Annotated in this window: 58 protein-coding genes (2 of these 58 running past the window's edge); 53 read left to right on the top strand and 5 right to left on the bottom strand. The window is 36.5% G+C overall.

All coding sequences use genetic code 11. The features are described from left to right. The 3 genes from AAOP42_RS18920 to AAOP42_RS18930 form a co-directional block, all read right to left on the bottom strand. A protein-coding gene (locus AAOP42_RS18920; protein WP_349530141.1) for an Rne/Rng family ribonuclease crosses the window boundary here: on the bottom strand, positions 1 to 589 show its beginning. Its footprint begins 962 nt before the window's first position; the window shows 589 of its 1,551 coding nt (coding positions 1-589); it begins with the start codon at positions 587 to 589; its stop codon lies beyond the left edge, outside the window. A 157-nt stretch (positions 590 to 746) separates the two neighbouring features. Next, the gene (locus AAOP42_RS18925; protein ID WP_349530142.1) at positions 747 to 1,559 is read right to left on the bottom strand and encodes a tetratricopeptide repeat protein; all 813 of its coding nucleotides are present in this window, start codon (positions 1,557 to 1,559) and stop codon (positions 747 to 749) included. 14 nt (positions 1,560 to 1,573) lie between these two features. Beyond that, positions 1,574 to 1,864 carry an HU family DNA-binding protein gene (locus AAOP42_RS18930; protein ID WP_349530143.1) on the bottom strand — a complete coding sequence of 97 codons (291 nt, stop codon included), beginning with the start codon at positions 1,862 to 1,864 and terminating at the stop codon, positions 1,574 to 1,576. 128 nt (positions 1,865 to 1,992) lie between these two features. Between AAOP42_RS18930 and mutY the strand changes: the two genes are divergently transcribed. The 5 genes from mutY (at position 1,993) to recG (ending at position 7,699) form a co-directional block, all read left to right on the top strand. After that, the gene (gene mutY / locus AAOP42_RS18935; RefSeq protein WP_349530144.1) at positions 1,993 to 3,087 is read left to right on the top strand and encodes an A/G-specific adenine glycosylase; all 1,095 of its coding nucleotides are present in this window, start codon (positions 1,993 to 1,995) and stop codon (positions 3,085 to 3,087) included. A gap of 41 nt (positions 3,088 to 3,128) precedes the next feature. After that, positions 3,129 to 3,563: a single-stranded DNA-binding protein gene (locus tag AAOP42_RS18940; protein ID WP_349530145.1), complete on the top strand. Its 435-nt coding sequence runs from the start codon at positions 3,129 to 3,131 to the stop codon at positions 3,561 to 3,563. 23 nt (positions 3,564 to 3,586) lie between these two features. Then, the gene (gldE, locus tag AAOP42_RS18945) at positions 3,587 to 4,912 is read left to right on the top strand and encodes a gliding motility-associated protein GldE (protein ID WP_349530146.1); all 1,326 of its coding nucleotides are present in this window, start codon (positions 3,587 to 3,589) and stop codon (positions 4,910 to 4,912) included. Between the two features lie 61 nt (positions 4,913 to 4,973). Continuing rightward, the gene (gene gldD, locus AAOP42_RS18950) at positions 4,974 to 5,573 is read left to right on the top strand and encodes a gliding motility lipoprotein GldD (protein ID WP_502947677.1); all 600 of its coding nucleotides are present in this window, start codon (positions 4,974 to 4,976) and stop codon (positions 5,571 to 5,573) included. A gap of 29 nt (positions 5,574 to 5,602) precedes the next feature. Continuing rightward, positions 5,603 to 7,699: an ATP-dependent DNA helicase RecG gene (gene recG / locus AAOP42_RS18955; protein WP_349530148.1), complete on the top strand. Its 2,097-nt coding sequence runs from the start codon at positions 5,603 to 5,605 to the stop codon at positions 7,697 to 7,699. Positions 7,700 to 7,958: 259 nt separating this feature from the next. Here recG and AAOP42_RS18960 read toward each other — a convergent pair whose 3' ends face one another. After that, positions 7,959 to 9,209, bottom strand: coding sequence for an aspartyl protease family protein (locus tag AAOP42_RS18960; protein WP_349530149.1), 1,251 nt, complete (start codon positions 9,207 to 9,209; stop codon positions 7,959 to 7,961). A 268-nt stretch (positions 9,210 to 9,477) separates the two neighbouring features. Here AAOP42_RS18960 and ccoN point away from each other — a divergent pair, with 268 nt between their 5' ends. From ccoN to AAOP42_RS19195, 47 genes are all read left to right on the top strand, one after another. Continuing rightward, positions 9,478 to 11,595 (top strand): cytochrome-c oxidase, cbb3-type subunit I, encoded by a 2,118-nt coding sequence (gene ccoN, locus AAOP42_RS18965; protein ID WP_349530150.1) that lies wholly within the window; start codon positions 9,478 to 9,480, stop codon positions 11,593 to 11,595. A 12-nt stretch (positions 11,596 to 11,607) separates the two neighbouring features. Continuing rightward, complete coding sequence (locus AAOP42_RS18970) at positions 11,608 to 11,787, top strand: cytochrome C oxidase Cbb3 (RefSeq protein WP_349530151.1); 180 nt, start codon at positions 11,608 to 11,610, stop codon at positions 11,785 to 11,787. 2 nt (positions 11,788 to 11,789) lie between these two features. Continuing rightward, complete coding sequence (locus tag AAOP42_RS18975) at positions 11,790 to 12,686, top strand: cbb3-type cytochrome c oxidase N-terminal domain-containing protein (RefSeq protein ID WP_349530152.1); 897 nt, start codon at positions 11,790 to 11,792, stop codon at positions 12,684 to 12,686. Between the two features lie 9 nt (positions 12,687 to 12,695). Beyond that, positions 12,696 to 14,111 carry a cytochrome c oxidase accessory protein CcoG gene (ccoG, locus tag AAOP42_RS18980; protein WP_349530153.1) on the top strand — a complete coding sequence of 472 codons (1,416 nt, stop codon included), beginning with the start codon at positions 12,696 to 12,698 and terminating at the stop codon, positions 14,109 to 14,111. Then, positions 14,111 to 14,527, top strand: coding sequence for a FixH family protein (locus tag AAOP42_RS18985; RefSeq protein WP_349530154.1), 417 nt, complete (start codon positions 14,111 to 14,113; stop codon positions 14,525 to 14,527). The genes ccoG and AAOP42_RS18985 overlap by 1 nt, the downstream gene beginning before the upstream one ends. 29 nt (positions 14,528 to 14,556) lie before the next feature. Further along, positions 14,557 to 15,243, top strand: coding sequence for a sulfite exporter TauE/SafE family protein (locus tag AAOP42_RS18990; protein WP_349530155.1), 687 nt, complete (start codon positions 14,557 to 14,559; stop codon positions 15,241 to 15,243). A gap of 110 nt (positions 15,244 to 15,353) precedes the next feature. Next, the gene (locus tag AAOP42_RS18995; protein ID WP_349530156.1) at positions 15,354 to 16,235 is read left to right on the top strand and encodes a hypothetical protein; all 882 of its coding nucleotides are present in this window, start codon (positions 15,354 to 15,356) and stop codon (positions 16,233 to 16,235) included. 20 nt (positions 16,236 to 16,255) lie between these two features. Continuing rightward, positions 16,256 to 16,606, top strand: coding sequence for an STAS-like domain-containing protein (locus tag AAOP42_RS19000; RefSeq protein ID WP_349530157.1), 351 nt, complete (start codon positions 16,256 to 16,258; stop codon positions 16,604 to 16,606). Then, positions 16,599 to 17,141 (top strand): PIN domain-containing protein, encoded by a 543-nt coding sequence (locus tag AAOP42_RS19005; protein WP_349530158.1) that lies wholly within the window; start codon positions 16,599 to 16,601, stop codon positions 17,139 to 17,141. The genes AAOP42_RS19000 and AAOP42_RS19005 overlap by 8 nt, the downstream gene beginning before the upstream one ends. Before the next feature lie 95 nt (positions 17,142 to 17,236). Continuing rightward, positions 17,237 to 17,887 carry a TVP38/TMEM64 family protein gene (locus AAOP42_RS19010; protein ID WP_349530159.1) on the top strand — a complete coding sequence of 217 codons (651 nt, stop codon included), beginning with the start codon at positions 17,237 to 17,239 and terminating at the stop codon, positions 17,885 to 17,887. 99 nt (positions 17,888 to 17,986) lie between these two features. Beyond that, positions 17,987 to 18,391: a hypothetical protein gene (locus AAOP42_RS19015; protein WP_349530160.1), complete on the top strand. Its 405-nt coding sequence runs from the start codon at positions 17,987 to 17,989 to the stop codon at positions 18,389 to 18,391. A 380-nt stretch (positions 18,392 to 18,771) separates the two neighbouring features. After that, entirely contained in the window at positions 18,772 to 19,209 is a 438-nt protein-coding gene (locus tag AAOP42_RS19020) for a DUF2061 domain-containing protein (RefSeq protein WP_349530161.1), read from the top strand. Beyond that, the gene (gene cysC, locus AAOP42_RS19025; protein WP_349530162.1) at positions 19,206 to 19,805 is read left to right on the top strand and encodes an adenylyl-sulfate kinase; all 600 of its coding nucleotides are present in this window, start codon (positions 19,206 to 19,208) and stop codon (positions 19,803 to 19,805) included. Before AAOP42_RS19020 ends, cysC begins: the two co-directional genes overlap by 4 nt. Next, positions 19,798 to 20,703 carry a sulfate adenylyltransferase subunit CysD gene (cysD, locus tag AAOP42_RS19030; protein ID WP_349530163.1) on the top strand — a complete coding sequence of 302 codons (906 nt, stop codon included), beginning with the start codon at positions 19,798 to 19,800 and terminating at the stop codon, positions 20,701 to 20,703. Before cysC ends, cysD begins: the two co-directional genes overlap by 8 nt. 36 nt (positions 20,704 to 20,739) lie before the next feature. Next, positions 20,740 to 21,093, top strand: a complete 354-nt coding sequence (locus AAOP42_RS19035) for a four helix bundle protein (protein ID WP_349530164.1) — start codon at positions 20,740 to 20,742, stop codon at positions 21,091 to 21,093. A gap of 44 nt (positions 21,094 to 21,137) precedes the next feature. Next, a complete protein-coding gene (locus AAOP42_RS19040; RefSeq protein ID WP_349530165.1) occupies positions 21,138 to 22,412 on the top strand; it encodes a sulfate adenylyltransferase subunit 1 in 1,275 nt (424 codons plus the stop codon). 328 nt (positions 22,413 to 22,740) lie between these two features. After that, positions 22,741 to 24,066 (top strand): 3'(2'),5'-bisphosphate nucleotidase CysQ, encoded by a 1,326-nt coding sequence (gene cysQ / locus AAOP42_RS19045; RefSeq protein WP_349530166.1) that lies wholly within the window; start codon positions 22,741 to 22,743, stop codon positions 24,064 to 24,066. Positions 24,067 to 24,142: 76 nt separating this feature from the next. Beyond that, positions 24,143 to 26,644 (top strand): SLBB domain-containing protein, encoded by a 2,502-nt coding sequence (locus tag AAOP42_RS19050; RefSeq protein ID WP_349530167.1) that lies wholly within the window; start codon positions 24,143 to 24,145, stop codon positions 26,642 to 26,644. 87 nt (positions 26,645 to 26,731) lie between these two features. Then, a complete protein-coding gene (locus AAOP42_RS19055) occupies positions 26,732 to 26,980 on the top strand; it encodes a type II toxin-antitoxin system HicA family toxin (RefSeq protein WP_349530168.1) in 249 nt (82 codons plus the stop codon). A gap of 4 nt (positions 26,981 to 26,984) precedes the next feature. Then, entirely contained in the window at positions 26,985 to 27,197 is a 213-nt protein-coding gene (locus AAOP42_RS19060; RefSeq protein WP_349530169.1) for a type II toxin-antitoxin system HicB family antitoxin, read from the top strand. Positions 27,198 to 27,568: 371 nt separating this feature from the next. Then, the gene (locus AAOP42_RS19065) at positions 27,569 to 27,781 is read left to right on the top strand and encodes a DUF433 domain-containing protein (protein WP_349530170.1); all 213 of its coding nucleotides are present in this window, start codon (positions 27,569 to 27,571) and stop codon (positions 27,779 to 27,781) included. 5 nt (positions 27,782 to 27,786) lie between these two features. Further along, complete coding sequence (locus AAOP42_RS19070; RefSeq protein WP_349530171.1) at positions 27,787 to 28,377, top strand: Uma2 family endonuclease; 591 nt, start codon at positions 27,787 to 27,789, stop codon at positions 28,375 to 28,377. 410 nt (positions 28,378 to 28,787) lie between these two features. Then, a complete protein-coding gene (locus AAOP42_RS19075; protein ID WP_349530172.1) occupies positions 28,788 to 29,771 on the top strand; it encodes an RNA/DNA-binding domain-containing protein in 984 nt (327 codons plus the stop codon). A gap of 47 nt (positions 29,772 to 29,818) precedes the next feature. Further along, on the top strand, positions 29,819 to 30,055 hold the full coding sequence (locus tag AAOP42_RS19080; protein WP_349530173.1) for a helix-turn-helix domain-containing protein: 237 nt from the start codon (positions 29,819 to 29,821) through the stop codon (positions 30,053 to 30,055). Between the two features lie 92 nt (positions 30,056 to 30,147). After that, positions 30,148 to 30,420, top strand: coding sequence for a hypothetical protein (locus tag AAOP42_RS19085; protein ID WP_349530174.1), 273 nt, complete (start codon positions 30,148 to 30,150; stop codon positions 30,418 to 30,420). A gap of 87 nt (positions 30,421 to 30,507) precedes the next feature. Then, positions 30,508 to 30,780 carry a hypothetical protein gene (locus AAOP42_RS19090; RefSeq protein ID WP_349530175.1) on the top strand — a complete coding sequence of 91 codons (273 nt, stop codon included), beginning with the start codon at positions 30,508 to 30,510 and terminating at the stop codon, positions 30,778 to 30,780. Continuing rightward, entirely contained in the window at positions 30,770 to 31,354 is a 585-nt protein-coding gene (locus AAOP42_RS19095) for a nucleotidyl transferase AbiEii/AbiGii toxin family protein (protein WP_349530176.1), read from the top strand. Before AAOP42_RS19090 ends, AAOP42_RS19095 begins: the two co-directional genes overlap by 11 nt. A gap of 568 nt (positions 31,355 to 31,922) precedes the next feature. Next, entirely contained in the window at positions 31,923 to 33,089 is a 1,167-nt protein-coding gene (locus AAOP42_RS19100; RefSeq protein WP_349530177.1) for a Wzz/FepE/Etk N-terminal domain-containing protein, read from the top strand. 1 nt (position 33,090) lies between these two features. After that, positions 33,091 to 34,101 (top strand): UDP-N-acetylglucosamine 4,6-dehydratase (inverting), encoded by a 1,011-nt coding sequence (gene pseB / locus AAOP42_RS19105; protein ID WP_349530178.1) that lies wholly within the window; start codon positions 33,091 to 33,093, stop codon positions 34,099 to 34,101. After that, entirely contained in the window at positions 34,098 to 35,294 is a 1,197-nt protein-coding gene (gene pseC, locus AAOP42_RS19110; protein ID WP_349530179.1) for a UDP-4-amino-4,6-dideoxy-N-acetyl-beta-L-altrosamine transaminase, read from the top strand. The genes pseB and pseC overlap by 4 nt, the downstream gene beginning before the upstream one ends. After that, positions 35,287 to 35,973, top strand: coding sequence for a pseudaminic acid cytidylyltransferase (gene pseF, locus AAOP42_RS19115; RefSeq protein ID WP_349530180.1), 687 nt, complete (start codon positions 35,287 to 35,289; stop codon positions 35,971 to 35,973). Before pseC ends, pseF begins: the two co-directional genes overlap by 8 nt. 55 nt (positions 35,974 to 36,028) lie before the next feature. Continuing rightward, positions 36,029 to 36,589: a GNAT family N-acetyltransferase gene (locus tag AAOP42_RS19120; RefSeq protein WP_349530181.1), complete on the top strand. Its 561-nt coding sequence runs from the start codon at positions 36,029 to 36,031 to the stop codon at positions 36,587 to 36,589. Continuing rightward, positions 36,586 to 37,452, top strand: a complete 867-nt coding sequence (locus tag AAOP42_RS19125; RefSeq protein WP_349530182.1) for a methionyl-tRNA formyltransferase — start codon at positions 36,586 to 36,588, stop codon at positions 37,450 to 37,452. Before AAOP42_RS19120 ends, AAOP42_RS19125 begins: the two co-directional genes overlap by 4 nt. A 2-nt stretch (positions 37,453 to 37,454) precedes the next feature. Next, complete coding sequence (gene pseI / locus AAOP42_RS19130) at positions 37,455 to 38,492, top strand: pseudaminic acid synthase (protein WP_349530183.1); 1,038 nt, start codon at positions 37,455 to 37,457, stop codon at positions 38,490 to 38,492. A gap of 97 nt (positions 38,493 to 38,589) precedes the next feature. After that, positions 38,590 to 39,738: a CDP-glycerol glycerophosphotransferase family protein gene (locus AAOP42_RS19135; protein ID WP_349530184.1), complete on the top strand. Its 1,149-nt coding sequence runs from the start codon at positions 38,590 to 38,592 to the stop codon at positions 39,736 to 39,738. Position 39,739: 1 nt separating this feature from the next. Then, positions 39,740 to 41,245 (top strand): oligosaccharide flippase family protein, encoded by a 1,506-nt coding sequence (locus AAOP42_RS19140; RefSeq protein WP_349530185.1) that lies wholly within the window; start codon positions 39,740 to 39,742, stop codon positions 41,243 to 41,245. A gap of 73 nt (positions 41,246 to 41,318) precedes the next feature. Further along, positions 41,319 to 42,578 (top strand): DUF6418 domain-containing protein, encoded by a 1,260-nt coding sequence (locus AAOP42_RS19145; RefSeq protein ID WP_349530186.1) that lies wholly within the window; start codon positions 41,319 to 41,321, stop codon positions 42,576 to 42,578. Next, positions 42,578 to 43,972 (top strand): glycosyltransferase family protein, encoded by a 1,395-nt coding sequence (locus AAOP42_RS19150; protein ID WP_349530187.1) that lies wholly within the window; start codon positions 42,578 to 42,580, stop codon positions 43,970 to 43,972. Before AAOP42_RS19145 ends, AAOP42_RS19150 begins: the two co-directional genes overlap by 1 nt. Further along, positions 43,966 to 44,472, top strand: coding sequence for a serine acetyltransferase (locus tag AAOP42_RS19155; protein WP_349530188.1), 507 nt, complete (start codon positions 43,966 to 43,968; stop codon positions 44,470 to 44,472). Before AAOP42_RS19150 ends, AAOP42_RS19155 begins: the two co-directional genes overlap by 7 nt. 12 nt (positions 44,473 to 44,484) lie before the next feature. Next, positions 44,485 to 45,699, top strand: a complete 1,215-nt coding sequence (locus AAOP42_RS19160; RefSeq protein WP_349530189.1) for a glycosyltransferase family 4 protein — start codon at positions 44,485 to 44,487, stop codon at positions 45,697 to 45,699. Next, positions 45,699 to 46,640 (top strand): glycosyltransferase family 2 protein, encoded by a 942-nt coding sequence (locus AAOP42_RS19165; protein WP_349530190.1) that lies wholly within the window; start codon positions 45,699 to 45,701, stop codon positions 46,638 to 46,640. The genes AAOP42_RS19160 and AAOP42_RS19165 overlap by 1 nt, the downstream gene beginning before the upstream one ends. Then, complete coding sequence (locus AAOP42_RS19170; protein ID WP_349530191.1) at positions 46,637 to 47,611, top strand: NAD-dependent epimerase/dehydratase family protein; 975 nt, start codon at positions 46,637 to 46,639, stop codon at positions 47,609 to 47,611. The genes AAOP42_RS19165 and AAOP42_RS19170 overlap by 4 nt, the downstream gene beginning before the upstream one ends. A 63-nt stretch (positions 47,612 to 47,674) precedes the next feature. Beyond that, complete coding sequence (locus tag AAOP42_RS19175; protein ID WP_349530192.1) at positions 47,675 to 49,048, top strand: undecaprenyl-phosphate glucose phosphotransferase; 1,374 nt, start codon at positions 47,675 to 47,677, stop codon at positions 49,046 to 49,048. Between the two features lie 220 nt (positions 49,049 to 49,268). Continuing rightward, complete coding sequence (locus AAOP42_RS19180; RefSeq protein ID WP_349530193.1) at positions 49,269 to 50,834, top strand: capsule assembly Wzi family protein; 1,566 nt, start codon at positions 49,269 to 49,271, stop codon at positions 50,832 to 50,834. 14 nt (positions 50,835 to 50,848) lie between these two features. Further along, the gene (locus tag AAOP42_RS19185) at positions 50,849 to 51,949 is read left to right on the top strand and encodes a polysaccharide biosynthesis protein (RefSeq protein WP_349530194.1); all 1,101 of its coding nucleotides are present in this window, start codon (positions 50,849 to 50,851) and stop codon (positions 51,947 to 51,949) included. Positions 51,950 to 52,776: 827 nt separating this feature from the next. Then, positions 52,777 to 53,925 carry an aminotransferase class V-fold PLP-dependent enzyme gene (locus tag AAOP42_RS19190; RefSeq protein WP_349530195.1) on the top strand — a complete coding sequence of 383 codons (1,149 nt, stop codon included), beginning with the start codon at positions 52,777 to 52,779 and terminating at the stop codon, positions 53,923 to 53,925. After that, complete coding sequence (locus AAOP42_RS19195) at positions 53,926 to 56,778, top strand: TolB family protein (RefSeq protein WP_349530196.1); 2,853 nt, start codon at positions 53,926 to 53,928, stop codon at positions 56,776 to 56,778. Between the two features lie 2 nt (positions 56,779 to 56,780). Here AAOP42_RS19195 and AAOP42_RS19200 read toward each other — a convergent pair whose 3' ends face one another. Continuing rightward, a complete protein-coding gene (locus tag AAOP42_RS19200) occupies positions 56,781 to 57,062 on the bottom strand; it encodes a DUF427 domain-containing protein (RefSeq protein ID WP_349530197.1) in 282 nt (93 codons plus the stop codon). Positions 57,063 to 57,338: 276 nt separating this feature from the next. On the opposite strand from AAOP42_RS19200, the gene AAOP42_RS19205 reads away from it, so the two are divergent. Then, positions 57,339 to 57,671, top strand: the 5' portion of a protein-coding gene (locus tag AAOP42_RS19205; RefSeq protein ID WP_349530198.1) for an RNA polymerase sigma factor. The gene runs 267 nt beyond the window's last position; 333 of the gene's 600 nt are visible here — the first part of the coding sequence; the start codon lies at positions 57,339 to 57,341; its stop codon lies off the right edge, out of view.

The raw sequence follows: 57,671 nt of genomic DNA on the forward strand, positions 1-57,671 counted from the left end.
CTTTGCCTTCCGCCACAGTACGTATGATTACACCGAAATTTTCGGGCTTAATCGAACTGATAAGCCTAAGTAGCCTTTTGCGTTCGTCGCTACTGGTTATTTTTTTTGATACTGATACTGAATCCGAAAACGGCACCAATACTATGTATCTGCCCGCTATGGACAACTCACAGGATAATCTAGGCCCTTTTGTTGAGATGGGTTCTTTTACTACCTGAACCAAAATTTTCTGGTTCTTAGTAAGCACCTGGCTCATTTTTCCAAACTTATCAATGTCACCTTCCCGTTTGAAACCATTCATTTTGCCCCCGGTAATTTTACCGGTTACAACCTGCTTGGAAAACTTAATAAGTGATCTAAGTTGGGGTCCGAGATCCAGATAATGAAGAAATGCATCTTTTTCGTATCCAATGTCAATAAAGGCAGCATTCAATCCCGGTACAACTTTCTTTACTGTACCAAAATAAACATCACCTACATTAAACTGGTTACCGTTTTCATCTGTATGAAACTCAGCTAATTTTTTGTCCTTTAAAAGGGCTATTCGACATCCATTTTGAGTTGAACTTATTACTAATTCGTTACTCAAATTGATATGGTTTTATTGTTGAATATAGAAAAAACTATTGGAAGTTATTACTTCTTCTTATGTCTGTTTTTTCTTAACCTTTTCTTTCTTTTGTGAGTAGAAATCTTATGTCTTTTCCTTTTTTTACCACAAGGCATAATTAAAAATATTTAATGTTTTATAATTCGTTTATTTCCTTTAGATAACCATCTGCTGCTTGATTAATGGCAGCATCATTATCCATTTGTTTTACTTTTTCAAACAATTCGGCTGCTATATCTTTTTGATCTAATTCAAAATAACTGACAGCTAAATAGAAAAATGCCTGAACATTTTCGGCATTTATTTCTGTTAATTTCTTAAATCTATCAACGGCTTTGTCATACTGACCAGACTGCATCGATAAAACACCTAAATTGTAAAGTGCTGTTTCGTTTTCCGGATATTCTTCCAGAACCTCTCTCAACATGCTGATACCCTGCATCGGATTTGCCGAACTCACCATTGTCATAGCTAGTTTTGCTTTCACATCCGGATTTTTTGAGTCCGTTTCCAACACCTTATTAAAGCAATCAGCAGCTAACCCACTGAACTTAGTTACTTCACTCTGGACCTTTGAAAAACCGAAAGCTTTAAAAAAAATATTTCCAGCCAGCAGGTAATTTTCCGTTTGATCTCCCTGGTTTAAAATAAATCTTGCAAATTTCTCCGCACTGTCCAATTTATTGTAAGCCAAATACAGATTTGCCAAAGAGTCCGCAAAGATAATACTTTTTTTATTATTTCCGGCAGAAGAAATTTTATTATAAAATCCTGCCATTTTAACACTATCGCTTGTACTGATTTTGAAATCGTGGCTTGTCATGGACTCATTCTTACCAGTTATGCCCGTTTCTGTAGAATCATTATCAATAACAACCTTTGGAAGACTGTACAAAACTATAATCAGTACTACGGCAATAACACTTACTGCTATTCTATGAAGCGACATATAGGGAAGGTCGTTTAACCAATTTTTTTGCTGGTTTTTATTTTCTCAATAAATACCTTTGAGGGTTTAAAGCTTGGAATGTAGTGTTCGTCTATCACCATTGCTGTATTTTGGGAAATGTTTCTGGCTATTTTCTTTGCCCTCTTTTTGTTAATGAAACTCCCAAAGCCACGAACGTAGATGTTTTCTCCATCTGCCATCGAATTTTTTACCACACTAAAAAAAGCTTCCACCGATGCTTGCACATCAAGTCTATCAATTCCAGTTTTGTCTGCTATCTCATTTATTACATCTGCTTTCGTCACGGCGATAAATTTTAATCATTTCTAATATAAAACCCTTAATACCAACTATTTTCGTTTTTCGAAATATTTGATCTTTGGAACGGCAAATAAAAGCAAAAAATCAGGAATTCAGAAATATTAAAACTTTAATGAACACAGAATTTCAAATCAATTTATCCAAAACTTTCTCTACTAGTCTGATAAACTGGTATGAAATCAACAAAAGAGATTTGCCATGGAGAGATACCAACAACCCGTATGTGATCTGGCTTTCTGAGATTATCCTTCAGCAAACACGGGTGCAACAGGGTTTGCCTTATTTCAATAAATTTCTAAAAACTTTTCCAGACATTGAAGCATTTGCTAATGCCAGCGAACAAGATATCTTGAAATTATGGCAGGGATTGGGCTATTATTCAAGAGCCCGAAACATGCTGGTTTGTGCCAAAGAGGTTGTAAACGAACATAATGGCCAGTTTCCCCCGGATTTTAACCAATTATTAAAACTTAAAGGAATAGGGAAATATACTGCGGCGGCAATTGCATCATTTTCATTTAAACAAACTGTACCTGTTTTGGATGGAAATGTATTTAGAGTATTGTCAAGAATTTATGGAATAGAAAATGACATTTCCGAAACGTCAAGCCACAAAGTATTTTGGAATAAAGCAGAATCCTTAATTCCACATCAAACACCTGATAAATTTAATCAGGCCATTATGGAATTTGGTGCTCTTCAGTGTGTTCCCAAATCTCCAAATTGTAATGGGTGTGCATTTAAAACTCATTGTTTTGCATACAAACACGGTTTACAGGATGTGTTACCTGTGAAGAAAAAAAAAGTAAAAAAGAAAATCAGACATTTCAATTATTTTGTCATCGTTCATGACGACAAAGTGTTGGTCAAAGAAAGAAAAACAAAAGATATTTGGAAAGGCATGTACGATTTTTTGTTGTTAGAAACACCTGACGAACAAGGATTTGACCAGCTTATGGTTAATCAGGCAAAATTTCTATCCGATCTGGGAAATATAGTAACTAGTTCGAGTAACTTTAAGCATATTTTGACACATCAGACTATTTTCGCAAAGTTCTTCGTTTTTTCTATTGATAGTAGAAAAGATTTTGGTGTGATTAAAAGAAAATTCGATCTTGAGGAAGTAGAGACAATAGCATTAGATACTTTACCCATATCAAGATTAATGGATAAATATTTGAAAAAGGAGACAAATTATTTAACTTAACTTGTTGTTATTTTATTTGACTCTGTTAAAAAATTGAAATTATGGCTGGTGTAAACAAAGTAATTCTGGTAGGTAATCTGGGTAAAGATCCGGAAGTGAGACATTTGGAAAATGGAAGAGCTGTGGCAAACTTTTCGTTGGCTACAAGTGAGACTTATAAAAACCGGGAAGGCGAACGGGTTACCCAGACCGAATGGCACAATGTGGTATTGTGGACACCTCTTGCTGAAATAGCAGAAAAATACCTTGCCAAAGGTGGGCAGGTATATATCGAAGGGAAATTGACTTCAAGGTCTTATGACGATAAAGATGGCATCACCAGATACAGGACAGAAGTGGTAGGAAGAGAGATGACACTACTAGGCAGCCGCCCTTCTTCTGAAGAAGGAACACAAAATGAAACCAGTAACACTGGTACTACTACTTCGTCAGAACCTGCAACAAGCGAAAACGAAATTGACGATCTGCCGTTTTAGGTTTAAAATAATATTCATTTCTTATGGACGATCCTTTTCCGGGGTTATTTGAATTATCCGCAATCTTATCAACATTAGATTTTTACTTCGTTGCTTTTATTACTTTATTGGTAATCTTCCTTTTTGGACTTTCTGCTTTGGTTTCAGGATCTGAAGTGGCTTATTTTTCACTCTCACAAGATCAAATCAAAGAAAGTAAAGACTCTGATTCCACTCAAGTCCACAGAATATATCAGTTGCTTTCAAACCCAAAACGCTTGTTGGCAACCATACTTATACTCAACAATTTTGTGAACATAGCCATTGTCATGATCTGTACTTATTTTACGTGGCAGATCACTGGCAACAAAAATACCGAAGGAGCTATATTAATAACCTTAACCACTTTGGTCACTGTTGCCATAGTGTTTGTTGGAGAAATTGTCCCAAAAATTTACGCCAATCAAAATAACTTCATTTTTGCAAAACACACATCCGGACTGTTATTCATTTCTTATAACTTCTTCAAACCCTTGTCTTGGTTATTGATGTCTATTAGTAATCTGATCGAAAAAAGAATAGAAAAAAAGGGCTATAATGTTTCTGTCACCGAATTGCATCATGCACTCGAACTCACTACTGACGGAGAGGCAACCGAGGAAGAAAAGGGCATTTTAAAAGGAATTGTGAATTTTGGTACACTATCCGTAAAGCAAATCATGAAATCAAGACTCGATATTACCTCGGTTGAGATCAATACAAATTTTCATGAATTGATTTCTCTGGTTAAAAAAACCGGATATTCAAGGCTGCCGGTGTATAACGACACTATGGACAAGATAGAGGGTATTTTATATATAAAAGACTTATTACCATACTTAAATGAAGATGAGAAATTTGAGTGGCAGGTTTTATTAAGGCCTGGTTTTTTTGTACCGGAAACAAAAAAAATAGATACTCTTTTCAATGACTTTCAGGAAAAAAGAGTTCACATCGCCATAGTAGTAGATGAATACGGAGGTACTTCGGGGTTAATTACCCTTGAAGATGTCATCGAAGAGATAGTAGGAGAAATAAATGATGAATTTGATGAAGCATCTGATATTCCATACAATAAACTGGACAACAACACCTTTATCTTTGAAGGAAAAACATCTCTTATGGATTTTTGCAGGGTCACCGGTATAGATCATGCTATTATAGATGATGCCAAAGGTGAAAGCGAATCTGTTGGAGGCCTTCTTTTGGAAATTAACTCGAAGCTCCCAAAATCAGGAGAAAAGATTCACTTTCAAAATTTGGTATTTACCATTGTTGCAGTAAGCGACAAAAGGATCAAAAGAGTGAGGGTTTTCATCAATGAAAAATAATCCGTCAAAGTACCGGAAATATCAAAACACCATTTCTTGTCATTTCAAATAACAAATCGTGATTGAATCAAAAATATACTTAAAACATGCTCTAAGCCTGATCTTTGTTTTCATCGTATGCACTCTGGTTTCATGTGAAAGCGAGTTTTCTCCTAAGCCCAAAGGGTATAACAGAATAGAATTGCCCCAAGCTGTTTACATTCAGTTGCCTGATAGTTTTCCCTATAATTTTTCCTATTCTGCTTTTGCAAAAATTACGAGAGACAGTTCTTGGATTTCGGAGCGCTATTGGATCGATCTAACGTATCCGGAACTAGGTGCTACCATTCAAGTAACCTACAAACCCGTAGAAAAAAACAAACAAAATTTGAAAGAATACTTGAATGATTCGTACAACCTTACCTCCAAGCACAATGTAAAAGCCTATGCTATAGATGAAGCAGTGATTAATTTGTCGAATGGAGGTAAAGCAACTGTGATGTCGCTTTCAGGCGAGGTTCCAAGTCCTTTCCAGTTCCATGTAACTGACTCCATAAATCATTTTATCCGGGGAGCTCTCTATTTCAAAACGTCAACAAAAAACGATTCTCTGGCTCCTGTAATAAACTATGTTAAAAAAGACATCATTCACATGCTCAATTCACTTGAATGGAATGATTGAATTACAGTAACATTTTATAACTTTTCGAAATGAACGGTTTTTTTGAAACCAAAATAGAATTTCTAAAAGGAGTTGGTTCAAAACGAGCCAAATTACTCAACGAAGAGCTGGGAATATTTACCTTCAAAGACCTCATTCTACATTTTCCATTCAGATACGAGGACAGAACACATTTCCACAAGGTATCTGAAATAAACGATACCAGCTCATACCTGCAACTCAAAGGAATTATCAGCTATAAAGAAGAAATAGGCATTCAAAAGAAAAAAAGATTGGTTGCTTACTTTAAGGATGAAACAGGACAAATGGAACTGGTCTGGTTCAAAGGAATCAAATGGATTTCTGAAAAAATAAAAACAGGAGTTCCCTATTTAATTTATGGAAAGCCTACTCTATTTAACGGTTCCTATAATATCTCACATCCTGAAATAGATCTGTTAACTCCACAGAATGAAAATGGATACGGGTCATTTGTTCCTATATACAGATCTACTGAAAAACTTAAAAAAACTTACCTTGACTCCAAAGCAATAGGAAAATTCCAACAGAATCTTTATGCTCTTGCTCAAAATAAAATAGAAGAAAGCCTTCCTTCTTATTTGATAGAGCGATATAAATTTTTGGATAGAAAAAGCTGTCTGAAAAATATTCACTTCCCAAAAAATGAAGAACTATTAAAAAAAGCTACTTTAAGGTTAAAATTTGAGGAGCTTTTTTATATCCAACTCAGACTCGTCAGAGAGAAAAAGGTCATCAGGAAAAAGCATAAAGGCATTGTAATGCATGACAGTAGCCTGGTCTCCGAGTTTTATAAAAATTTTCTACCCTTTGATCTGACCGACTCACAAAAACTTGTGATAAAGGAAATTTATGGAGACATGAGATCAGGAAGTCAAATGAACCGATTGCTTCAGGGAGATGTAGGTAGTGGCAAGACCATAACCGCCTTTATTTGCATGCTGATAGCTTTGAGTTGTGACACTCAGGCTGCTATTATGGCACCTACAGAAATTCTTGCCAGCCAGCATTATGTAGGATTAAAAGAATATGCTGATAAAATGAACCTCCAAATTGGTTTGGTCACAGGGTCCACTAAAAAAAGTGAGCGCAGAAAGATTTTAGAGGCACTTAAAATCGGCACATTAAATATCATTGTAGGAACTCATGCGCTGTTAGAACCAGATATCGGGTTTAAAAAACTTGGCCTTGCTGTCATTGACGAACAGCATAGATTTGGGGTAGCCCAAAGAGCACGGCTATGGCAGAAAAATGATGACGTTTACCCTCATGTACTGGTGATGACTGCCACACCGATTCCAAGAACTCTTGCGATGACCTTGTATGGCGATCTGGAAATATCAACAATAACAGAACTTCCAAAAGGAAGAAAATCCATTCAAACCAACCATCTTAGAGATTCGGGAAGGCTAAAATTGTTTGGTTTTATGAGGCACCAAATTGAAACAGGCCGTCAGGTATATATTGTATATCCATTGATAGAAGAATCAGCTAATTATGATTACAAGGATTTAATGGATGGATACGAAAGCATTTCCAGAGCTTTTTCTAAAACACCCATTAGCATTGTTCATGGTAAAATGAAACCTAAGGACAAAGATTTTGAAATGGCACGGTTCATCCGCAATGAAACTAAAATACTAGTAGCGACAACAGTAATAGAAGTAGGTGTAAATGTGCCCAATGCAACAGTTATGGTGATAGAGAATGCAGAACGATTCGGTTTATCACAATTGCATCAACTTCGGGGTAGAGTGGGCAGAGGAGCTGATCAGTCTTATTGTATTTTAATGACTGGAAACAAACTAAGTACAGAAGCGCGTGAAAGAATAAAGACAATGGTAGAAACCAACGATGGATTCCGAATAGCAGAAACAGACCTCAAAATCAGAGGACCTGGAGATTTAAGCGGCACTCAACAAAGTGGCGTGCTAGATCTTCACATTGCTGATTTGGCACTAGACGGAAAAATATTGAAAGAAGCCAGAGATTGTGCTGAAAAAATTCTTGATAAAGACCCTTCTCTGGGTTTGGTAGAAAATAAAATATTAAACGAGGTTTTAACTAGCATGAATAAAAGCAAAACTGACTGGAGCCTTATTTCTTGAAATAGAACTATAAAAAAAAGAGGCTGTTTTCAAAAGTTAGATAATTCCCAGATTTATTCTGGGATCTGTGCGAGAAACAGCTATAGATGGTTTCTCCGGGGGATGCCGGAATAAATCCGGCAACTCTTGAATACTTTTGAAAGAACCTCTTTTTTATAGTGATTTTTTTAAACATATCTCTAGTAAAGGTAGGCCTGATTTTTAGCCTTTGACAAACCTAACTGCAAAAAGTATGGCCTATTTAGTATTAATGCAAATATCAAATCATCCTTTTCAACCTAAAGGAAGTCTTGATTATTTCTCCCTTTCTTCTTACTTTCATATTGATTCGTTTGCCTGATTTAAGGCGTAAAGTTGTCGTGATAGCAGAAAACGCTACTTCTGTAGTGTCAAACCCATTGATACTTGTAATAATATCATTTACTTCTACCCCAGCCAGATCGGCTGGGGAATCTTCTCTAACCGCCATTACCTTAATTTGATCAAATTTAGAGCCACTTGCCATAATATCAATGCCACTCATATCATGCTCAAAACTCTTAGTGTATTCCCGGCTCTTCCTTAAGTATAAGACACCTCTGAAATAATCAAAGACAGGGTGAAAACGAGTCAGTATTTCTCCCCCGATGGTACCATTTCTGCTTCCGCGCTTCATGGCGGATGGGTAGTCTTTTTCCTCAGGAAATGAAGCAATAGGATTTTCGAAAACGAACTTATTGATTTGTAACTTTTGAACTCTTCCCAAAAGCCCATTTATGTCACCACCAAGCCCTCTGCCAATTACTGTTTTAATGGTTTTAGAAGGTAAGAGCACATCTGAAGAGCCATCATCAAGCAATATGGCATGGCTTGCCCCTGTGTCCACCATCAAATTCAAGTCTTCCTGTTCTCCATTATCAAAAGTAAGCCTGGTAGAGATATATGGTTTGGTATTAACTACCTGCATGGGAACTCTATTGTGGTATTTTCTTGGTCTAAACTTTCTTGGTTCATGCAATACAATAACCCTTTGATCATAATCAAATTCAACCACAAACCGACTAAATATATCATAACCTATAATTCCGTAAACATCCGCACCCAGATTTCGTCTTAAATTCAGGTAGTCTTTTTCCAATACTAAAAGGGATTGATTCACACCAGAAGTTATTCCTCCGGGCAAATGCATCTCTACTTTAGTCGCAACCTGAGCACTCACTGAATCCATCATACCGGGTCCCTGAATTACCAACCTCCGGTCGTATTCAAGGTTCAAAAACTCAGCAAATGACTTTTCAGTCAAAATTGCAAACTGAACCCCGGTATCTAATATGAATTTTAGTGTAAGTGAATTATTGATGGTAACAGGAATGACAATAAGGTTATTATATCGCTCAAACGGAATTTCAACCTTATCAACATCGTCAGGAAAGTCAAACCCAATTTGTTGGCCATAAATTGGTAAGAATGAAACATACATAAAACATATTGCAAGAATTCCTTTTCCAATAATATGTTTTAGAGGCATCATTAGGTTGTTTGATCATGAAAAACATATTCTTATAAACAACCCTCCTTGTGCCGTCTGAATTTTATAATGCCCAAGCCTATAAGAACTGAAAGTAAAAAATCCATATTTTCATGGACTATCATATATATACACCATTTATGAAATTTTGTTACAAAATTTCATGCAAACGCAAGATATGATGAAAATCATTCTTTCTATATTAGAATATCATGTTTAATTTTATAAATGAAAAATAACTTAGCATCTGATTATTTAAATATTGATAATAATGGAATTGGAGCAATTTAAGTACGACAATAAGATTGTCAAATATTTTATAGTAGCTACTGTCATATTTGGACTGGTAGGTATGTTGGTAGGGCTAACAGCAGCTATACAGCTTTTTTATCCCGTTTTCAATTTTGATCTTCAATACACTACGTTTGGCAGGATCAGACCATTGCATACAAATGCGATCATCTTTGCTTTTGTAGGAAATGCAATGTTTGCCGGGATTTATTATTCTCTACAACGGTTGTTAAAAGCCAGGCTCTTCAACGACACTTTGAGTTGGATCCATTTCTGGGGTTGGCAGTTGATCATTTTGGCAGCAGCCATCACACTGCCTCTGGGCATGACTACTTCAAAAGAATATGCTGAATTAGAATGGCCAATTGATATAGCAATTGCTATTATTTGGGTCGTTTTCGGGATCAACATGATTGGTACCATCTTGAAACGACGTGAACGCCACATGTATGTGGCAATATGGTTTTATATAGCCACATTTGTTACAGTAGCTGTGCTGCATATTGTAAATTCGTTTGCTATACCAGTCACCTTTTTCAAAAGCTACTCCTGGTATGCAGGCGTTCAGGATGCATTGGTGCAATGGTGGTATGGTCACAATGCCGTAGCATTTTTCCTTACTACTCCTTACTTAGGGCTGATGTATTATTTTCTTCCCAAAGCAGCCAATCGACCCGTATATTCATACAAACTTTCCATTATCCATTTTTGGTCTCTTATCTTCATCTACATCTGGGCAGGCCCTCATCATCTATTATATACTTCTTTACCGGATTGGGCTCAAACCTTGGGAGTGGTTTTTTCTATTATGCTGATTGCTCCTTCCTGGGGAGGTATGCTGAATGGATTACTTACTTTGCGCGGAGCATGGGATAGAGTACGCGAAGATCCTGTTTTGAAATTTATGGTGGTGGCAGTAACTGCTTATGGCATGGCAACTTTTGAAGGACCAATGCTTTCATTGAAAAATGTTAACGCTATTGCTCACTTTACAGATTGGATCGTTGCACACGTTCATGTCGGAGGTTTGGGCTGGAATGGTTTTATGATATTTGGTATGTTGTATTGGCTGATCCCAAGAATGTGGAAAACAAAACTTTATTCTATAAAACTAGCCAATACGCATTTTTGGTTGGGTACATTAGGCATCATTTTCTACGCTTTGCCACTGTACTGGGCGGGCATAGTTCAAAGCCTGATGTGGAAAGAGTTTACTGCCGAAGGTTTTTTACAATACCCCAATTTTCTTGAAACGGTAACTCAGATTATTCCAATGTATATGTTGCGTGCTGTGGGTGGTTTTCTATACCTCACAGGAGCCATTATTATGACCTATAATTTGGTGAAAACAGCCAAATCCGGAATGTTCTTAGCCGAGGAAGATGCTGAAGCTCCGGCATTGGAAAAGAAAAAATTTATTGGAGAAGGATGGCATTCCGTACTAGAAAGAAAACCAGTTGTATTTACAGGCCTTGCTTTAGTAGCTATATTGATTGGAGGAGCCATAGAAATGATACCTACTTTCCTAATCAAATCAAATGTACCTACAATAGCAAGTGTACAACCCTATACTCCACTTGAGTTGCATGGCAGGGATATCTACATCAGAGAGGGTTGTAGTGTATGCCATACTCAAATGGTAAGACCATTTAGGTCAGAAACGGAAAGATATGGTGAGTATTCAAAAGCAGGAGAGTTTGTTTATGACCATCCGTTTTTATGGGGTTCGAAAAGAACCGGACCGGATTTGCATAGGGTAGGAGAGAAATATCCCCATTCCTGGCATTTCAACCACATGCTGGATCCTACTTCCATGTCTCCAGGTTCTATAATGCCCGCTTATCCTTGGTTATTTACACAAACCGTGGATCTTGATTTAACCGCAGGCAAAATATCGGCTCTGAGAACTATAGGGGTTCCTTATAAAAAAGGATACGAAGAGATCGCTAACAAGGAGTTGGAAAATCAGGCAAATGAAATTGTGAAGTCTCTTTCTTCAGACAAAATAGATATAAATAGTGACGCAGAAATAGTGGCATTAATAGCGTATCTACAGCGACTGGGAACAGATATAAAAGTTTCTTCAGCAAACAACTAAACTGACAACAAGATGTTCAAGCATTATTTTGAAGGGATCCAAAACATTGAGGTTTGGCCTATTATTTCGCTTACAATATTTTTCATGTTTTTTATAGGACTTCTAATTTGGGTCTTTAAGGTTGATAAAAAGTACATCAATGAGATGGAAAACCTCCCTTTGGAACGTCCTGAAACTACTAATGACAATTAACCATGAATCGAATCAAAAATCAAATCTTTGAAATATTCCTATCCAAAATAGGCAAAAGAAAACCTGTTTTTTTTATGGCTTTTCTACTTCCTTTTTTAGCTAATGCCCAGGCTTTCATACAAGAAACATCAAAAGATGAAATGATATTGATTCTTGTGATGGGAATGGTGTTTGTAGTATTACTAATCGTGCTCGGTGTAGCATTCTATGCTTTAACTATTCTGAGAATAGTAATAGGGAATGAAAAAAAAGACAGTGCCAAAGCCCAAGGAATAGCATACAAACCAGAACCCGGTTTTTGGCAAAAACTGTGGGGTACTGAGGTTCCAGTGGAAGAAGAAGCAACCTTGTTGCTCAATCACAACTATGATGGCATAAAAGAACTGGACAATCACCTTCCTCCGTGGTGGAAATATCTATTCTATCTTTCTATAGTTTTTGCCGTTGCTTATGTATTTATCTATCATATATCGGGAGCTTTACCTCTACAATTAGAAGAATATAATACAGAATTGCTGATAGCAGAAAAACAAGCTGAGCAAAGACAGTTGGAAGCTGGAAACAGTATTGATGAAAACAATGTCGAGTTTTCAGATGAAACAGGTATCATTTCCAATGGAAAAGAAATTTATGCAGGAAAATGTGTGGCTTGTCATGCTACAGATGGCGGAGGTGGAGTAGGTCCCAATCTGACAGACGAATATTGGATTCATGGGGGAAGTATCAAAAGTATTTTTAAGACCATAAAATATGGCGTACCTCAAAAAGGAATGATTTCATGGCAAAACCAGCTGACTCCATCAGATATTAGAGATGTGGCAAGTTATATTGTGACCATAAAAGGAGCTAAAACAGCCAGCCCTAAGGAGCCACAAGGAGAGATATACGTAGAGGAATAACTAAAAGTGATGGAAGACTTTTACTCTTATGATGAGGAATTTAGAGACACTATCTCTACTGTAGATGAAGAGGGTAAAAGAATCTGGGTTTACCCTAAGAAGCCCAAGGGGAGTTTTCACAACGCCCGGCTTCTAGTCACTATAGTACTTTTGGGATTACTATTTACAGGTCCTTTTTTGACCTGGAAGGGAAATCCAATGTTTCTATTTAATATTTTCGAAAGAAAATTCATCCTTTTCGGTATGCCTTTTTGGCCTCAGGATTTCATTATTCTTGGGATAGCAATGATCACATTTTTTGTGTTTATCATTCTCTTTACTGTAGTTTTCGGACGGATATGGTGCGGATGGGCTTGTCCTCAGACATTATTTATGGAAATGGTCTTCCGCAAAATTGAGTATTGGATAGAAGGGGATGCCAATCAGCAAAGAAAGCTGAATCAAGCTCCCTGGAACAAAGAGAAAATCCTAAAGAAAGGTAGCAAACAATTGATCTTTGTGTTGATTTCCATTCTGATATCACATACCTTGATGGCATATCTCATCGGGAAAGACCAGGTAATAGAAATAATAAGCCAACCTCCTACCGCCCACATGTCGGGTTTCATTGGTTTGGTGTTTTTTACAGGCATATTTTATTGGGTATTTAGTGTTTTTCGTGAGCAGGCATGCACAGTCGTTTGCCCCTATGGTCGTCTTCAGGGTGTATTGCTAGACAAACAATCTATCGTGGTTGCTTATGATTGGCTGAGAGGAGAACCAAGAGGTAAACTCAAAAAAGGAGAACCAAAAGAAGACAAAGGCGATTGCATAGACTGCAAACTTTGTGTACATGTTTGCCCTACAGGTATAGACATTCGACACGGCACACAACTGGAATGTGTCAACTGTACAGCATGCATTGATGCATGCGATGAAGTGATGACTAAGATAGATAAGCCAAAAGGGCTTATCAGGTATGATTCTTATGCCGGAATCAAAGAAAAAAAGAAACTCAGACTCAATGCCAGAATACTTGCTTATTCTTTGGTCTTATTAGGGCTCCTGTCACTACTCACCTATCTTATTGCCAGTCGTAGCGATGTGGATGTTACTATATTTCGAGTACCCGGCATGCTCTATCAGGAACAGGAAAATAATAGAATCAGCAATTTGTACAATATTCAATTTGTAAATAAAACTTATGAAGACATCTCACTGGACATCAAATTGAAGGACATTCCTGATGGTGTAATAAAAAGAGTAGGAGACGAAGGAATAAGTGTACTTGCAACTGAAAGTTCAGAAGGAACATTTTTTGTCGAATTACCTAAAGAATATTTGACATCAAGAAAAACACCAATAATAATTGAAGTTTATAAAAACGGGAAGGTTTTTGACGAAATGAAGACAAATTTTTTAGGCCCTTTTACAACAACAAAATAATGAACTGGGGAAATAAAGTAGTATTGTCATTTATAGCATTTGTAATCATCATTGTTACTATGGTAGTAGTAAGTATGAAACAGGATATTTTTCTGGTATCAGAAGATTACTATGACAAGGAAGTAAAATACCAAAGCCAGATAGACAAAATGAAATTGGCCTCTAGTGAAAGAGCCACTGTAACCATCAGCAAAGACAGTGATAAAGTACAATTTGATTTTTCTGATGTGCCTGAAAAAGGAGAAATTCTTTTCTTCCGACCTTCGGATGCTACAAAAGACTTTAAAGTAGAGGTGATGAAAGAAAAAAGGCAGTCTCTTTCGAAGGATAATTTGGGTAAAGGCTATTGGAAAATGAAAATTTCATGGAGTGCAAATGGGAACGATTATTATACCGAAAAATCTATTGTGATTTAGGTCTATAAAGTTCAATAAACACTGAATACATGTATTTATCAGCACTTATATTTGGATTACTCGGAAGCGTACACTGTGCAGTTATGTGTGGCCCGATAGCTATGGTGCTGCCAAAAGGCAAACATTTTTTGAATCAGGTTAGTTACAATTTTGGTAGAATTACTTCCTACCTGATTATTGGAGGCATTTTTGGACTTATCGGAAAAGGCATGTTTTTAGTCGGCTTCCAACAAACAATCTCTGTGCTGGCTGGTGTTTTGTTGATCCTGATCTATTTCGGATCAAAATCGTATTCAGGGAACATAGCCGGAACAACTTTTTTCAACAAAATACTAACCTCAATCCGAAAATCAATAGGAGCAAATTTGACAGTGAATAAATGGTACTCCAGGTATTTGGTTGGATTGGTGAATGGGTTTTTACCATGCGGGCTCGTTTATATGGCAGCTGTGGCAGCCATTTCCACAGGAAGCCCAACAGGAGGCATGACATATATGTTTTTATTTGGTTTGGGCACAGTACCCATGATGGCAGGGCTATCCATCTCCAAACAGTTTTTTAAAGCCAAACAAAGGGCAAGCCTATACAGATTCGTCCCTTATTTTGTGGTAGTGGTTTCTACATTGTTTATCCTCAGGGGTATGAATTTAGGAGTACCCTATGTCAGCCCTAAGCTGAGTAGTGAAAACACTATTCCTTCCTTAATCTGTGAGTAAGCATTTTTTGAAATACAAGAAGAGTTTTAGTTAAATAAGTAAGTGCAATGTGTAAATAAAGAAGGTATATTTGATTTGAGATTAAATTAATTAGTACACAAATTCTAATTATGTATAGATTTGAGATGCCTAGACAAGTTAAAAGTGATTATCACGGTTATCAAACTTTTATTGACCTAGCCAATCAAACAAAAGAATTTGTTTTTGAAGATATTGTTATTGACTTTGAACAAAACACATGGTTTGAAGCCAATCTATGTGCAGTTTTAGGGACAATAATAAGTAACATTAGTGATCTTAATTCGGTTGAACTAATAAACATGAATAGTTGGCTTGAAAATATTCTTAGCAAGAATGGATTTCTTGTCAATTTTGGTGGTCAGTTGAAGATAGATTTTCATCAAACTACTGTAAAATATCAGAAATATAAAGTCACCGAGGAGAAACTTATCAAGAAATATTTAGATGAAGAATTATTACAAAAGAACGAGTTTCCCAAATTAAGTGGATTACTCAGAAAAAAAATTGGTGAGAGTATCTTTGAGATTTTTTCCAATGCTGCTATTCATGGAAAATGTACTCATGTATATTCTTGTGGTCAGCATTATCCAAACAAAACCCCCGCAAGGCTCGACTTTACTATAGTGGATTTAGGAAGGACAATTAAAAAAAATGTGGCAGACTATCTTAATTCACCTATAGACGGAGTTGATGCCATTAAATGGGCAGTAACAGAGGGACATACTACAAAACAAGGAAGCCACCCAGGAGGGCTGGGGTTAAAAGTAATCATGGAGTTTTTAAAAATAAACAATGGCAAAATGCAAATTGTGTCGTCAGATGGCTATTGGGAATTGGTAAGAAATGAAATATCATTTATGTCATATGTCAATTCTTTTCCAGGAACACTGATCAACTTAGAGTTTAACCTTGATGATAAGGAAGCGTATTATGATATACAAGAAGGCTTAAGTATTGATGATATATTTTGAGTAACTTTGTATCTTTAACTATGGAGCAGGTAAGAATAAATATTTTTGAAGCTATTGGTGGCGATGGTGCTATTTCCGTTGATGATGGAGATATGATATATTCTAAAGTAGAAAAAGCGGTACTAAAAAATGCTCAGGTAATTTTAGATTTTCAAAACATAAAATTAATAACAACTGCATTTCTAAATGCAGCTATCGGGCAGTTATATGGTAATTTTTCAACCGAGTTGATTAAAGAAAAGCTAAGTCTTGAGAATGTAGCTCAAGAAGATTTGCCAACATTTAAAATAGTCACAAATAGGGCAAAACAGTATTTTCTGGATAAAAAAGGGTTTGAAAATGCCGTAAATGACCAATTGAATAATGGCTAAAGTCTTTTCTATTAATGATTATTCGCCTAAATCCAGTGAAACATATTTTTTGGATACAAATGTTTGGTTGTATTTATTTTGTCCAATTGCAAATCACAGAGATAAAGAACAACGTATATATTCTTCCTTTTATAAATTATTAACTCAAGGAGATCATTCAATTTTTGTTAATTCTTTAGTAGCATCTGAGTTCGCCAATGCTTATCTAAGAATTGATTTTAGACTTTGGAAAGAAGAAACAAAAAATTTCAATGCGGACTACAAAAGAGATTTTGTAAGAAGCAACCGATTTATTTCCACAGTAAATCAGGTAAAAAAATCATTACGAGTTATCTTGTCTAAAGCTCATAGAATGACTGATAACTTTAATGCTATTGAACTTGATCATGTATTTTCTGAATTTGGGAGATCAGACTTTAATGATTCTTACTATTTGGAATTGTCAAGAATGAATAATTGGAAGATTGTAACTCATGACGCTGATTTGTTTAAAAGCAATCAACTAGATGTTGATGTAATCACCGGAAATCGTTAAAGTTTCTCTTCTTTAGTTCATCATTAAAATGCCAACTTTACATTTAACATTCAAAAACTGCTCTATCTGTTATTCTACCATTTTTTTCTCTATAGATGGGCAAAACAAACTTCAATAGGTTTTATTTTCTGGTTATCTGGATGGGGGTTGTGCCGCTGCTGTCGTCTGCATCCATTACGCTACTGATTATAAAAAACGAACCTATCATTGCAGGATTTACATTTTGGCAATGGGGAGTATTTTATTCTCTATCAGTGTTTACAATGGCACTGGCGATTACCCCTACCACTTTTATGGCATTGGTCAGTGGTTTTTTCCTGGGTATTGATGGCATAGTTCCCATTGTAATATCCTATCAACTGGCATCACTCATTGGTTATTATTTGGCAGGGAAACTTGACGAAGGTTTTTTACAATTCATACAAATCAAATACCCAAAGTCCCGACACATTATCAACAACCTCCACCAAAATCAATTAGGGTTAACATTTTTGTCCAGGCTATCACCTGCCCTGCCCTTTGCCATCATGAATGTCGTGCTGTCCGTTTCCGGAATAAGGATGTTACACTTTTTCTGGGGAGGTTTGATCGGAATGCTGCCACGAACATTGTTTTTCGTTTGGGTGGGACTGGAAGCATCCAAGCTGTCTGATGCTATGGTTGGAAATGAAAACATCTATATAACGATCGGTCTTTCTGCATTGATTCTCTTTATTATCTATAAGTTGCTCAATCGCTCCAAATAAAACACGAACTAAGTGCCAGTGGGTATGCATTTTCACCTGCTAACGGTATTTTAATTACTGGTTTGGCTTTCTACTTTTGATTGCAAAAAAAGTAAACCTATGAAAGCTTTAAAGGGATTAGTATTTGTTGTCACACTTGGCATTTTTCTATATTTTCAATTTTTCGTTGAAGGCTATGGCACCAAACTGGTGTTTAATGGTACAGAAGTTTATTACACCAAAAATGTAACAGAAGAAACAGCCAATAAGCTTGGAAACTACCTGGTAGATGCAGAGTTTGCCGATGGTGACGAAAAAGCGGTACAACTTGACAAAACAGAAGGTACATATCAATTCAGGATGGTCACTCAGGATGGTATTGCCAACAATGAAGAGTGGTTACCTACATTTAAGGCCTTTGTAGTTGAGCTAAAAGCAGCTGTCTTTCCCGATGACAATGTTGAGTTACACCTTTGTGATGACAGTTTCGAAACACTTCAGGTAGTAGAATACACACCTCTTTAAAACCTCAACATCATTTGATGATTTAAACGTTTAGTCCTGCTTTATTGCATTTGCCTTTAACATCAATGATTGCCATGTCTGCCCGGCAGGTGTTCTCACAAACACTCTCAAATGTCCTTCCCGTTTGTGGAGACCTGTCTGCCAAAATCAGGCAGGCACAAAACAGGGGTGGAGTTTATAATATAACAAAGCAGGGTTAGTTTGGCCTCTTCCAAAAACGTTGAAAAAGAACCATTTTAAGCTTTTTATTAATAATCTACTATTCCGATAGACTAAAAAGGGTAAATTCCTTGTTCGTTCGAATTATATTTTTCAAATTTGCCCGCTCGATTCAAAAATGAACAATATGAATCAGTTGTTTAGTAAGTCAATGAAGTTGTATGGATAGCAGAGTCAGGCATATTGCCAAAAGTATAACATGGAGAGTGATTGCATCAGCTACTACTTTCACTTTGACCTTAGCCTTTTTCGGAAAAGCTGAGATAGCCATGGCATCATGGTTGGCCGTTGCGGAGACATCTATCAAAATACTGATTTATTATTTGCATGAGAGGATTTGGTTTAAATTGAGTACAAAATTAAATCATAAAATGAGACATATTGCCAAGGCATTTACTTGGCGTGTGATTGCTTCGGCTACTACTTTTGGGTTGGCACTATTGCTGTTTGGCAGCCATGACAATGCCATGGAAAAGGCTACCTACATTGCACTGATAGAATCCGTACTTAAAATGATATTTTACTACGGGCACGAAGAAGCATGGTACCGCATCAACCTTGGATTGGACAACAGAGAAAAGAACAACGTTACATTATGACAGAAAATATCATTCCTCATAATCATGCCATAGTTCAGGCAGATCGCATCAAAAAGCTGGGATACAAACCCTTGCTTATCTGGTTCGTTGGTATGTCCGGATCGGGAAAATCAACATTGGCCAGTGCCCTGGAAGAAAAGCTGTTTGCGGACGGACTGAATACGTACATTCTGGATGGTGACAATATCAGAAGTGGCCTCAACAAGGATTTGGATTTTTCAGACGACAGTCGAAAAGAAAATATCCGAAGAATTGCAGAAGTATCCAGATTATTTGTGGATGCCGGTACAGTAGTACTCACGGCTTTTATTACTCCTTTTGCAGAGGAAAGAGAAAAAGTCAGACAATTGGTGGGATCAGACAATTACCTGGAGGTATTTGTCGATTGCCCTTTGGAAGAATGTGAAAAACGAGATGTTAAAGGACTTTATGCCAAAGCCCGAAGAGGAGAAATCAAAAATTTTACAGGAATTGATTCTCCTTTCGAAAAGCCGGTAAGCCCTGATGTACTTGTGGAATCACATAAGGTATCTATATCAGATGGTGTAGAGGCTATTTATAAAATTGTAAAAGAAAAAATTAACATAAATGAGTAATTACAATCTTACACATATTAAAGAGCTTGAAGCTGAAGCGATTTATATATTAAGAGAAGTTTTCGCACAATTTGAAAATCCGGCAATACTTTTTTCCGGAGGCAAAGACTCGATCTGTGTCGCTCATCTGGCACGAAAAGCTTTCTTCCCTTCTAAAATCCCATTTCCATTCGTTCACGTGGATACAGGTCATAACTTTCCTGAAACCATGGAATTTAGAAACGCCTATGTGGAAGAACTTGGAGTCAAATTGATAGTTGGTTCTGTGCAAAAATCCATTGATGATGGAGCTGCCACAGAAGAAAAAGGCAAAAATGCCAGCAGAAATGCCATTCAGACGGTTACACTTTTAGATACCATTGAAGAGTATCAGTTTGATGCTTGTATCGGAGGAGCAAGACGAGATGAGGAGAAGGCGAGAGCCAAAGAAAGGTTTTTTTCACACCGTGATGAATTTGGACAGTGGGATCCCAAAAACCAGAGACCGGAACTTTGGAACATATTTAATGGTAGGTGTCATCAAGGTGAACACTTCAGGGTTTTTCCATTAAGTAATTGGACTGAGATGGATGTTTGGCAATATATTTTATCTGAAAATATCGCTTTACCATCGTTATATTTTGCGCATGAGAGACAAGTGATCAGAAGAAGTAATAGCTGGCTACCTGTTTCTGAGTTTATCCAAATCGCAGAGGACGAAGAAATAGTAACAAAGAAAATTCGTTTCAGAACATTAGGTGATATTACCATCACAGGCGGTGATGAGTCTGATGCAGATACTTTAGAGAAAATAGTTGATGAAGTAGCTTCTGCCAGACAAACCGAAAGAGGAAACAGAGAGGATGACAAGCGTTCAGAGACCTCAATGGAAGACAGAAAGAAGCAAGGGTATTTTTAGATTTAGCCGTTGGCTTTAAGCCAATAGCTTTTGGCAATGAGAGATTTTACGAAATACGAAATTTGGGAGCTAGCAATTGAGGTTGCCCAGTTGATTTATAAGTCATCTGATTTTTTTCCTGATGAAGAGAAATTTGGCTTGATATCTCAGATTAGACGAGCTTCTGTTTCTATATCTTCTAATATTGCTGAAGGAGCCAGCAGGTCGTCAGATAAGGAATTTAATAGGTTTCTGGAAATTGCTATAGGCTCATTGTTTGAAGTTAGGTCTCAACTATTTTTGGCCAAAAGAATTCAAATTTTAAAAGAAAATGAGTTCGACATGCTAGATGATAAATTATCTGTTCTGGCAAAAAAACTGAACTCCTTAAGAAATAAGTTAAACCATTAAACTTAGCTAACGGCCAACAGGCTAATAGCTAATAGCAAAACAACATGGAAAAACACGACAATAAAGGTTACCTCAATATGGAACTCCTTCGTTTCACTACAGCTGGTAGTGTAGATGATGGTAAAAGTACTTTGATAGGCAGGCTGCTATATGATTCAAAATCAATATTTGCAGATCAACTGGAGCAAGTAGCCAAGTCAAGTGAAAGAAAAGGCCTGGAACATACAGATTTAGCACTTTTAACGGACGGGTTAAAAGACGAAAGAGAACAAGGAATCACTATTGATGTGGCCTATAGATATTTTGCTACTCCAAAGAGAAAATTCATCATAGCTGATACCCCTGGCCATATTCAATATACCAGAAACATGGTAACAGGTGCTTCTACGGCTAACTGTGCCCTTCTGCTCGTTGATGCCAGAAAAGGTGTGATTGAGCAGACAAGAAGACATTCTATTATTGCATCCCTATTGAAAATCCCTCACGTTATTGTTTGTGTGAACAAAATGGATTTAGTGGACTACAGTGAAGAGGTTTTCGAAAATATTAAAGAAGATTACGAAGCATTTGCATCAAAACTGGAAGTAAAGGATGTCCGTTTTATCCCTATTTCTGCTCTGAATGGAGATAATGTAGTGAACAGAAGTGATAAAATGCCTTGGTACGGAGGGTCAACTTTGCTCTACACTTTAGAGAACATTCATATTGGAAGTGACCACAACCACATCGATTGCCGTTTTCCTGTCCAAACAGTTATTCGTCCAAAGACCGACAAATACCATGACTTTCGAGGATATGCTGGTAGAATTGCCAGTGGTGTATTTAGAGCGGGTGACGAGGTAACGGTTATGCCATCTGGATTTAGCTCTACCATCAAGTCAATTGATACTTATGACGGAGCGATTGATGAAGCATTTGCTCCCATGTCCGTTACTATTCAGCTTGATGATGAAATTGACGTTGGACGAGGTGATATGATCGTGAGAACAAATAACAAACCCAATGCAATTCAGGATATTGATGTGATGATCTGTTGGTTAAACCCTAAAGGGCCAAAGCTTCGAGCAAAGTACATTTTGAGGCATACCACATCAGAAGTGAAAGCCATGATCAAAGACATTAGCTACAAGTTAGATATCAGTACGCTACATAGAAATGTAGAGGATAAAGAAATATCTGCCAACGACATCTGTAAAATGCAGCTAAGGACAACTAAACCATTATTGGCAGATGCTTACTCTAAAAACAGAGTAACCGGAAGCTTAATTTTAGTAGATGAAGGCACGAATGAAACAGTTGCCGCTGGCATGATTATTTGATATTGAAAAAACCCACCCCTACCCCTCCAAGGAGGGGAATTGCTTCACAGGATACAATATCTTCTGAGGTCTATTTATGGGGCCGTAATGAAAAAACTATTTAAGGCTCATTGAAAGATAATTCACCCACAGAATCAAAAGAAACAACTAAAGAAAATCCCCTCCTTGGAGAGGGGTGGGTAACTACAATTTTGGACTACCCACCCAGAAAGAAATTTTATTGCACTTTAATAAATTGCATTTACAAATTTCTAAATGGATCGAATTCTCCTCCTCGGAGGGGTAGGTTAATACAGTTTTAGGCGGGGGTAATAAACCAAAAATTACTATGTCAAAAAGAAAAATCATTCCATGCAACCCCAAGCTCAAAGAATTGGCAAAACAACTTCGAAAAAATATGACGCTTTCTGAGGTTTTGTTATGGGATCAATTGAAGCAAAAGAAAATGATGGGCTTTGACTTTGACAGGCAAAGGCCCATTAATAATTTCATTGTTGATTTTTATTGTAAGGATTTAATGTTGGCTTTGGAAATTGATGGAGATAGCCATAATCACGAAGAATCCTATAATGCTGACCTGAAAAGGCAGCATATTCTGGAAGAATCAGGAATTTCTTTTCTCAGGTTTGATGACCTTGAAGTGAAAAAGAGCATGAATAATGTGCTTAGGACAATACAATATTGGATAGAAGATAATATGGAAAAAGAAGATAATATACAAAGACCCACCCCCACCCCTCCAGGGAGGGGAATTGCTTCACAGGATAAAATATCTTCTGAAGGCTATTCAAGGGACAGTAATGTGAAAAGCTCTTCAGGATCATTGAAAACTAATTTGCCCACAAAATCAAAAGAAACAACTAAAGAAAATCCCCTCCCTGGAGGGGCGGGTGACTATCAACACCTAATAGAAATCGCCAAAGAAGCCTCCATTGAAGCCGGAAAAGCCATATTAGAAGTCTATAACAGTAACGATTTTAATGTAGAAAAAAAGGGAGACGACTCTCCTTTGACTAAAGCTGACAAAAGAGCCCATAATGTTATTGTTTCATTTCTTGAAAAAACCGGGCTGCCAATTCTAAGTGAGGAAGGCCGGGATATTCCCTATGAAGAAAGGAAAAACTGGGAATACTTTTGGATGGTCGATCCTTTGGATGGCACCAAAGAATTCATCAAGAGAAACGGAGAATTCACAGTTAACATTGCTCTTATTGAAAAAGACCGTCCTGTAGCAGGAGTGATTTACGTACCAGTGACGGAAAAGCTTTATTGGGCAGCACAAGGGTTGGGATCACATTTGGAATGCTCAGGAACAACCACTCAAATTTTCTCCAACAAAATTGCCTTAAATCAAAAACGATTAAAAGTCGTCGCTTCCCGGTCACACCTAAATGAGGATACCCAACAGTTTTTGGACTCTCTCATAGAACCACAAACCATCTCAATGGGCAGTTCCCTAAAATTTACTATCGTAGCTGAAGGAAAGGCGGATGTCTATCCCCGCTTTGCCCCTACTATGGAATGGGATACCGCAGCAGCACAAATAATAGTGGAAGAATCAGGAGCTAAAGTGTTAAGACAAAACGAAGACATTTCACTGTTATATAACAAAGAAAATTTACTCAATCCGCATTTCATTGTTATAAATAATTGACGATTAGATATAAATAACTTTATATTTGCACTCGTTTAAAAATCGGGTCAATTTTTCCCGAAAAAAAACTTTTAGAATGATTAAAAAACTGCTGTTAGTCTTTACAATAGCAATTTTTTCTTCCAATTTTATTCATGCACAAGATGCTTCTTCCCTCTCGGATTTGAGCAAAGTAAATGTGGATGACTTGTCGGAAGACCAAATTGCCGGGTATCTCAAGAAAGCCCAATCAAGCGGATTATCTGAACAGCAGATGTTGATACTTGCCAAGCAGAGAGGCATGTCAGATACCCAGATACAGAAGTTAAGAAATCGAATCAACTCGTTAGGTATCAGTTCAGGCAAAGACAAATCAAGTGCTGATGGAATCAGTAGGATGAGGGAAGAAAATCAATCAATTCCCCAGTTAGATTTGGCTGCAGACATTTTTGATGGTCTGATTAAAGTAGATTCAAGTGCACTTCTAAAAGAATTTTTAAAAGATCAGGAGCTAAAAATATTTGGCTCAGAAATATTCAACAATACCGAAATAAATTTCGAACCAAGTGTAAATACCCCAACCCCAAGAAATTACCAAATTGGGCCCGGGGACGAAATTATTATTGATGTATGGGGAGCTTCGGAGCAATCTTACGCATTAACAGTCAGCCCGGAAGGTTCAATCAAAGTGACCAATCTCGGCCCAATTTATGTGAATGGCATGACGGTAGATGAAGCATCTTCTAAAGTAAAAAGCAGGTTATCCAAAATATATGCTGGTTTGCTTGATCGTCAGGGGCAATCCCCAAACACTTTTTTTCAATTGACACTAGGAAATATTAGAAGCGTAAATGTGAATGTAATCGGCGATGTAAATAACCCCGGCACCTACACATTGTCTTCTTTTTCTACTGTATTCAATGCGCTATACTATGCCGGTGGGCCTGACAAAAATGGTTCCATGAGAAATATAGAGTTGATTAGAAACAACAAGGTTATTGGTAAACTTGATGTATATGAATACCTGCTTAAAGGAAAATTAACCAGCAACCTAAAATTGGAAGATCAGGATGTTATTCTAGTCAAATCTTATGAAAACAGGGTAACCATTCAGGGAGAAGTAAAAAGACCTGCGATCTATGAGCTTGTAGATGGAGAAGACATGAGTTCTTTGTTGAACTATTCTGGCGGGTTTACAGAAAATGCATACCGGGCAAACTTGCAGATCAAAAGAAATGGCAAAAAGGAAAAAGAAGTAGTAACTGTCAGTGCTACTGAATTTGGAAATACTGAGTTGAAAAATGGGGACAACATTTTGGTCAATAAAATATTGGATCGCTTTACCAACAGGGTAAGAATAGAAGGTGCGGTGAATATGCCAGGAGAATTTGAATTGAAAGACGGCATGACGGTCAAACAACTCATAGCAGCTGCTGAAGGATTGAGAGGTGACGCATTTATGGAGAGATTACTTATTATCAGATTGAATGAAGATTATACCATTTCAAATCTTTCATTCAACGCCAGTGACCTGCTCAAAGGAAATGTTGCAGATATCCCATTGCAAAAGGAAGATCTTATAAAGGTAAGTTCGATTTTCGATCTTGGTGAAGACAAAACCCTGACTATAAAAGGGGAAGTACTCAAGCCCGGAGACTTTCCATATATTGCCAACATGACCGTTGAGGATTTAATTTTACTATCCGGTGGCTTAAAGGAATCCGCTTCTGAAAAGGTAATTGAAGTAGCAAGGAGGCCAACCAAAGTAGATCAGGTTACCAGTGTGGTTTCCGAAGCGTTTGAGTTTGCCATTGGCAAAGGCATGGGACTTTCAAATGATGCTTCTACATTCCTACTAGAGCCTTTTGACATAGTCACCATTCGTAAATCACCGGGTTATACCGAACAAATTACTGTAGAGGTGGAAGGGGAGGTAAAATACCCCGGAAGTTTTGCTTTGAAAATAAGGGATGAGAAAATATCTGACCTCATTGCCCGTGCCGGAGGTATCACTACCTATGGCTATCCAAAAGGGGCTTTACTTATCAGAAGGACAGAGTTCTACGATGGTGCTGGATCAGACAACAAAGCCGCCTTATCTCAAAAGAAAGAAGCCTTTAAAGCTTTTCAGGAAATGGACACCCTAGTAGATAAGCTGGAAATCAAGCAATTTGAAACTGTAGGGATAGACCTGGAAAAAATTCTGGCCAACCCCGGCTCAAAATATGACCTTCGTCTTCAGGAAGGAGATGTATTAAGTATTCCGCAGAGGTTGGAAACAGTAAGAATAAAAGGAGAGATATTGTACCCGCTAACTATAAAATATGGAGATCAATTGTCGTTTAAAGACTACATTGATGCTTCAGGAGGAACGAATGATCATGCCAGAATCGCAAAGTCATTTGTTATTTACCCAAATGGAAAGGCAGCAAAAACCAAAAGATTCTTATGGTTCAAAGATTATCCCGATATACAACCGGGCTCAGAAATTGTGATCCCAAGAAAGCCTGAAAGAAACAGGTTAAGTATTCAGGAAATATTAGCTATTACCACTACTTTGACAACAATTACTTTGTTGGTTGATAGATTAGGTAATTAAATACAAAAATCGAATTCCCCTCCTTGGGGTGATTAGGCCTACCTGTAGGGATGGGTTAGTTACCCAAAACAGAAGGAAATGTAAATAATGTCTAGAAACAACAAAACCATACAGCAGATCCTATCAGGAAATGCTGACGCAAATATTAAATTTAAAGATGTTCTTTCATTGCTTACGTTTTTAGGATTTGAAGTAAGAATAAAAGGGAGTCATCATATATTTAGAAGGGAGGGTGTGATTGAAATGATAAATATTCAAAAGGATGGAAACATGGTTAAACCCTATCAAGTTAAACAGGTAAGGGCTATTTTAGCGGATTATAATTTAATCAGATAGTATTATGAATAAATATGAAATAATATTGTTTTGGTCAGAAAAAGATCAATTGTTTATTGCAGAAGCTCCAGAGCTATCTGGTTGCTCTGCTCATGGAAAATCTCGTGAAGAAGCCTTGAAAAATATAGATCAGGCAGTGGAATTGTGGATTCAAACAGCTCAGGAATTTAACGATCCTATTCCACAACCCAAGGGAAGAAAATTAATGTACGCTTAAAATCTCAAAAGTAACAATCCAAAATATTTGCAAAATAGTATTTCCTTCTTTAGAGAGGGCTGGGTCTGCCTGCCGAACTATAGCCGTCAGTTTAGTTCTTTTGTCATTTCGACGAAGGAGAAATCTTTCTTACTAACTCGAATAAGCAATAAGATCCCTCCTTCGTCGGGATGACAAGGTGACAATTTGCTTAGCCTGACGGCTATGGTCGGACACATGTACGAGTTTGTAACATACGAAAAACAGAAGAAAACTTGGAACAAAAAGACAACATTGCGGAAGATGAAATCGAATTGATCAAATTGGTCAAAACCATTTGGGCAAAAAGTAATAGTTATGCTTATCTTTGCAAGAGCCTTTATTAAATAATCATGGGAGATTTTACAAATAGAATCACTATCAACCCAGAAATTTGTCATGGTAAAGCTGTAATTAGAGGATTAAGATATCCTGTTGATGCCATGTTGGAGCTTATGGCTTCTGGAATGACAACAGAAGAATTGTTGAATGACTACCCGGATTTAGAAAATGAATATTTTTTGGCTTGTTTATTATATGCATCTAATCTCAAGGACAGAATATAAATGTCATGATTGACTCTATAGAACATATCGACTTCACAAAAAAATATACTTATTCGGATTATCTCACCTGGAATTTTAGGGAAAGGGTAGAGTTGATTAAGGGGATTTTGTACAAAATGTCACCAGCGCCGAGGCGAATACATCAAAAAGTTTCTATTGAGTTGGCTACAATGATTAAAAATTGTTTGAAAGATCGGAAATGTGAACTTTACACTGCTCCTTTTGATGTGCGCTTTATCAAAGAAGGCCAAATTAAAGACGACAATATCGTTACAGTGGTGCAACCGGATCTTTGCATAATTTGTGACCAAAACAAACTGGATGATGCAGGTTGTCTTGGAGCGCCTAATATGATTGTCGAAATACTGTCTCCCTCCTCTGCGCAAAAGGACGCAAAGGAAAAATTTCAATTGTACGAGGAACATGGGGTACAAGAATATTGGATGGTTCATATTGATGAAAAACTGATAGATGTATTTCATTTGGAAAACAATAAATACCAATTGGACAAGATATATACAGCAAGTGATCAAATCAAATCTGCCGCAATACAAGGATTAATTGTCGATGTTCAGGAAGTTTTTCAAGGCTTATAATATTTAACAGGGAAGAAAATTAATGTACGCTTAAAATCTCAAAAGTGGCAATCCAAAATATTTGCAAAATAGTATTTCCTTCCTTAAAGGAGGCTGGGTCTGCCTGCCGAACTATAGCCGTCAGTTTAGTTCTTTTGTCATTTCGACGAAGGAGAAATCTTTCTTACTAACTCGAATAAGCAATAAGATCCCTCCTTCGTCGGGATGACAAGGCAGCAATTTGCTTAGCCTGCCTGCCGGACAGGCAGGGGTGGGTTAGTTGCCATCTAAAAATAGAAAGAAAAACTTGGAACAAAAAGACACCATAGTGCAAGACGAAGCTTCCTCCAAACTCTTACCGGAAAGTCGGGAAGGGGAATGGCCTGTATGGGTGTTGTGCTGGTGAAAAATATGAACTTGTTGGCCTAATAATGCCGGAATCAAATCGCATAGAATACAAGCAAAAACTAACTGATGATTTGGAGAAAGAAGTCGTTGCTTTTCTGAATTACCATGAGGGGGGCGTGATTTACTTGGGAATAGATAAGTTTGGAAAAGTTGTAGGCATTACTGAATCCGATCCGGTTCAATTGTTGATCAAAGACCGCTTGAAAAACAACATCCTGCCCTCTTGCATGGGTCTGTTCGATATTTCGATAGAAATCCGGGATGAAATTGAAGTCATCAAAATTATTGTAGCGAGTGGCCCTGAAAAACCCTATTATGTAAAAAAATATGGTATGTCAGAAAAAGGAGCCTTCATACGGACGGGTAGTGCCTGCGAGCCCATGCCTGTGAAGATGATCGAAACCCTCTTTGCCAAACGCACCCGCCATTCCATTGGAAAGGTCAGATCGCCCAGGCAGGACCTGGTCTTTGAGCAACTCCACATTTACTACGATGCTGCCGGGAAACGACTCAACGAGCAGTTTGCCCCCAACCTGGAATTGCGCAATGAGGACGGTGACTACAACTATGTGGCATATCTGATGGCAGACATCAACCGAATCTCGGTAAAGACCGCCAAATATAAGGGGTTGGATCGGGTGGATTTGATCGAAAACAACGAATATGGACATGCATCTTTAATCAAAGCCACAAAGCAGGTGCTGGAAAAAGTGGAACTGGAAAACAGAACCCTGACCCGGATCATCTCCCGCGAACGTGAAGAAACCCGCTTGTGGAACCCCGTGGCATTACGGGAAGCTATAATCAATGCCTTTGTACACAATGATTATACCCGGGAAATTGCCCCGAAGTTTGAATTTTTCGCTGACCGGCTGGAGATCACCTCTTACGGTGGCCTGCCGCAAGGATTGAGCCGGCAAGAGTTTTTCGAAGGGTTTTCCGTTCCCAGGAACAAGGAGATCATGCGCATTTTCAGAGACCTGGATCTGGTATCCCAAGGATATTGACAAGTTATGGAAAGGAATGTTTTCATTTTTCAGAAAACTTTCTAAGAATGGTTTTCCCGGTTAATGGTAAGGGGGTAGTAATAAATGAGGGATTAAATGAGGGATTAAATTCCCTGCTTGAGGCCATCCGGAAACATCCCGGCGTGCAGGCCAAAAAGCTGGTGGACATCCTGGGCGATCGTTCCGTGAAGACTGTAGAACGACAAATCTCACAATTGACCGACAGAGGTTTGGTAGAACGGAAAGGTAGTAGAAAAACAGGCGGCTATTGGCTCACAAGTTAAATGTTTGGTATAGAATTGCAGCCAGATTGGTGAGAAGACGAAATGGACCGCCGCAAGTTTGTCTCCACTTTACAAAGTAAGTCACACAAAAAATGAATACACCACCTGCCTACTCCTTCCAGGGCTTTTCAGGTAACTTTTTATATCGAAACGGATGTCGTAGAAAAAGACGGGGAAAAATTAAACATACGACAACAACAAATACTTTCCCTGATAAAATCTTCGCCAGCCTTACAGCAAAGAAGTTATGGATTCCTCACAGGGAAATTGAAATGATGCCTATGAGCGATACGAGATCAAGGAAAATCATGCAGACATTCAGGAACCTGGATCCGATAGAGCAATTGGATTTTGACCAGCTATGACAGGGACTGCTTTCATTTTTCTGAAAATTTTCTGAGAATGACATTTCCTGCCTTGGATGGCTTGTAGCTTTTTTGTATTTTCAGCCTATGACACGAAGTGAATACATTACCAAACACCAGGGTCTTTTTTGGTACACGCCCAAGGATAAATTAGCCGATATTTCGGACAGTTTTCTGGTAGAGACTATTTTGAACTATGGCAGCCTGGACGATGTAAAAGAACTATTTCGGGTAATGGGAATAAAAAATGCAGCAAAAGTATTTTTTGATTCGATTGCATTGAGTGAGCGGAGAAAAAACAATTACCACGAATTGACCCTGAATTATTTCACCTTGTTATTTGACCAATATGCACACTGAGATATTATCGACAAGGCAACAAGAGCTGCTCCCCTCCATCAACCAATTTAAAAGAAGTTTTTATCTGGTAGAGGGTACGGCCATCGGATTGCAGCTAGGACACCGCCGATCTATAGATTTTGATTTGTTCAGCCATACGAAACTGAACAAAACGAGAATAAAACAATGGCTTTCCGAAATCCCATACACCAAATCAACCCTTTTTGAAGATTTTGATCAAATGCATTTCAACATTAACAAAGTGAAGGTTACCTTTTTTCAGTATCCCTTTCCGGTAGAGCACCCCGTCAAGTGGGAAAATAACCTCACTATGCCGGATTTATTAACACTTGCGGCGATGAAAGCCTATGCGCTGGGGCGCAAGTCCAAATGGAAAGACTATGTGGATTTATATTTTTTGATTGGACACTATGCAATAACCGACATATCACGAAAAGCTAAAAGTATATTTGGGGAACTGTTTTCCGAGAAAATGTTTCTCCAACAATTGGCATTTCACAAAGACATTGATTATCAGGAAGCCGTGGAATACCTGGCCCCAAACCCACCCACAGAGCAGGGCTGTTGCATTTAAAAAAGCAGGCTATCCCCAGACTTGTTCTGGGGTCTCTAAGTGATAGCAGTAATTCTAAAGGATGCCGCAACAGGTGCGGCAAGGCAGTTTTATTTTTAAATGCAACAGCCCTGAACCCACAGAGGGGGAAATAAAAAATAAATTGATACAGGAAGCAACAAATATTTTTGATTGAGTGGCATCCCGTACAAACGGGATCGGGGCGAATTCCATGCCTGCGTACCAGAATATCGTCACTACAGTATGCAGCCAATAAAACATACTTAACTTGACACTGGTGCTAAGTTAAGTGTACTGTGATTCCGCCCTAATAACCCAATAAATTCTAAAAAAGGGAGAGCAAAAAAACCGGTGGCTACTGGCCTGTAGTGAAATCTTGATATAAATGGTGAAAAAGAAAATTAATCATCATCAAAAGAATTTCTGTTTTTAGCATGGAAATTCTTAGCTTTGCCCCTTTAAAAAATGAACGAAGAAAATCATACAAGAAGACGACTTATCAAAAACCTCCCTTCAGATGCCGGGCGTGGGTAAGTAATCCATTACCTTCGCAGATCGAAATTAAAAAATGGAAGAAAATCCGGAAATAGAAGCTACCAAAAGCCAAGGGCAAGAGGCCAAGGGCCAAGGGCTAAAAGCCAATGGCCGAATAGTACAAGAAGACGAAATAGACCTGATCGAATTGGCAAAAACCATTTGGGCAGGGCGTAGGTTGATTGTAAAAATCACATCTGTATTTGTTATTTTAGGCTTAATTATCGCTTTTACAAGCAAAGTGGAATATGAAGCTTCCTGCAAACTTCTGCCGGAAAGCCAGGAAGGTATGAAAAGCAGCCTGGGAGGATTAAGCGGACTGGCCGGATTGGCAGGTATCAACCTGGATATGGGAGGAGCAGGTGTATTGACTCCAGAATTGTATCCTGAAATTGCTAAAAGTTTGCCTTTCCAATTGCAAATTTTAAAAGACACCTTAACTTTTGAGAATCAAAATATCAGGACTACTGCATTTCATTACTTTAAGGAAATAGACAAACCAACCTTACTCGGCTATATCGCCAAATACACTATAGGATTACCTGGCTTAATTAAATCCATATTTACTGAAGATGCTGAAACAAATGAAATTATTCAAGCTAAAGATGAGCCTATTAGAATTTCTAAGGAAGACTGGAAACTAATAGAGTTATTTAAAGGCCGTATCAATATAAGTGTGGACAGCAAAAGTGGGATGATAGATATATCGGTAGAAATGCCAGATCCTTTGGCAGCTGCTTCACTTACAGAAAAGGTAGTTGCCCTACTCACAGATGAAGTGACAGAATACAAAATAAATAAGGCTAGGAACAATTTAAATTTTGTTCAAGCCAGTTTCATAGATGCAAAAAAAGAATTTGAAACTATACATTTGGCGCTGGCTAAAATGACGGATCAAAACAGGAATGTGTCATCTGCCTTGGCTGAAATTGAATTACAAAGAATACAAAATGAATATAACGTAGCTTTTGAAGTCTATAAGGGATTGGCTTCTCAAGTCGAGCAGGCTAAGATTAAGCTGAAAGAGGAGATGCCGGTGTTTACCGTATTGGAGCCGATTATTGTTCCTGTTGAAAAAAGCAATATGAGGAAACTACATATACTTATTATTTCAATACTATTAGGAGCTGCTCTTTCTGCTCTTTATATAATTTTTAAAAATCCAATTTTAGGATTAATTTCAGATGTTACCAAAAATTGATATGTTTAATAACTCAACAATTCTTATTACAGGAGGTACTGGTTCCTTAGGAAAAGCTCTAACAAAGCACATTCTTCATAATTTTTCTGACATTAGAAAATTGATTATCTACTCAAGAGATGAGCAGAAGCAATTTCAAATGGCGCAGGAGTACCCATCAGATAAATTTCCTCAGATTCGGTTTTTAATTGGGGATGTGAGGGATAAGGAACGAATGGTTAGAGCGTTTAAGGGTGTTGACTATGTAATTCATGCTGCAGCAATGAAGCACGTTCCAATTGCTGAATACAATCCCGACGAATGTATCAAAACAAATATAGGAGGTGCAGAAAATGTCATTCACGCATCCTTAGAAACGGGTGTGCAACGAGTTGTTGCATTGTCAACAGACAAAGCGTGTGCGCCTATAAACCTATATGGGGCCACTAAACTTACTTCAGATAAATTATTCATAGCAGCTAATAATATAAAGGGAGATAACCCTATACGCTTTTCAGTTGTGCGATATGGTAATGTAATGGGCTCTAATGGCTCTGTGATTCCATTTTTCCTGGCGAAAAAAACTGAAGGTAAATTGCCAATCACAGACCCTAATATGACACGGTTTAATATCTCATTACAGGGCGGAGTAGATATGGTAATGCATGCACTGGAAAATGCTTGGGGTGGAGAATTATTTGTTCCTAAAATCCCGTCGTATAAAATTCTAGACGTTGCGGAGGCGATTGGTCCTGAGTGTGAAAAACCAATAGTTGGAATTAGACCAGGAGAAAAAGTGCATGAAGAAATGATCACTGCTTCGGATTCATTTTACACTTATGACCTTGGAAAATATTACACCATCATACCAGTCACTCATCAATGGTCAATTGAAGAATTTGTTAGAACATTTAGTGCTTCTAAAGTTTCCGAAGGATTTCGTTATAATTCAGGTGAAAACACAGAATGGGAGACGGTTGAATCTTTGCGTAATCTTATCAAACAATATGTAGATGATACGTTTGAGGTATGAGCAAAATCATTCCATACGGCAAGCAGGATATAAAACAGGAGGATATTGATGCTGTAATTGAAACCCTGCAATCTGATTTTCTGACTCAAGGCCCCAAGATTGTAGAATTTGAGAATGCTTTTGCTGAATACGTCGGTTCAAAATATGGAGTTGCCGTGGCAAATGGTACTGCTGCGTTGCATTTATGTACGCTATCTCTAGGTGTTAAATCAGGAGATAAAGTCATTACAACACCCATCACTTTTGCTGCTTCCGCTAATTGTGTTCGTTATTGTGGAGGTGAAGTTGTTTTTTCTGATATTGATCCAGAAACTTATTTGCTTGATATCAATAAAGTTCGGTTTTTATTGGAATCCTCGCCTAAAGGAACCTATCAAGGAATTATTCCTGTTGATTTTGGCGGTAGGCCAGTGGATTTGGAAGAGTTTAAAAAACTAGCAGACGAGTTCGATCTTTGGATCATTGAAGATGCCTGCCATGCTCCAGGAGGATACTTCTATGATAGTCAGGAAAAGAAGCAATCGTGTGGGAGTGGATCCTATGCTGATCTGGCTATATTTTCTTTTCATCCCGTAAAGCACATTGCTGCGGGTGAGGGTGGCATGGTCACAACCAATGATGAGGCACTTTACAAAAGGTTGTTGAAATTAAGAACCCATGGAATCACCAAAGATGATTCTACTTTTGTGAACGATAAGGCTTTGGCCTATGGAGATAGGTTAGTAGAAGAGGATTGGCCTGGCTGGTACATGGAAATGCAAGAACTAGGATATAACTATCGGTTAACAGATTTTCAAGCAGCTCTCGGAAAGAGCCAACTTTCTAGAGCAAGTGAAGGCCTAAAACGAAGAAGAGAAATTGCAAACATGTATTATGAGGCGTTCAAGGATTTGGACTTCATAAAAGGACAGTCTGGAGTTGTTGAAGGGCATGCCTATCATCTTTATGTGATAGAGGTCGAAGACAGAACAGGGCTTTATAATTATTTGAGAAGCAAAAATATTTTTGCCCAAATACATTATTTACCAGTTCATCTAATGCCATATTATCAACAATTTGGGTGGAAAGAGCAAGATATGGCGTATGCAGAAGCTTACTATTCTAGGTGCTTAAGTTTGCCTATGTTTCCCTCATTGTTAGATGAAGATTTAGAATATGTAATTAATTCCATCAGTAAATTCTACTATGGCTAATCTTTGTATAATACCAGCTAGAGGTGGAAGTAAGCGTATACCAAGAAAAAATATTAAACCATTTCTTGGTAAGCCCATAATAGCATATTCGATTGAAACTGCCCTTAATTCTGCCCTTTTTGATGAGGTAATGGTTTCAACTGATGATGAGGAGATCATCATCGTAGCTCAAAAGTATGGAGCTAACGTCCCATTTAAGAGGAGTGATAAAAATGCTAATGATTTTGCCACAACAGTGGATGTAATTCAAGAGGTACTATCTATGTACAAGAAAGTAGAGAGAGAGTTCGATTATGTGTGTTGCATTTATCCGACAGCCCCTTTTATTAACGCTAAAACATTAAATGACGGGTATGATAAACTTATCAGTGAAAAAAGAGTATCTGTATTTCCGGTTGTGAATTTTAGTTATCCAATTTGGCGTGGGCTTAAAATCAAAGAAGATGGGGGAATTGGAATGGTTTGGCCTGAATACCTTGATGCAAGGTCTCAAGACTTGAAAAAGGTCTATCATGATGCAGGGCAATGGTACTGGTTAAATTGTAGATCATTTGAGAGTGAAAGGAGCTTATTTAATTCAAACTCAGGATGCATCCATATGGATGAGATGTCAGTTCAAGATATTGATTCAGATATTGATTGGAAATTAGCTGAGATGAAATTTCAGCTTAATAGATAAAATCTTAAGACATAAGGTTATTCAAACTATATGAATAGCTTGATTAGAAGTGTAAGTGAAAGGATATAAAATACTTAAAAGGCAAAAGTTTGTTTCTGGTGACTACTCAATTGTTCCAATTAGGTTGGATGATAGGTATGATGTAATGAAATGGAGGAATGAGCAGATTTATCATCTACGCCAAAATAGACCACTGACTAAAAAAGATCAAGATTACTATTTTAAAAACGTACTTTCAAAGCTTTTTGAAGAAGTGAGACCTAATCAAGCTCTTTTTTCATATCTGCAAAAAGATACTTGCATTGGTTATGGTGGTCTAGTACACATCAATTGGATTGACAAGAATGCTGAAATTTCATTCATTATGGATACAGAGCTAGAAAAGAAAAGTTTTCATTCAAATTGGACAAAATTTTTAAGTCTGATTGAAGAGGTAGCCTTTAAAGATTTAAATCTTCATAAGATATATGTTTATGCTTTTGATTTAAGACCTCATTTATATAAAGCGTTAGAACAGAATAAATATTTTCCAGATGCAAGGCTTAAAGAGCATTGTTTTTTTAACAATAAATACATTGACGTTGTGATTTTTTCTAAACTGAGTTCAGAAAAATGAAGATTGCATTATTAATAAGCGGTCAGCTTGGTCACCTAGTATTCAAAAAAATATTCTCATTAGAAAATATTGTAGCAGTATTTACTGATAATAATTCAAAAGAGATTATAGCAAAGTGTGAAGAGTATGGGATATCATATTTTGTAGGAAACCCGCGAAAAGGAAAAGCTTCTCAATTTATTTTTGGAAAAAAAATAGAGATTATTCTATCAGTTAATTACCTGTTTCTTATTGAACAAGACCTGATCGAATGGCCAACTAAGTTAGCTTTAAATGTTCATGGTTCGTTACTTCCAAGGTATCGAGGACGAACGCCTCACGTTTGGGCAATTATTAATAATGAGCAACAAACAGGAATAACAGTACATGTCATAGAAGAATCATGCGATACTGGTGATATTTTAGCACAAGAACGGATTGCTATAGCTGATGATGATACTGGCAATGATTTATTATTAAAGTATCAAGAAGTCTATCCTATAATTATTGAAAAAGTATTTCAGGACATCAAATTGGATAGATTACATCGCGTTAAACAAGATGATTCAAAAGCTACATTTTTTGGAAAACGTGTTCCTGAAGATGGGAAAATAAATTGGAATTGGCAAAAGGAAAGAATTAGGAATTGGGTAAGAGCATTGGCACATCCTTATCCTGGTGCATTTTCGATCCATAATGGTAAAAAAATTATTATTGATAAAGTTGAATTTTCGAATGCGGGCTTTGATTATTCATTTCCTAATGGAATGATAATTAATGCGGAAAATGAGATTATAGTAAAAAGTCCAAACGGTGCAATTAAATTATCCCAATTTCGTGATTCAAATAAATGTTTTTTTAAAAAAGGTGAAATTTTAAAATAGTAATGGATATAGGTAACTATAGAATTGACGAAAAAAGCCAAGTGTTTATTATTGCAGAACTTTCGGCCAATCATAATCAAAGTAAGGATGTAGCTATTAAAACAATACAAGCTGCTAAAGAAGCAGGAGCCGATGCGATTAAACTACAAACATATACTCCTGATACATTGACCCTTGATTGTCATAATGAATACTTTCAAATTGACCATGGAACATTGTGGGATGGAAAGACACTTTACGATCTATATCAAGAGGCTTATACTCCTTGGGAGTGGCATAAGGATCTCTTTGAAGAAGCAGAAAGAATAGGTTTAATATGTTTTTCATCACCATTTGATAACACGGCTGTGGATTTGCTTGAAGACTTGAATGCTCCTGCCTATAAAATAGCCTCATTTGAAATTCAAGATATTCCTTTAATTGAGTATGTTGCCTCGAAGGGGAAGCCAATAATATTAAGCACGGGAATTGCAACACTAGACGATATAGATTTGGCAATTTCTACCTGTCGAAAAGTTGGAAACAACGACATCATTGTTTTGAAATGTACTTCATCATATCCTGCACCGATTTCATTAGCCAATCTTAAGACGCTAAAGGATATTAGAGATAGGTTTAATGTTTTAATAGGTTTATCCGATCATACAATAGGGAATATAGTCCCTTCAGTAGCCACGGCTCTTGGTGCAAGAGTTATTGAAAAGCACTTTATTCTCGATAAAGTTATTGGAGGACCAGATGCAGGTTTTTCTTTGAATCCCAAAGAGTTTAAATCTATGGTTGAAGAAGTTCGCTCCGTTGAGAAGGTACTAGGTGAGGTCTCATATGAAATTTCTGAAAAAGTAGAGAAAAATAGAAAATTCGCAAGATCTCTATTTGTAGTAAAGGATGTCAAGAAAGGTGATAAATTCACATCAGAAAATGTTAGAAGTATTAGGCCAGGGTATGGGTTACACCCTAAATATTATGCTGAGGTAATAGGATCAATTGCTCAAATGCAGATAGCAAGAGGTACACCATTAGCTAAGGAGATGTATTGATTTTATGTTGCAACTAGCGAAATATATCTATCATTATTTCAGAGCTTTCTGGTACTTATTGTCCTTGCGTACTCCAAATTCTCAACGAAATAGGAAGGTGGTTTTAGTCATTAACCATTTCTTTGATCAGGATATCGCTGCTCTAAAAGCTGTAGAAGGGAACTCAAATTTATTTTTTCTTGTAATTAATCCTCAGCATCTTTTTGCTCCTATTATTTCAGCGTTTCCAATCGAGATTAAAAGAGCAGCAATACCCTATGATGACCTCAGTCAAAGGAATAACCGTCAAACAGCCAGTAAAATATCACAATTTATTTTAAAGTTTTTGTTGCGAAAAGTTGAAATAGATTTAATTCTAACGCCATCGGACTTATATTATTGGGTAAGAGAATTTATTTTGAAAGCTAAACTTGAGGGTATAAGAACCATAGTTTTGGATAAGGAAGGTATTATCTCACCACATTACTTTCATTATCATGCTTTGAAAATTAAAAGACTTTTCCCACCAATTTCTGATGGATTTATTGTTTGGTCCGAAAGACAGAAATCATTCTGGGAAAATGTAGGAATTAGTAGCAGGGATATAAAAATTATAGGTCAACCAAGGTCTGATCTCTTATATCGCCTTTCTAAGAAAAGGCTTAATATATTTGACGATGATACAAAACCCTTAGTTTTATTTTTTACATACTTTGAAAATGCTTATATAACCCCTGAATTGGAAGAAGAAAAGGGACTTTCTTGGAGAGAACTAAGGAGTTCTTCGCATCGCCAAATTAAAATTTTAGCTAAGCAATACTCAGGTATAAATTTTATTGTTAAGTGTCACCCTCAACAATTAGATATTGAGGATGTTGTATTATTTTTTAAAGAGCTTCAAAATGTTAGAATTTTGTCAGGAGCGGAATCATCTAATCAGTTGTTAATTAATGCTAGTTTAGTAATTGGATTCCAATCAACAGCACTTATTGAATCAATTGTTCTAAGAAAGCCTACGATTTACACTTTTTATACGGCAGATGTAGAAGAGTTTAAAGATGGGATACTTCCGTTTCATAAATTTGAAGTTTTCGATGTTGTACATTCAGAATCTCAATTATTTGAAAGAGTTTCATATTATATTGAATCTGATTTTGAAAACATTATGAATGAGGAATCAAGGGAAAAACTCCTCGAACTATACTTTCATAACCCGGACGGGAATACTGCCAAAAGAGTCATTTCCTACTTAGAGTCAATTACTTAGAGTGAGTTTAAGTAAAAAAATAGCCAAAAATACTGTTATTAGCGGAATTGATTTATCTGTTAGTATAGTGTTTGGATTTCTTGTTGTTCCAATATTACTCGGGAGGTTGGGTGAAGAAGTGTTTGGTATTTATAGTCTTATTCTTGTCTTTTCAGTAGGGGGATTTCTTTCATTCTTTGATTTAGGACTTGAAGGCGCCCTGACTAAATACTTGGCTAAGTATGATGGGTTGAAAGATTACGATAATTTCACAAAATACTTTTGGAATGGACTGACGCTCTATTTAATAATTGGGTTAGCGATATTTCTAATACTATTTGTCACAATATATTTGATTGGGGTTTTTCCATTCAACATTCCATCAAATTTGATTGTCCTAACTAAAAATGTTCTGTTAATATATATATATCAGTTCCCATTTCAATTTCTATCACTTGGTTTTAGAGCGACCTTAACCTCAGTTCATAAATTTGGCGCTCTCAAGACAATTAATATGGTTTACATTCTATGTAATTTTTTATTGATTTATTTCCAGTTTAAGAGTGAACATGATTTTATTGAATACATATATTACTTCAATGCTATATTTGTTGTAAAATGTTTCTTTGAGTTTTTAGTATCAGTTAGAGTAATGCCATCGAATTTGAGGTTTAAAGTTTCATTTCAAAGGCCTATTCTAAAAGAACTTTATGGGTTTGCTAAATTTCTATTTCTTAGTAAGCTCGTCGGATTTATCTATAATTTCACTGATAAACTAATTATTAGTTTTTTTATGCCCATTGCGAATCTATCAAAGTTCAATATCTTAGTTAAGATGCCAAATTTGATATCATCTATTAGTTCGGTACTTAACTCGACTATAATCTCAGTTACATCAAATTTGTCTGCATCTAATAACGATAAGGCACTAAAATCACTTTTTATAAAGGGGACAAATTTTAAAATGATAATTATTATTCCGATCGTAATTGTTTCGGCATTGGTTTCAGATCAATTTATAGAACTTTGGGTAGGAAAAGAGTACAGTGATCTCGCTTTTCTTTCTGTAATACTATTGATTCAGTTTGCTTTTAGTCAATTTACATCCTTAGGTTCTACTATGATGGTAGGTAGCGGATTTGTCAAGGAGGTATTGCCATATTCAATTTTTGGAAGCATAGTCAATATTGTAATTAGTTTGTCTTTTTTATCAAAGCTGGGATTGTTAAGTCTTGTATTAGGAACTACTATCTCACATGCAATTATTTTTATGCCTTATACACTAAAAATGATGAGCCTGTATCAGATTCCTAAAAAAGTATTTTGGCTAGAAATCAGGAAAACATTGCTATCATTTGTTCTATTTATTGGAGTTTGCGTTCCAATTAGGAAATTTTTTGATCCATCAAATTTTTTGATGCTTGGCATTGAGATGTTGTTGATGCTGTCTCTTTATTTCTTGATGGCATTATTGTTTGTCCTTGGGGAAGAGGATAAAAAACGCTTAAGGAGGATCATCAAAATTTAACAATGAGATGTCTCATATTGTAATTTTAAACACGCTAATGATAGCGTTATATGCCCTTTACCTGATAAGGATTGTGAGTAAGTTAAGAGCTCATGTTTTCCCGTTATTGTACCTCATAATTATTTCATCATGGATTCTTTCCTCGGTTTATGCACTAGATTTTGGAGGGACCTATATATTCGAATTAAGAATTACCTCATTTGAATCATTAGCTACGAGTGCTTTGGTTCTGTGTAATATTGTGTTTTTTGAAGGGGTATTCTCCTATTTGGTTAAGAAAAATTACTACTTGACTCCTGAAGTGAAGAAACCACTTATTCTCCCAAAGCATCTACAACTATTGGGATACATTACCAATATTCTCATATTGGTAATGTATGGTTCATTTTTCTTTACAGGAGTACCACTTCTTTCTGGGATGGATCGAGCATCTTATTGGAATATGATTTCTGGTGTTCCAATTATCAATTTTGTTTTAGGAAACTATTTATTAATATCATTTTTAGTAGGCCTTAAATACGCATATATGAAGAAACTTGGAAAAGACGTTCGTTGGTCTATTTTTCAGTTGATTTCAATTATTTTATTTTTCATATTAGCTGGAAATAAGTTCTCAGCATTGTTCAGTATCATAACTAACTTTCTTGTTTCTCCTACTTTTTTGGGGGTGTTTGATACGATTTCATTTAAAAGACTCCTCAAAATTGGCTTTGCGATAATTGGTTTTTTTTTAATTACAATTCTAATTCAAAGCAATACTTATGGATTGTCTAGTGAGGCATATGGAGAGTATAAGATTTTTTCTTACCTCTTTCAGCGAGTTTTTGTTTTGCAAGGAGAGATTTGGTGGAAAACTTTTCAAGATGTAATAATGGAAGGAAATTTTAACGGTAGTCACTTTCAAGAAGAATTAAATGCTATTTTATTCAATAATCTAGAGCCATACACTGGCTTAAAATATTTAATGGTTGAGGCGGCAAATGGAGATTTCATTTATGAAATTTTGGAAGGAAATTATCTATATACAGGTGCCTTCCCAGCTATAATAATAGCGACATTTTCAAAAATTTTAGTTTTTCCAGTTCTTTTTGCTTTAGGTAGGTTCTTAGCTATTCTTCTTCTAACTTTTAAAGAATTACATTATAAGAGAAGTTTTTTACGCATATACCTTATTTATGTATTATATAGTACGTGTTTGTCTATGATTTTAGGAGGCACTTTCGGAAATTTTTTTATGATGACTAACTTATTAAGAGTTTTGATGCTTATGGGAATAGCACTTTTGATTTACGATGGGTACAAAAAAATAAATTCACAAACCGACTTTCAATAATGGCAGGCAAGAATATTTTATTTATTTCAATTTTTGATTTGACGAAGGTCTTTGACGCCATTAGCAAAAAGCTACCTGCCTCGAATAAATATTTCTGGATAACAACGAATGAACTTTGGACTAACTATCTACTTGATCAAGGAACAGAAAGAGATAAGATACTTCAATTGATTTACAAAAAGTCTGATTTTCTGACTGACGATGAAAAGAGTGAATTATTGAAAGAACTCATTAAAAATGAAAAAGAAGCTGATTTAAATATTTTTCAAAGTATAATAATGGATAGATTCTTGATGTTTTCTAACATGGAAAATATCGAAGATTATGTTTTTCTCTATTATAGAGAGATATCAAAATTTCTACTAAAACATAAAATAGATATTGTATTTGGAGAGCCTACTAATTTTAATGAACTGCTAATATACATAGTAACCAAAGGACATAACATTGATTTTATTGCGCCAAATCATATGAGATATCCTAGTGACAGAGTTGTCTTTACAAAAGGGTATTTAAAATCGGAACTTGTCAAACTGAATAATAGTCAGGATCGTGAACTAGGTAAGCAGTATTTTGAGCAGTTCAAAAGTGAAAGGGAACTTCCATCTTACTTTACAATAAATAATAAGCAGAGAGTTTTTGATATACTAAGAATTACCAATTCCATTATGCAAAGAATTGGACAGTATAGAAAAGGTTCAGTTAATCATCTTACACATCATCCATTAAAAGAAAGAATCTCATATAACCTTAGAAAGGTTATCAACTCATTCATCCTCAGAAAAATACAAACTTATAAGCAACTGAATGTTATAAATAAGAAAATTGCTTTTTATGGGATTCATGTGCAACCAGAAAATTCAATAGATGTCATAGCCTCTTTTTTTAGCGATCAGGTTAAGCTTATCAAAGATATAAGACGATCTTTGCCTTTTGATTTCACATTGATAGTAAAGGAGCATCCCAATAAACTAGGTTCAAAGCCACTTATGTTTTATTCGGAAATAAGAAGAATTCCTGGTGTGGAAATAATCCATCCCCTTACAAATGCATTTGAGATTATGGAAATGGCTAGTTTAGTGTTTACTGTTTCGGGGACAACAGCGTATGAGGCTGGCTTACTAGGAAAACCTGCTATTATGTTTTCTCCGCTATTTTTTAATGGTCTGTCAACAATTTCATATTGTAATAATATCTCAGAATTAAGTGACTTGGTTAAAAAATCCATTAATCGAGATCAGGATCAGAAAAATGATGAAGAAGTAATGGCGGATCTATTTGAAAATTCAAACAGTGGTTACTGGACGGATCCATACACTGATGAAAAAGTTTTAGACGATAAAAATATTGAAAAACTTGCTGTTGCATTTGATAGAGTTATTTCAAAATGTTGAAGTATTTATTCCAAGACTTGCCTAGAAATAGAGGTAATCCTAAGTTTATTTGTATTCTAGCGTTTTTTCGTTTCGTGCATTTTTTCGCAAAAAAGAAACAGAGTATTTGTTGGTATTTGGGCATTCCATTTATGATAGTATATCGCATCTTGGTTGAAGATTTTTTGTGTATCGAACTTAGGGCATCAACAAAGGTCGGCATAGGATTAAAAATCGATCATGGATTCGCTCTAGTTATTAATAGCCATGCTGTTATAGGTAATAACGTTCATTTGAGACATTCTACAACTATTGGTTGCAAAATGAACGGAGATGGAAGTCAAGGATCAAGTCCAGTGATAGGGAATAATGTTGAAGTTGGAGCGAATGTTGTAATCCTAGGTGATATAAGCATTGGTGATAACTCTAAAATCGCTGCTGGTAGTGTAGTGATTTCTGATGTTACTCCAAACTCAATAGTTGCTGGCAACCCTGCTAAAGTAATTCGTCAGATCATGTAGTATCAATGCGTTATGAATACTAAAACCATCATCTTAGTTAATGATTTCGCTTATGTAAATGGCGGCGCTAGTGAGGTAGCAATCACCTCAGCAATAGCTCTTTCAAAGAAAAATTATAGAGTAATTTTCTTTTCTGCTGTTGGGCCAATTGAAGAAGGGTTAAAAAATAGCAATGTTGAAGTTATCTGTTTAGGTCAAAAATCGATAGCAGATGCTAGAATCAGCTCAGCTCTAGTTCAGGGAATTTGGAATTTCAAAGCAAGAAAAAATTTTAAAAAACTGCTTAAATCGGTTGATAACCAAAGTTGCATTATTCATATTCATGGTTGGACTAAAGCCCTATCTTCATCATTTGCTTCCTTAATCAAGAAAATGGGCTTTAAAAGTATTCTTACTCTTCATGATTACTTTACTGTTTGTCCGAATGGAGCTTTTTACAACTATAAAAAAAATGAGATATGTAAATTAAAACCAATGTCTTACAGTTGTATAACTTGTAATTGTGATAAACAGTCATTTTATCACAAAACTTGGAGAGTGCTCAGACAGTTTGTGCAATCAAGTATTTCAGGTATCCCTCGGAAAATGAGCACATTTATAAAAGTATCTGATTTTAGCTTTAGAATCCTTTCTGAACATCAGCAATTCCGAAATGTTTATTCAGTCAAAAATCCAATAAACATGATTTTTGACAAACCTGTCGATGTAGCAAAGAATAAGCTCTATGTTACCGTGGGTACGATTGATTTTCAAAAGGGACCACTTCTTTTCGCGGAGGCGACCGAAAAAGCTAATGTACAAGCTATGATTATTGGATCGGGACCATTAAGTGATCGGGTACAAAATAATTTTAGTTCAGTCAGTATTACTGGATGGTTAACAAGGCCAGATGTTGTGAGCAGATTAAAAGAGGCAAGGGTGCTAATATTTCCGTCGGTTTGGTATGAAACTTTGGGCCTTGTTGTTCTAGAAGCAGCAGCTTTTGGTATACCATCAATTGTTGCGGATACTAGCGCAGCTCGTGAATTAATTGAAGACGGGGTTACTGGGCTTCTTTTTAAAAGTGGAGATGTCAATGACTTAGAAGAGAAAATAAGTATCTTGAAATCAGATGATTTAGTAAGACAGCTAGGAGAGAAAGCTCATAGTAGATATTGGAGCGACCCTCAAACAAAAGAGTCACACATAGTGGCGCTTCATAAATTGTTTAATCATTTAGAAAGCTGATGAAACCGAGAAATCCCAATGAAGATGGAAGGAGGATAGGGTTAATCTGTCCAACATATAATGCTGGTAATATGTGGAGAGAATGGATTTCTGCGGTTAAATCTCAATCGGAGAAGATCAAAGTTTTGGTAATTGATTCGGGTTCTTCGGATAAAACTGTTGAACTGGCAAATGAATCTGGATTTGATGTTTTATCTATTCCTAATCATAAATTCAATCATGGTGCTACTAGAAACTTAGGTGCAAATTATTTTGGTAATAGTGTTGAAATATTAATCTACCTAACTCAGGATGCAATTCTTGCTTCTAAAGATTCTGTCTTAGCTATTGTCAAAGCCCTCAATAATTCAAATATAGGAGCTGTTTGCGGGAGACAGTTACCTAGAATAAATGCTACCTCTATAGAGGCGCATGCGAGAATATTTAATTACTCTAGCTCTTCGTCTGTTAAATCTAAGGCGGATTCTGATGCTATCGGAATAAAGGTAGCCTTTATGTCGAATTCTTTTGCGGCATATAGTAAAGAGGTATTCGACTGCTGTGGCAAATTTCCAGAGGATACCATCTTTGGTGAAGATATGTACCTAGCAGCCAGAATGATTTTGGATGGGTGGAAAGTAGCTTATTCTGCCGATGCTTGCGTATATCACTCGCATAGCTATACGATTCAGGAAGAATTCAGACGATATTTTGATGTAGGAGTATTCCAGAAGCGCGAAAGTTGGATTCAATTTGAATTTGGCTCAGTAGGCAATGAAGGCTTTAGATATATAAAGTCTGAGTTAAAATACTTAATTAGAACAGGTAAGTTTTATTTAATTCCTGAATCTTTTCTTAGAACAATTATTAAAATTACAGCCTATAAATTAGGAAGACTTGAAAAAATAATTCCTCAAACTATGAAAATGAAGCTTAGTATGAATAAAGGTTATTGGAAATGAAGAATGTATTGATAACAGGCGGAAGTGGATTTATTGGCCAGCATTTAATTGGATCGTTGCTCAATTTGAAGAATATCGGCCATATATTAATTTTGGATATCAAAGAACCCCCACATGCGGAACATTACAAAATGGCTTACAGGTATTGGGACATAAGAGAAAACGAATTTGTGCCGTTGCTGGATCGGCAATATGATACATGTTTTCACCTTGCTGCTTTATGTAAAGAACCGGGATTTGAATGGGATGAATATTTCCAAACTAACTATGTGGGAACACAAAATGTAATTTCTTTGTGTGAAAAAGGTGGAGTAAAAAACTTCATATTCACAAGTACAATGATGGTTTACAAAGCAAGTGAAGAAAGGCGTAATGAAAAAAGCTTGACTTCTCCAGATACTGCATATGGGATGAGTAAATTGCTGGCGGAAAAAGAAATACAAAGATGGGCGCTTCATGACGAGGAAAAATCATATTGTACATTGAGGACTTCAGTTGTCTTTGGTAAAAATGAAAAAGGTAACTTCACAAGGCTGTACTATGCACTAAAAAAAAATCACTTTGCATTTGTCGGAAGAAAATCTACTGTCAAAAGTTGTATATATGTAAAGGACCTTTGCTCTGCCCTATTATATTTTATGGATAAGAAAAATAAAGAGACTTACAATTTTGCATTTACGAAAGGTTATTCTATTGGGGAGATAGTTAATACTTTTGCTAATGTGTTTATGTTTAAATCATTTACCCCTGTAATTCCAATTCAAGTCTTACTTCCAATGTCTAAAATATTTCAATTTTTAAATACTATAGGTGTAAGAAATTCTATTCATCCAAGAAGAATTCAGAAACTCTATTACTCTACCAATATTGACTCTAGCAATATTGTTGCCGCAGGATTTTTTTTTAACTATAATCTTGAATCTGCCCTTAAGGACTGGAAAAAAGACTGCAATAATCAGGACTTATATTAGCGACCTGAAAAAGGGTTTAATAATATTTCATTAAATTGAGGCATATTAATTACGTGTGTAAAAATGGCTAATCGTAGATATTCGAAATATTTTCCAATAATATTTCTATTTGCAGATTTATTCTTTCTAAACCTAGGATTTATTCTAGCGAACAAAATCAGGTTTAGTTTCTGGTGGTACGAATCAAGCGCCTATCCATTTCTTTTTGGGTTTCTTAATGTCACTTGGATCATAATTTATTTTCTGACCAAGCTTGATCGGGTAGATAGAGAAAAAGGTGTCGTTGACAATATCTCTCAAGTACTGCTTGCCCTGACCATCAACCTGGCAGTAGTTTTTGCCATGTGGGTAGCCACTAGAGCCTATTTTTATTCCAGAGAACACTTATTTTATACCTATTTGTTTTTCTCCATTTGTGTGGTATCCTGGAGGGTGGGGGTTATTTATATTCTCCGGTATTATAGAACCAAGGGTTTTAACCTTCGCAATATTGTTATTGTCGGGTATGGCCCTATCGGCAAGAGTTTAGAGAGGCACTTTCGTGATAACCCGGAAATAGGTTATAACCTGTTAGGTTTTTTTGATCATAATACTGATCAAAAAAATGTTATAGGTGATATTAAGTCGGCTATGACTTTTGCACAGGAAAATCAGGTTGATATTATGTTCTGTAGTTTGCCCAAACTGTATGACAAAGATGTAAAAAAGCTGATAGATTTTGCGGAAAATAATTTGATCAAAATCAAGCTTGTTGATGATTTGAGAATAGTTGGTGACAAAAACTTGTCCGTTCAAAAATATGGTGCTATCCCGGTCATCAATGTCAACTCCATTCCACTTGATAAAATGGTGAACAGGTTTTTTAAAAGGGCGTTCGATCTGGTTTTCTCTTCGTTGGTTATGATATTCATATTGTCATGGATGGTTCCGCTTGTTGGCCTCTTGATAAAACTGGAATCCAAAGGACCGATGTTTTACAGGCAATCACGTCATGGAAAAAACAATCAACTTTTCTTGTGTTGGAAATTCAGAACTATGGTGGTCAATGATGAAGCAGATACCAAACAGGCTGTAAAAAATGACCCGAGGATTACCAGAATAGGTAACATTCTAAGAAAAACCAGTATTGATGAGTTTCCTCAGTTTATCAATGTCTTTCTGGGCGACATGTCTGTGGTAGGGCCCAGGCCACATCCGGTAAACCTCAACAATATCTTTTCTCCCAAAATTGACAGGTTCGTGCAGAGACACGCTGTAAAACCGGGCGTAACTGGTTTGGCTCAAGCCAAGGGATATAGGGGTGAAACCAAGAGGTTTAGCGAAATGTATGGAAGGGTAAAACTGGATCGTTTTTATGTGAAAAACTGGAGTCTCTACCTTGACATCAAAATTCTCTTCCTCACTGTGCTTTCCCTTATCAAGTATAAGGCCTACTAATTGATTCATTTTACTGGTGTCCGACTAAAATTGAAAATGAGGAAAAACATACGTTTAAACGAAATGAGGAAAGATTTTTCACGATCCGTCAAAACTACCCCTACCCTAAAGGGAGAAACGCAAACGATCCCTTTAGGGAATTCAAAGGGTGTTTTTAGCGGAAATTATCAATTCGAAAAATCTTTTCTCGGACACCAATAGATTTATTTCACCTTTAAATATGAAGGTTTCTCTTTTGTTTTTTGCTTGTTTGTTATCATTGATCTCTGTCTATGGACAATCGACACAAAACGTATATAATCCACAGGTTTATGCTAATCTTGATGTGTTGCAAGCAAAGGGTTTGATCAGTCAGGGAGCACTGGCACAAAAACCGTTGAAAGAGCAGACGATTCTAAAACTACTTGATAACGCTCAGCAAAAAGTTGAAACCGATGATCCAATTTTTACTTTTATTGAGTCCACACGGAATTTATTGACCAATAGACAAATTAACCATTCAAAGGATTTCAATATTGACTTGCTGCAAAAAGTATCCTTTGCTCAGGTTTTAACCAACCAAAGAGAAGGCCTGGTAGAAGAAAATGGATTGGGTGGTGTAGATGCTATTTTCCAGCCCTTACTAACCAATCAGGAAGGAAGGTTGTTTAGAAATAGCTACAATGCTTATTTAGAAACCAACCAAGCCATAAACTACAAAGACTTGTTAAGCATACAACTGCAACCTCAGTTGGTCATGAACAAAAACAATGCTGTCAACAATCAGCTAAGGTTCCAAAAACTTTTGCTCAATGCCAATCTTGGATACCTACAGTTAAGTATCGGACGAGACAATATACAATGGGGACCTAGACACAAAGGAGGCTTATTGTTGTCACAAAATGCACCTGCTCTTGATATGATCAAATTATCTGTTGCGGGGCAAAAAAAGCTTCCCTGGTTTTTGAAAAAACTCGGAACATATAATTTCTCAACCTTTGTGGCCAATATGGGAAATGACTATGCGCAATCCAATGCGAAAATGGCTGCCTATAGATTCGACTTTCAACCCACTGAAAAATGGAATTTCGCTGTGGAACATACGGTTGTTTTGGGTGGTAAAGGAATCGGTACACCGGGTTTGTCCAGGGCTATTGGGGAATATGTTGGTTTTTTGATTGAGGCCGGAGACCCTGCTCCGTCCAATCATAATTTCACAGGAAGCATAACAAGAAATTTCGGTGATGCAAATGTCTATATAGCAGGTATGTTTGAAGATATTGACAGCAACTTTGAAATGCTTATGGTTCATAATGCAACATGGTTGTTGGGCTTTTACCTTCCGGAAATTGGATACAATGCTGCGTGGAGCTTAAGAACAGAGTTGATTAGGTCTGCTCCCCGTGCATATCGCCATGGCATATACCAAGATGGCCATTCTATAAATGGAAGAATATTGGGATTTGGCTTAGGTTCTGATGTATTCTTGTTAAATACAGAACTTACTTATTTATCTGATAAAGTGGGTTTTTTGACAATGAGCATACAGTACATCAATAGATCCGGTGACACTTATAATATTATCACCGAAACTGAAAATGATTTTGTGGATCTGGAAATAAACGAAAATAGGCCTGAAGAAAACCACTACCTCCTGGGACTTAACTGGACGAAAGGATTAAATGATAAACTCAATGTCAATTTTAGTCTGGGGCTTGACTATACCCACAACTACCACTTTGTAAAAAAGGATTCACAATTGGATTACATGTGTGGGTTGAAGGTAGAATTTTTTCCTAACTTGTGATCAAAAAGCACAAATTGATTACAAGGTTACAAGAGGAAAAGATATTGGGAAGGAAAACTTATACAACCGTTTCCAACGAAGCAAAAAAACTTTATACAGGCAAAACCATTCTGATTACCGGGGCTGCCGGATCCATTGGCTCACATATCTGTAAGGAAATAATAAAGTATCAAATTGATACTTTAATCATGTACGACCACAATGAAAGTGGTTTGTATGATTTATACCAGGATTTACTGCTTCAGGACAATAGCACGAACAAAGTAATTGTGGTTGGGGATATTTGCAATGAAAATAGCCTTGAACATCTTTTCGAAAACCATAAACCGGACATTGTTTTCCACGCTGCAGCTTATAAGCATGTCCCTATCATGGAAAATCAGCCTCTGGAAGCGGTAAGAACCAACATATTAGGAGCTAAATTGCTTGCTGATTTATCTGTAAAATACGATGTAAAAAAATTCATTTTTGTATCCACAGATAAAGCAGTAAATCCTTCAAGTATTCTGGGAGCTACCAAAAGAATCAGTGAACTTCATTTGATTTTAAAGGCCAATCAAAAATCTAGCGATTGTCAGTTCATTTCCTGTAGGTTCGGCAATGTACTGGAATCGAACGGTTCAGTTGTTCCCCTTATCAAAAAACAAATCAAACATGGAGGATCTGTAACTATTACTCACCCGGAAGTTACCAGATTTTTTATGTCCCTTGCAGAAGCTACTTCCTTCTTGCTGGAATCTTCATTCATTGGAAATCAAGGAGAAATACTATTTTTTGATATGGGCAAACCAATCAAAATTTTAGGTCTTGCCAAGCTGTTGATCGCCTCTTCAAATAATACAGGTTCAGTTGAAATTATTTATACGGGACTCAGGCCTGGTGAAAAAATACACGAGGAAGAGATTCTCCCAAACACCAATTCTTCTTCTACCCCCCACCCCAAAATATTTAGGGTCATTACAAATTCTTCTCTTTTAAAATCGTTCGAAAAAAATTTCATTTTACTTGAAAAATACTTTCAAGAGCAAAATGAATTAGAAATGGTGAAAACCATGAAACTTCTTGTACCTGAATTTAAGAGCAAGGTATCCAGGTTTGAAGCTCTGGATTCTTGAATTGCAACCAATTCAACTATGAAAGGTCTAATTGAGACACTTCACTGCGTTCAGTGTAACAAACCAGATATAGTAGCTCCAAATCAGGCTTTAGGAAAGATAGCTCGTTTGTGTTCAACAGCACCCTTATCATTCTGAAGCCTGATTTTTGGGCAAGCCAAACACACAAAATGAAAAGACGATGAAGCGTACTGGTGCAAGCCTTTTATTTTGAATAGAGAATGATGCTGTTTTGAGATATTTCCTGTCTGCCTGGGCAGGCACTCCGCTCAATATGACAAGGTAGAGAGAGGATGTTTACTCTAAAATTAACCTCAGTTCGATATAAATTATCGTATCAACCGTCCCAAACCGTCACTGCAAACTCTTTTTGGGCAGGACAGTGGGTAGGCAGTTTGTTGCTAATAAGATCTTTCCTTCGTCAAGATGACAAGGCTAACATTCTGTTCATAAACCATGACTATCGTTGAAATCACTAAGGTTCGTTTTGTCAACTCTGCCCTCAAGGCAAACACATTTAAAATTCTTCCTTCCATATTCTAAGATTAATATCTACTTTAGTGTTAACAGTTGCTTTAAATGTTTTTGATTTGAATTGTTGTAACCGAGAAAAGATTTTGGCTTAATGAAAACAATTAAAAAGCACACCCCTGCCTGATCAGGCAGGCAGGCCTAAATCCCCTAAAGGGGACTTTCATTCTCCTTTTTAGGGAATGGGGTATTTTTGAAATCACGAAAAAATCTTTTCATATTCTATGAAAACTTACGTTTCCTAAAAAAGGATAAATTCGTCGAATGTTAGTAAATTTTAATAATCATAAACTACAATGAATTGCCAAAGGGAAAAATTCAGAATTGGTCGTAAAGATGCTTACCTCAATGGTGCCTACATGTCTCCTTTATTGAAAAAGGCAGAGAATACCGGAAGACTTGGCATTTCAAAAAAGCGGAAACCTCATAAAATAGCACCAGATGATTTTTTTGAGGATACTGAAACCATCAGACTTCTTTTTGCTCAGTTGGTGAATTGTGATCAACCCGAAAGAATGGTTCTCATACCATCTGCTTCTTATGGTATTGCCAACGTGACTAAAAACATCAAAATCAAAAAAGGTGAAAATATCATTGTTGTTGGAGATCAGTTCCCAAGTAATATTTATCCCTGGATGAGACTTTGCAACGACAACAATGCAACACTCAAAACCATCCACGCTCCTGACACTCTCGAAAACCGAGGATCAAAGTGGAATGAATCTATATTGTCGGCCATCGATCAAAATACAAAAGCAGTAGCCATTGGGCATGTTCATTGGGCAGATGGCACATTGTTCGACTTAGAGGCTATTAGAGCTGCTACGACAAGTGTTGGGGCTCTATTGATAATAGATGGCACACAGTCGGTTGGGGCATTGCCTTTTGAGATTCAAAAGATAAAACCAGACGCCTTAGTTTGTGCCGCTTACAAATGGCTTTTGGGGCCATACAGTATAGGCATTGCTTATTATGGTGCTACATTCGACGAAGGCATACCCGTTGAAGAAAATTGGATTAACCGTAGCGGTAGTGAGGATTTTGCCAATCTGGTCAACTATGAAAATGAATACCGACCCGGAGCATTGAGATATGAAATGGGTGAGCACAGCAATTTCATCCTGACTCCTATGTTTTTAGAATCCATCAAACAGATCAATAAATGGAAACCTGAGAACATTCAAGAATATTGCAAAAAATTAATTTCGAACCCAATTGAGGAGTTAAAAGATTTTGGATTGTTTATTGAAAATGAGAGTCAAAGAAGTGCTCATTTATTTGGGATTAAGTGCCCTAAAGAAAAATTGGATTCTATCAAAAATGCTTTTAAAAAACACAGAGTTAGTGTGTCATTTCGAGGGGATTTTATAAGGGTTTCTCCCAATGTGTATAATGATCAATTGGATATGAATCGTCTGGTAAAGTCTTTTAAACAAGTATTCTAATTGAACAAAGAAAAGCTTTACATATTAGTTGGGTTCATTCTTACATGCTTGCTGTTTGAGGTAAAGTCACAATCTTTGGAACTGGAAACACTCCCTGCTACCACCAAGTGGAATCAAATCAAAACAGATAATTTTAAGGTAATCTTTCCTTATGGATTTGAATCTGAAGCAAATAGAACAGCCAATATATTGGAGAACCTTCATGCTCCTGCAAGTAAATCTCTTGGAGTTAAACCCAGAAGGTTTTCTGTAATCCTTCAAAATCAACATGCCATTTCCAATGGGTTTGTCACCGTCGGCCCTCGCAGGTCAGAGTTTTTTACCACCTCTCCACAGGACAACAAAAGTCGGGGAAACGTTGATTGGATCGAACATCTAGCTACGCATGAATACCGCCACATGGTGCAGTTCGAAAAAGCATATCACTCTCCAATCAATAAGTTGATGTATTTTGGGTTTGGTGAATACGGATTAGCTTTCGCAGCAGGAATAGCAGCACCAAGTTGGTTTTGGGAAGGAGATGCCGTAGGAATAGAAACCTCATTTACAAAAACAGGCCGTGGGAGAACACCGAGTTTTGAGTTGACATTTAAAACCAACCTGATGGAAAAGGGAGGTTTCAACTATACTAAGCAGCACCTAACTTCCTTCAAAGATTTTGTGCCTAACCACTATGTGACCGGTTATTTTATGACTACCTATTTCAAAAGAAAATACGGAATAGATATCTGGGATAAAATTATCAGGCACTCATTTGGTTTTCCATACAGACCTTTTGTTTTTTCTAATGCCATAAAAAAAGAAACGGGAAAAAACCTCTTGCAAAACTATCATGACATGACCACCGAAATGTCAGAGTTGTACACAAAGCAAATCGAAAACATTGCTGAAGATAATACTGCCATACAAAATCGCAGAACCAACTCCATTTATACCGATTATCATTATCCTCACCAGCTGGAAAATGGAAAAATCATCGCTTTAAAATCCGGATTTTCAGATACCGACAAGTTGGTTTCCATAGATCAATCAGGAAATGAAAAAGTACTCTTCACTACTGGTATATTAAATGATCCCGGATTTTTGAGTATCAATGACACCAGGGTGGTGTGGACGGAATTCGAATTTGATCCCAGATGGTTGAAAAAAACATACTCTGTTATCAAGTCTTTTGACCTTTCAACCAATACCTTTCGCAAAATCACATCTAAAAGCAAATTTGCTTCAGCAGCCATTTCTCCCGATGGTACTACCATCGCAGCTATTGAAAATACTACTGACAACAAATATTGTATTCAATTGTTGGATTTTCAGTCTGGGGAAGTGATAAAAACATACTCCAACACACACAATGATTATTATTCTATGCCATCATTCTCTGATGATGGACAATCCCTTGTATTACTTAGAAGCGAGAAAGACGGGAAGTATTTCATTAAAAAAAATATAGAAACAGGAATAGAAGAAAATTTATTGTTTTCGAAAAATGAAAACTTTGGCCATCCGGTTTCATCTAAAAACTATGTTTTTTATAATTCTCCTTTAAATGGTATTGACAATATTTATGCACTGGATATGGACACCAAAGAAGTATTCCAGGTGACTCATTCTAAATATGGTGCTTTTAACCCTTCATTTTCTCCAGATAAAAAAGAAATAATATACAACCAATTTAGTGCGAACGGCATGGACATAGTATCAATGCCATTAAATACAACAAAATGGACTCCTTTGAAAGATGTTACTGATCGAAACATCAACTTTTCAGAACCGATGGTTCAGGCAGAAAATGGGGAGGAATTACTTAATAATATTCAATACAAAACATATTCGACCACACCATATAAAAAATTATGGCATACCATTCGTCCTCATTCCTGGGGCCTTTCAGCCATTCCAACAAATAACTCAGTAATTGTTGGTGTCAATTCTCAAGACATATTAAGTACTACATCAATTAGTACCGGATTAAAATATGACTCGGATGAACGAAATTGGTTGAAATATGGCATCATTAGTTATCAGGCATTGTATCCGATTGTAGATTTATCCATAGTTGATGGCAGCAGATCTACCACGCTGAATATAGAAGGTGGCAACCAAACTTTCAATTGGAAAGAAACAACTTTATCTGCTGGGCTTAGAGTACCTCTTGTACTAACGAAATCAAAATACCTTCGGAAACTTACCTTCTCTTCAAAATCTATATTTACTTCTGTATCCGGATACAATCTACCCAACAGGTTATTTATAGATCAATCAGGCAATGGAAATCTAAATGCTTTGGAGCATAGTATTCAATTTATCAATAATATGAGAAGAAGTAAACTTGACCTAAATAGTAAGTTTGGTCAGTCTTTGTCAATTCACTATAATCACACTCCAATAGGAGGAAACTATCAAAGCAAACTCTTTGCTATAGAAAGCAATTTATTCTTTCCGGGAGTTATCAAACATCATTCAATACGATTGAGAGGTTCTTATCAACATGAAAACTCGACTAACTACTATTTTGACAGCCCTGTTCAATTCACAAGGGGTTTTGGTTATTTCCCTTTCAAAAATTTTAGAAATTTATCCGCCAATTATAAGATGCCATTGTGGTATCCTGATATACATATTGGGCCATTATTTAATTTACAACGGATTTACATCAATGGCTTTTATGACGATGGCTTAGGAACGGATAGTAACCAAACTGACATTGCTCTTAAATCCTACGGAGCGGAACTCTCCTTTAACTTCAATCTTATGAGGTACTTACTTCTTTTTGATCTGGGAGTTCGCTATTCCTACATGCCGGAGTTTGATGACAACAGAGTCGAAATAATAATTGGCGGTATCACTTTCTAAGATCATTTTTCAACTATAACTCCCTTCCAAAATGCGACATAATTTTTGATGTTTTTTGCCAATTCACTTGGTGTTGGATAATACCAGGCAGCATCTTTATTTTGTTGTCCGTTTACCTCTAAGCTGTAGTAATTTGCCGTGCCCTTCCATGGACAAATAGTATGGGTGCCGCTATTTTTCAAGAATTCCTTTTTGACTGCACTCTCCGGAAAGTAATGATTATTTTCAACAACTAATGTGTCATTACTTTCGGCAATTACTTTACCATTCCATATAGCTTTCATATTCAATCGTTATTTTAAATTACAAGAAGAATTTATTTTGAACTAAACAATCTAATCTCTAAACAGTTCCTCATACACGGTTAATTTGTTTTTAAAGTAAAAATTAATTCATTATATATAATATTTAGAAGAATTAATATAATTTTTTACCGAATGTGTTTTGGAATACAAATTGTTTTTACATACATTTGAAATCACAGTAAATAAATGTAGCACATCTAAACCCCGTTTCTTCATTATGATATAGACCTCTACGTTAAACAAACAGGTAAACAGATGAATAATTTTGGTGTTAGTGATAGCAATTTGGTATCACATTACAAAAGCGGTAACGAAGAGGCTTTTGAAGAACTGGTGTCAAGGCACAAGTCAAGGGTATTTACAACAATTTATTTAATAGTAAAAGACAAATATGTAGCAGAAGATTTGCTGCAGGATACTTTTATTAAGGTTGTAAAAACAATTAAATCAGGAAGATACAATGAAGAGGGAAAATTTCTTCCCTGGATTTTGAGAATTGCACATAATTTGGCGATTGACTATTTCCGAAAAGACAAGAGATATCCAACAATAGTCATGGAAGATGGGAGCAAAGTTTTCAATACTTTA

Origin of the sequence: Reichenbachiella sp. MALMAid0571 (assembly GCF_040151475.1) — a bacterium.
Classification (GTDB): Bacteria; Bacteroidota; Bacteroidia; order Cytophagales; family Cyclobacteriaceae; genus CAXBNB01.

Bases quoted from the DNA above. Each gene is read 5' to 3' on its own strand.
- AAOP42_RS18925 (WP_349530142.1), bottom strand. From the start codon at position 1,559: ATGTCGCTTCATAGAATAGCAGTAAGTGTTATTGCCGTAGTACTGATT.
- mutY (WP_349530144.1), top strand. From the start codon at position 1,993: ATGAACACAGAATTTCAAATCAATTTATCCAAAACTTTCTCTACTAGT.
- AAOP42_RS18940 (WP_349530145.1), top strand. From the start codon at position 3,129: ATGGCTGGTGTAAACAAAGTAATTCTGGTAGGTAATCTGGGTAAAGAT.
- gldE (WP_349530146.1), top strand. From the start codon at position 3,587: ATGGACGATCCTTTTCCGGGGTTATTTGAATTATCCGCAATCTTATCA.
- recG (WP_349530148.1), top strand. From the start codon at position 5,603: ATGAACGGTTTTTTTGAAACCAAAATAGAATTTCTAAAAGGAGTTGGT.
- AAOP42_RS18960 (WP_349530149.1), bottom strand. From the start codon at position 9,209: ATGATGCCTCTAAAACATATTATTGGAAAAGGAATTCTTGCAATATGT.
- ccoN (WP_349530150.1), top strand. From the start codon at position 9,478: ATGGAATTGGAGCAATTTAAGTACGACAATAAGATTGTCAAATATTTT.
- AAOP42_RS18970 (WP_349530151.1), top strand. From the start codon at position 11,608: ATGTTCAAGCATTATTTTGAAGGGATCCAAAACATTGAGGTTTGGCCT.
- AAOP42_RS18975 (WP_349530152.1), top strand. From the start codon at position 11,790: ATGAATCGAATCAAAAATCAAATCTTTGAAATATTCCTATCCAAAATA.
- ccoG (WP_349530153.1), top strand. From the start codon at position 12,696: ATGGAAGACTTTTACTCTTATGATGAGGAATTTAGAGACACTATCTCT.
- AAOP42_RS18985 (WP_349530154.1), top strand. From the start codon at position 14,111: ATGAACTGGGGAAATAAAGTAGTATTGTCATTTATAGCATTTGTAATC.
- AAOP42_RS18990 (WP_349530155.1), top strand. From the start codon at position 14,557: ATGTATTTATCAGCACTTATATTTGGATTACTCGGAAGCGTACACTGT.
- AAOP42_RS18995 (WP_349530156.1), top strand. From the start codon at position 15,354: ATGTATAGATTTGAGATGCCTAGACAAGTTAAAAGTGATTATCACGGT.
- AAOP42_RS19000 (WP_349530157.1), top strand. From the start codon at position 16,256: ATGGAGCAGGTAAGAATAAATATTTTTGAAGCTATTGGTGGCGATGGT.
- AAOP42_RS19005 (WP_349530158.1), top strand. From the start codon at position 16,599: ATGGCTAAAGTCTTTTCTATTAATGATTATTCGCCTAAATCCAGTGAA.
- AAOP42_RS19010 (WP_349530159.1), top strand. From the start codon at position 17,237: ATGGGCAAAACAAACTTCAATAGGTTTTATTTTCTGGTTATCTGGATG.
- AAOP42_RS19015 (WP_349530160.1), top strand. From the start codon at position 17,987: ATGAAAGCTTTAAAGGGATTAGTATTTGTTGTCACACTTGGCATTTTT.
- AAOP42_RS19020 (WP_349530161.1), top strand. From the start codon at position 18,772: ATGGATAGCAGAGTCAGGCATATTGCCAAAAGTATAACATGGAGAGTG.
- cysC (WP_349530162.1), top strand. From the start codon at position 19,206: ATGACAGAAAATATCATTCCTCATAATCATGCCATAGTTCAGGCAGAT.
- cysD (WP_349530163.1), top strand. From the start codon at position 19,798: ATGAGTAATTACAATCTTACACATATTAAAGAGCTTGAAGCTGAAGCG.
- AAOP42_RS19035 (WP_349530164.1), top strand. From the start codon at position 20,740: ATGAGAGATTTTACGAAATACGAAATTTGGGAGCTAGCAATTGAGGTT.
- AAOP42_RS19040 (WP_349530165.1), top strand. From the start codon at position 21,138: ATGGAAAAACACGACAATAAAGGTTACCTCAATATGGAACTCCTTCGT.
- cysQ (WP_349530166.1), top strand. From the start codon at position 22,741: ATGTCAAAAAGAAAAATCATTCCATGCAACCCCAAGCTCAAAGAATTG.
- AAOP42_RS19050 (WP_349530167.1), top strand. From the start codon at position 24,143: ATGATTAAAAAACTGCTGTTAGTCTTTACAATAGCAATTTTTTCTTCC.
- AAOP42_RS19055 (WP_349530168.1), top strand. From the start codon at position 26,732: ATGTCTAGAAACAACAAAACCATACAGCAGATCCTATCAGGAAATGCT.
- AAOP42_RS19060 (WP_349530169.1), top strand. From the start codon at position 26,985: ATGAATAAATATGAAATAATATTGTTTTGGTCAGAAAAAGATCAATTG.
- AAOP42_RS19065 (WP_349530170.1), top strand. From the start codon at position 27,569: ATGGGAGATTTTACAAATAGAATCACTATCAACCCAGAAATTTGTCAT.
- AAOP42_RS19070 (WP_349530171.1), top strand. From the start codon at position 27,787: ATGATTGACTCTATAGAACATATCGACTTCACAAAAAAATATACTTAT.
- AAOP42_RS19075 (WP_349530172.1), top strand. From the start codon at position 28,788: ATGCCGGAATCAAATCGCATAGAATACAAGCAAAAACTAACTGATGAT.
- AAOP42_RS19080 (WP_349530173.1), top strand. From the start codon at position 29,819: ATGGTTTTCCCGGTTAATGGTAAGGGGGTAGTAATAAATGAGGGATTA.
- AAOP42_RS19085 (WP_349530174.1), top strand. From the start codon at position 30,148: ATGAATACACCACCTGCCTACTCCTTCCAGGGCTTTTCAGGTAACTTT.
- AAOP42_RS19090 (WP_349530175.1), top strand. From the start codon at position 30,508: ATGACACGAAGTGAATACATTACCAAACACCAGGGTCTTTTTTGGTAC.
- AAOP42_RS19095 (WP_349530176.1), top strand. From the start codon at position 30,770: ATGCACACTGAGATATTATCGACAAGGCAACAAGAGCTGCTCCCCTCC.
- AAOP42_RS19100 (WP_349530177.1), top strand. From the start codon at position 31,923: ATGGAAGAAAATCCGGAAATAGAAGCTACCAAAAGCCAAGGGCAAGAG.
- pseB (WP_349530178.1), top strand. From the start codon at position 33,091: ATGTTTAATAACTCAACAATTCTTATTACAGGAGGTACTGGTTCCTTA.
- pseC (WP_349530179.1), top strand. From the start codon at position 34,098: ATGAGCAAAATCATTCCATACGGCAAGCAGGATATAAAACAGGAGGAT.
- pseF (WP_349530180.1), top strand. From the start codon at position 35,287: ATGGCTAATCTTTGTATAATACCAGCTAGAGGTGGAAGTAAGCGTATA.
- AAOP42_RS19125 (WP_349530182.1), top strand. From the start codon at position 36,586: ATGAAGATTGCATTATTAATAAGCGGTCAGCTTGGTCACCTAGTATTC.
- pseI (WP_349530183.1), top strand. From the start codon at position 37,455: ATGGATATAGGTAACTATAGAATTGACGAAAAAAGCCAAGTGTTTATT.
- AAOP42_RS19150 (WP_349530187.1), top strand. From the start codon at position 42,578: ATGGCAGGCAAGAATATTTTATTTATTTCAATTTTTGATTTGACGAAG.
- AAOP42_RS19155 (WP_349530188.1), top strand. From the start codon at position 43,966: ATGTTGAAGTATTTATTCCAAGACTTGCCTAGAAATAGAGGTAATCCT.
- AAOP42_RS19160 (WP_349530189.1), top strand. From the start codon at position 44,485: ATGAATACTAAAACCATCATCTTAGTTAATGATTTCGCTTATGTAAAT.
- AAOP42_RS19165 (WP_349530190.1), top strand. From the start codon at position 45,699: ATGAAACCGAGAAATCCCAATGAAGATGGAAGGAGGATAGGGTTAATC.
- AAOP42_RS19170 (WP_349530191.1), top strand. From the start codon at position 46,637: ATGAAGAATGTATTGATAACAGGCGGAAGTGGATTTATTGGCCAGCAT.
- AAOP42_RS19175 (WP_349530192.1), top strand. From the start codon at position 47,675: ATGGCTAATCGTAGATATTCGAAATATTTTCCAATAATATTTCTATTT.
- AAOP42_RS19180 (WP_349530193.1), top strand. From the start codon at position 49,269: ATGAAGGTTTCTCTTTTGTTTTTTGCTTGTTTGTTATCATTGATCTCT.
- AAOP42_RS19190 (WP_349530195.1), top strand. From the start codon at position 52,777: ATGAATTGCCAAAGGGAAAAATTCAGAATTGGTCGTAAAGATGCTTAC.
- AAOP42_RS19200 (WP_349530197.1), bottom strand. From the start codon at position 57,062: ATGAAAGCTATATGGAATGGTAAAGTAATTGCCGAAAGTAATGACACA.